Raw genomic sequence first — 56,623 nt, forward strand, 5'->3', positions numbered from 1 at the left:
ATCAGGGACGTGGCTACGGGCTGGAGCCGGAGCGTGGCCGAGAGGATCACCCCGGTCAGGCCCAGGCCGCCCGCGGTCGCGTCGAAGAGCGGCGTGCCGGGGCGGACCGTGTGGATTCCGCCGTCCGCGGTGAGGAGGTCGAACTCCGTGACATGGCGGGAGAAGGACCCCGAGGTGCGGTGGTCGTGACCGTGGACGTCGGAGCCGATCGCCCCGCCCACGGTGATGTGCCGGCTGGCGGGGGTCACGGGCAGGAACCAGCCGAGCGGCAGCAGCACCTCCGTCAGCCGATGCAGGCTCACCCCCGCGTCGCACACCACGACTCCGGCTCCGGCGTCGATGGTGCGGATCCGGTCGAGCCCCGTCATGTCGAGGACGGAGCCCCCGGCGTTCTGCGCCGCGTCGCCGTGCGCCCGGCCCAGACCCCGGGCGATCGAGCCGCGCGGCCCGCAGCCGCGCACCACGGCGACCGCCTCCTCGTAATTCCGGGGACGAAAGCGCAGCGCGGTGGTCGGGGCGGTGCGGCCCCAGCCGGTCAGGGACACGGTGTCGACAGACATGAGGGTGACCGTATCGCCCGGGAAAACACCTTTGAGGGATTTGTTACAACACTCACCGAAATGGGTGATTGCGGGGATGCCATCTTCCGCGCGGTGGACCGAACGGCGGATTTCCCGGCGAGGGAGGGTAGTCGTACGTCATGGACTGGCTGAAGAAACTCCCCGTCATCGGGCCGCTCGTCTCCCGGCTGATGGAGACCCACGCCTGGCGCAGTTACGAGACGCTGGACCGGGTCCACTGGACGAGGCTCGCCGCGGCGATCACGTTCATCAGCTTCCTGGCCCTCTTCCCGCTGATCGCGGTCGCCGCGGCGATCGGTGCGGCGCTGCTCTCGGACAAGCAGCTGGACCGGATCGAGGACAAGGCCGCAGACCAGGTGCCCGGCATCTCCGACCAGCTCGGCATCGACAACCTGGTGGCGCACGCGGGCACGGTCGGGCTGGTGGCCGGTGCCCTGCTGCTGTTCACCGGCATCGGCTGGATCGGCTCGATGCGGGACTGCCTGCGCGCCGTCTGGGAGGTCGACGACGTGGACGAGGGCAATCCCGTCCTGCGCAAACTCAAGGACGCCGGGGTGCTGCTCGGGCTGGGCGGAGCCGCCCTGGTGACGCTCGCGATCTCCTCGGTGGGCTCCGTGGCCGTCGGCCGGTTCGCCGACCTGCTCCACATCCCGGAGCACGGCGCGGGCGGCGTGCTGCTGCGCATCGCCGCCCTGCTGGTGGCGGTGGTCGCCGACTTCCTGCTGCTGCTCTACCTGCTGACCCTCCTGCCCGGCGTCGAGCCGCCGCGGCGCCGGCTGATGGTCGCCGCCCTGATCGGCGCGGTGGGCTTCGAACTGCTCAAGCTGCTGCTCGGCAGCTATATGCAGGGCGTCGCCTCGAAGAGCATGTACGGGGCCTTCGGCGTCCCGATCGCCCTGCTGCTGTGGATCAACTTCACGGCGAAGCTCCTGCTGTTCTGCGCCGCCTGGACGGCCACCCCGGGCAAGGACGGGGCCGGCCCGGCGGTGGCCGCGGAGCAGGACTCCGCACCCGCCGCCGGGAAGGAGTCCGGCGGCAGCACCCTCAGCGGCGGGGGAGGCGGCGCACCAGGTCCGGCAGCGGCCAGCGCCGGTTGACCAGGAACACCGCTCCGGACACCAGGACGAGCACCCCGCCGACGATCGCCAGGGCGATCCCGACGCCGCCGGACTCGTCGGACGCCGCGGCGGCCTCGGCGGCCTTGGCCCCTTGCGTCCCGTTGTCGGAGGCGGGGCGGCCGGCCTGGGCGCCCTTACCGGTGGCCGTCCCCGTGTCGGCGGACGTGGGCGGGACGAGTTCGCCGACCGGGGCGACCTTGCCGCTGGCCGCGAAGCCCCAGTCGAGCAGCTTCGCCGCTTCCTTGTAGACGGCGTGCGTCTCGTCGGACGACGGGTTCATGACGGTGACGAGCAGCACCTTGCCGTTGCGCTGGGCGACACCGGTGAAGGTGTTCCCGGCGTGCGTGGTGTAGCCGTTCTTGACGCCCGCGATGCCGCTGTACTGGCCGACGCCGTCGGCCCCGGTCAGTAGCCGGTTGGTGTTCTGGATGCCGAAGCTCTCGCGCTTCCCGCCCTTCTTCTGCTCGCCGGGGAACTGCGCCGTGGCGGTCGCGCAGTACTCGCGGAAGTCCGCCTTCTGCAGACCGCTGCGGGCGAACAGCGTGAGGTCGTACGCGCTGGAGACCTGGCGGGGGGCGTCGTACCCGTCGGGCGAGACCACCGTGGTGTCCAGGGCCTGGAGCTCCACCGCGTGCGCCTGCATGTCGGCGACGGTCTTGGGAACGCCCCCGTACATCGAGGCCAGGACGTGCACCGCGTCGTTGCCCGAACGCAGGAAGACCCCGAGCCACAGGTCGTGCACCGTGTAGCTGAGGTCCTCCTTGACGCCGACCAGGCTGCTGCCCTCGCCCATGTCGGCCAGATCCGCGTCCTTCACCGTGTACGAGAGCGTCTTCGGCTGCAGCGCCGGCGCCTCGATCAGGGTGTCGGCGAAGAGCATCTTCAGCGTGGACGCCGGAGGCAGCCGCCAGTGCGGGTTGTGCGCGGCGAGCACGTCACCGGTCTCCGCGTCCGAGACCATCCACGACCTGCCGGTCAGGCCCTTCGGCAGGACCGGGGCGCCGGCGCCGAGATTCACCTGGGTCCCGCTCCGCCCGAGCTGCTCGCCTCCCACCTGGGACATGCCGACGGGCGGCTTCGGCGCGTCATCCGTGGTGTCCTGACTGACCGCCGACGCGGGACCGGCGAGAAGAACGGACAGCAAAGCGGCAGAGGTGACCGACAGCGCGGCCTTCTTGAGAGCTGACACGGTCGAAAACGTACATGCAGTTGATCTGATTATTGATACCGGAGCTATGACCCGCCGTGCAGGCCGCTGGGACGGCCCACCCCGGGCGAGGCGGCCGGAGCGTGACGGAGATACTGATTCCATGAAGCTCAGCCGCCCCGTCTCCTGGTTCCTGCTCGCTTTCGGGGTGTGGAGCTGGTTCATCTGGATCACTTTCGTCAAAAATCTGTGGCAGGACGGCAGCGGCCTCGCCTTCGACGACGCGGGTGACCCGACCGCCTACTTCTGGGTTCATCTGCTGCTCGCCATCACGTCCTTTCTTCTGGGGACGGCAGTCGGAGTGATCGGGTTGCGTGGCGTCAGGTCCCTGCGCGGCCGGGACGCGTAACACGTCGAGTTCCGGCCGGGACCCGATACGGGACAGACGGGGATGAACGAGGCGGGGGAGTGCACATGGCGGTCATCGGTTTCGCTCTGCTGGCGGCCGCGGTGCTCGCGCTGCTGGCCCTCGTGCACGGCTACGTGTGGGGCCGCCTCGTCGGCGACACGACGACAGCGGGCAGCCGTGCGCGCAGGGCCGGCACGGTGGCGGCGTACGTCCTGCCGCTGCTGAGTGTCGGCGCCCTGGTCTCCGGGCGCACGGGCGCTCCCTTCCCGCTCCAGCAGGCGCTGGCCTGGCCCGGCTATCTGTGGCTGGCCGCCCTGCTCTACCTGACCCTCGCCCTGCTGGCAGGGGAGCCGGCACGGCCGCTGCTGCGCAGGCTGCTCGCACGCCGGGCCGGGCGGGCGCCCGGACCGGCCGGGGCGGAGGCCGTGCCCGCCGAACCCGTGCCCGCCGAACTCCTCCCCGCCGCTCCCGCTTCCGCCCTCGGGACCGCCGCCCCGCCGGCCGTCGCGCCCGCCTGTGCCGACCCCTCACGCCGCCTGTTCGTCGCGCGGGCCGTCGGGGGCGCCGCTGCCGTCGCGGGGCTCGCCACGACCGGTTACGGCGCGTACGGGGTGCTGCGCGGTCCGCGCGTCAAACGCGTCACCGTGCCGCTGGCCAGGCTGCCCCGGTCCGCCCACGGGTTCCGGATCGCCGTGGTCAGCGACATCCACCTGGGCCCGGTCCTGGGCCGGGCCCACACGCAGCGGATCGTCGACACGGTCAACCGCACCCAGCCCGACCTGATCGCGGTGGTCGGGGACCTGGTCGACGGGTCGGTGGGGGATCTCGGCCCGGCCGCCGAGCCGCTCGCCCGGCTCCGCTCCCGGCACGGGGCGTTCTTTGTGACCGGAAATCACGAGTACTACTCGGGCGCCGCCGAATGGGTCGACCACGTAAGGGAATTGGGCCTGCATCCGCTGGAGAACGCCCGGGTCGAGATCGACGGATTCGATCTCGCCGGGGTCAATGACATCGCGGGCGAGAGCGAAGGGCAGGGCCCCGATTTCGGCCGGGCGCTCGGCGACCGGGACCGTACCCGCGCGGCCGTCCTCATGGCCCACCAGCCCGTCGTCATCGACGAGGCCGTCGAGCACGGTGTGGACCTCCAGCTCTCCGGGCACACCCACGGCGGCCAGCTCTGGCCGGGCAACTACATCGCGGAACTGTCCAATCCCACGGTCGCGGGGCTGGAACGCTACGGCGACACCCAGCTGTACGTCACGCGCGGCGCGGGCGCCTGGGGCCCTCCCGTGCGGGTCGGCGCCCCCTCCGACATCACCGTCGTCGAACTCGCGTCCCGGCAGGCCTGACCGGCGTCGGACACCGCCGGAATGTCCGATCGGGTGACTGGGTGTGAACCCTCTGTATCCGACGTATCCCCCCAAGGTTTCAACTAGCGAACAAAAGCCTATGAGCCTCCGCTTTTCTCTTCCAGATGTGAAAATCGTGTGATTGGCTGAGCGCGAACTTGTGCGGTGATCTGCGTATCTGAGCGCGACGCCGAGGTGGGGCTGGTAAGGGAGAGCACGGCAATGCGGTCGATCCGGCTACGGATTCTCGCGATTCTCGCGGTTTTGGTCATCGCAGGCGTGGTCGCCTGGCAGTTGCTTCCCTCGAACGAGGGGAAGACTGATCCGGTCACGGTCGGCACGACCGACGAGGTGACCTCCCTCGACCCGGCGGGCGCGTACGACGCGGGTTCGTGGGCGATGTACAGCAACGTCTACCAGTCCCTCATGACGTTCAAGTCCGGGGCGATCGTCCCCGAGCCGGACGCCGCGGAGAGCTGCGGGTTCATCGGCGGGAAGCTGCAGACGTACCAGTGCAAGCTCCGTGACGACCTGACCTTCTCGGACGGCGAGGAGGTCACCGCCGAGGACGTCAAGTACTCCTTCGACCGGATGATGGCGATCAAGACGGACGTCGGTCCGTCGGTCCTCTTCCCGAGTCTGAAGAACGTGGTGGCCGAGGGCCGGACCGTCACCTTCAACCTCTCCGCGCGGGACGCGACCTTCCCGCAGAAGCTCGCCACCGGCGCCGGTTCGATCGTCGAGCGGAGCGCGTACGCCGAGCACAAGCTGCGGGCCGACGGCCATGTGACCGGCTCGGGGCCGTACGTACTGAAGTCGTACGAGCCCGGCGTCTCCGCCGAACTGGTGCCGAACACGAAGTACAAGGGCGCGCTGAAGACCACCGGCGGCCCGGTCAACGTGCGGTACTACAAGCAGTCCGAGGACCTGCTGGCGGCGTGGAACTCCGGTCAGATCGACGTCACGCACCGTCAGCTCCCGGCCTCCACGCTCGCGCAGCTCGACCCCGGCGCCGTCGACCAGCACGTGACGGAGGCCGACAGCGCCGAGATCCGCAACCTGGTCTTCAACGTCCGTGACGGCTCGCCGCTCGCCGACAAGAAGGTCCGCCAGGCCATCGCGTCGATCATCGACCGCGCCCCGCTGGTGTCCGACATCTACAAGGGCACCATCGAGCCGCTCTACTCGCTGATCCCCCAGGGCTACATCGGGCACAGCACCCCGTTCTTCGACGCGTACCCGGCGCCGGACGCCAAGCGTGCCAAGAAGCTGATGCAGGAAGCCGGCGTCAAGCTGCCGCTGGCCGTCACCTTCGCCTACCGCGACGACGACGAGTACACGAAGGAGTCGATGGAGATCCGCCGCCAGCTGGAGGCGGACGGGCTCTTCAAGGTCACGGTGAAGGCCGTCGAGTGGCAGGCCTTCCAGAAGGGGTACGCGGCCGGCAAGTACGACATGTACACCGTGGGCTGGCTCCCCGACTACCCGGACCCCGACACCTTCAGCCAGCCGCTCGTCGGCCGCGACAGCAGCCTTCACAACGGCTACACCAGCAAGAAGATGGACCAGCTGATCAGCTCCACGCTGCAGTACAGCGACCGGAGCCGCACGTCGGCCGACTTCAAGGACCTCCAGAAGCTGGTCGGCGAGGACGTCCCGCTCGTGCCGCTGTGGCAGAAGAAGGACTACGTCGTCGCCAAGCCCGACATCTCCGGATCGCAGTACCTCTCCGACGGCACCGGCATCTGGCGGCTGTGGGAACTGGGCCGGATCTGATCCCCGCCACCGCACACGGCCGAGCGGCCGCCCCGGGAGGAATCCGGGGCGGCCGCTCGGCCGTTTCACGCGACGTCCCGGCTACTTCGCCGCCGTCGGGCCCGCCACTCCCGGCAGGAACTCCTCCAGCACCTCGTGGACCTGCCGCACGAGCGGCCGCAGCACCCGGAACCGGGACAGGGCGACGGCGCGCGCGACGATCGGGGCGGTGCGCTCCACGAGGCGGCGGCTGCGTTCGGCGTTGTCCGTGCGGTCGTAGACCCAGTACAGGACCAGGCCCATATGGTTCAGCCACATCAACTGGGGCAGCAGATCAGCCAGTTCGGGGTCGACCTTGGTGCCGGCGCCCGCCAGGCAGCGCTCGTGGATGGAGATGGCCGCCTCGCGCGCGGCGGAGGAGTCGCGGGAGAACGGGCTGAGCGGGCTTTCGGGGTCGGCGGCGTTCTTGAAGAACTGGGCGGCGAAGCGGTGGTACGGCTCCGCCACGTCCAGCCAGCAGAGCAGGACCCCGCGGATGCGCACCGCGAGGTCCTCGTCACCGGCCAGGACCGGCTGGACCGCCGCCTCGTGCTCGGCGGCGATCCGGTCGTAGAAGCCCTGGACCAGGTGTTCCTTGGACGAGAAGTAGTAGTAGGCGTTCCCCACGGAGACGCCGGCCTCCTGGGCGATGGCCCGCATCGTCGTCTTGTCGTATCCGCGTTCCGCGAAGAGCCGGAGCGCGGTTTCGAGGATGAGGGTGCGGGTCTGCTCGCTCTTGGGAGCCTTGACTTCCTTCACGTCCTTCTCTTCCTTCACCACGGTCCCGAGGGTATCCGGACCGGCGGGGTGGCAGGGCCGGGGCCCCGCACCCGGCAGGCGCCGTCCGCGCCCCCGCCCCCGTCCGCGCGGCACGGCTCGGCCGTCAGGGAGCGGTACGCGGAGGCGGCGAGGACGGTCGCCCGGGCGAACGGGCGGCCGGCCGGGGTGGTCAGCCAGTGGGCCTTCGGCCGGTGCTCGGCCAGCGCCCAGAGGCAGACGATCCACGCGGAGGTCCCGCGGTAGACCTGCCCCCGGTCACCGATCACCGTGATCTCCTCCAGCGTCCCGGAATGGTCGAGTCCGGGGAAGCGGCGGTGCGCCTCGGCGGAGCCCGCCGGCACGAGGTCCAGCGGGACCAGCTGACGCTGCTTCATCAGCCACTGGCGCAGATGGACGCAGAGCGAGCACTGTGCGTCGTACAGCACGGTGAGCCGTTCGACGGGCCACCGCCCTCCACCGGTGCGGGGCGTCATGGCCGGCCCTCACGCCCGGGGGGCGGGAGCCGCCCACGGCCCCTGCCCCGGTCCCGCCCAGCCCTGCGGCGCGACGGGCGGGATCTGCTCCCGCTCCATCAGGCCCCGGCGACGGATCTTGTTGAGTACGTAGACGTTGCCCAGGTGCATGACCCCGAGGACGAGCAGGACGACGCCGACCTTGACCGACAGGGCCTCGAAGAGCTCCCGGGCGTCGGCGACGCCGTCGGAGTTCTTGAGGTAGAGGGTCACGAACCCCAGGTTGACCAGATAGAAGCCCACCACCAGAAGGTGGTTGACCGCATCGGCGAGCTTCTCGTTCCCGTGCAGCACATCGGCCAGGAAGACCTTGCCGTTGCGGCTCAGCGTGCGGGCGACCCAGACGGTGAGCGCCACGCTGATGAGCAGGTAGATGACGTACGCGACCACAGTGAGGTCCATGCCCCACCCTCCCTTGAACGCGTTCAAATGCTGTTGTCCGTGACTGTAGACCTCCTCTTGAACATGTTCAACCCGGGGTGCCGGTGACCGGCGTCACCGCCTGCTCCGCGGGCGCGGCCGCTGCCTTGAAGCGCCGTACGCCCGGCACGGCCGCCGTCGCCACGCAGGCCGTTCCGACCAGCAACCCCGCCACGGCGAGCGGGACTTCGGGGCCCCAGGCGGAGGCCGCGAGCGGGGCCAGGGCGTACCCGAGCGGCATCGCGCCGAGCGAGAGCAGCCAGTCGTACGACGTCACGCGGGCGAGCGCGTGCGCGGGGACGGCGGACTGGACCGCGGTCTCCCAGACCGGATTGAGGAAGCCGAGTCCGGCCAGGGCGATCCCGTACGCCACGACGGAAACGGCGACGGGCGCGTGAGCGGCGAGCAGGCAGAGCGGCAGCGCGTAGAGCGCGCCGCCCAGATTGGCGGTCAGGACGGGGCGGCGCGGCCGGGCGCGGCCGGCGACCAGGGAGCCGATCAGCAGGCCGACGGCACCGGTCTGGAGGAAGCCGACCCAGACCCCGTCGCCGCCCAGGTCGCGGAGGAAGAGGGCGGGCCCCAGCGTCATGAGGACGGCGGCCGCGCCGTTCCAGGCGGCGTGGGCGATCAGGCTGGTCCAGTACCAGTCGCGGCCCCGGACCTCGCCCCAGCCCTCCTTGAGGTCGCCGATCAGGGAGCTGCGGGTGATGGGGACGTGCCGCACCTCGATCACGGCCAGGAGTGCGGCGCTCACCGCGAAGCTCGCCCCGTCGAGGACGAAGGCCCAGCCGGGCCCCGCGGTGAACACCAGCGCGCCGGCGACGGCCGGGCCGCCGAGCCGGGCGGCACTGCTGACCACCGCCATCAGGGCGTTGGCGCGCAGCAGCCCGTCCTCGGCCACGGTGCCGCGGATCAGCGGTGAGACGGTCGGCATCGAGAAGGCGCCGGCGGCGCCGCCGATGGCCTCGGCCACGGCGATCTGCCAGAGGGCCGGCGTACCGGAGAGCAGTTCGGCGCCGACGAAGAGCTGGGTGACGCACCGGACGAGATCGGTGGTCAGGGCGACCGTGCGGGCGTTGAACCGGTCGCCCACCACGCCCCCGAGGGGCAGCAGGAGGAGCTTGGGGACCATCGCGCAGGCAAGTACCAGAGCGAGGGCCGACGTTGAGCCGGTGGCGAGGTAGACGGCGAGGGTGAGGGCGGCGGGGATCGCGGCGTCACCGAGGAGGGAGAGGCTGCGCCCGACGAAGAGGAGGCGGAAGGACCGGTGGCTTAAAGGGTGTGACATGGGCGGGAATCTATTTCGCTACCGAACTATTCGTCAACGAAATATAAGGTCCCGAAGCGTATGGGGTCCCGGCGTAGGCTGGGTCCCATGCAGCAACGCGACTGGACCGACGGCCACGTGGAGCGGTGGAAGCCGGTCCTTCCGGAACTCGACCCCGATGTCGAGGGCGCGGTGACCCGGATGAAGAAGCTCTCCGTCCATCTGCGCCGGGTACGCGAACAGTCACTGGTCGACTTCGACCTGGACCGCCAGGAGTTCGACACGCTGCACAAGCTCGCCGGCCGCGGTGGCAAGGCCGCCCCCTCCGAACTCGCCGCCGACCTCGACCTCGCGCCCGCCTCCGTCACCGGCCGGCTGGACGCCCTGGAGCGCCGCGGCTTCGTCCGCCGTACGCCGTCCGTCACCGACCGCCGTCGCGTCGACGTGGAACTGACCGACGAGGGCCGCTCCACCTGGATCGGCGCGATGGAGTTCCTCGGCAACGAGGAGGACCGGCTGCTGGGCGTCCTCGCCAAGGACGAACGCGCCCTGCTCAACGACATGCTCCGGCGCATCATGGTCGTCGCCGAGGACAAGGGCGGCGCGGGCTGGGACTGACATCCGCCCCGGCGCACGGCAAGAGGCCCCGTCCTTCGCAGTGTCACTGCGAAGGACGGGGCCTCTGGTGCGCTCGGGGGATCAGAAGCGACGCGTGATCAGCGCGCGCTTGACCTCCTGGATCGCCTTCGTGACCTCGATGCCACGCGGGCAGGCGTCCGTGCAGTTGAACGTGGTGCGGCAACGCCACACACCGTCACGGTCGTTGAGGATCTCGAGCCGCTGCTCGCCGCCCTCGTCACGCGAGTCGAAGATGAAGCGGTGCGCGTTGACGATCGCCGCCGGGCCGAAGTACTGGCCGTCGTTCCAGAACACCGGGCACGAGGACGTGCACGCGGCGCACAGGATGCACTTGGTGGTGTCGTCGAAGCGCTCGCGGTCCTCGGCGGACTGCAGGCGCTCGCGGGTCGGCTCGTTCCCCTTGGTGATGAGGAAGGGCATGACGTCGCGGTAGGCCTGGAAGAACGGGTCCATGTCGACCACGAGGTCCTTGAGGACCGTGAGGCCCTTTATGGCCTCGACCGTGATCGGCTTCTCCGGGCTCAGGTCCTTGATCAGCGTCTTGCAGGCGAGCCGGTTCTTGCCGTTGATCCGCATCGCGTCGGAACCGCAGATGCCGTGCGCGCACGAGCGGCGGAACGTCAGCGAGCCGTCGGTCTCCCACTTGATCTTGTGAAGGGCGTCGAGCACGCGCTCCTTCGGGTCGATCTCGATCTGGAAGTCCTGCCACTGGGCCTCTTCGGAGACCTCGGGGTTGAAGCGGCGGATCCGGAACGTGGCCGTGATGTACGGCGAGTCGGCGAAGCCGGCCTCGGGCTCGGGAGCCTTGTCGGCCTTTTCCAGGGTGGGGGTAGACATCAGTACTTACGCTCCATCGGCTGGTAGCGGGTCTGGACGACCGGCTTGTAGTCCAGCCGGATCGACTCGGTGCCGTCGGCGGCGACCTCGCGGTACGCCATGGTGTGGCGCATGAAGTTGACGTCGTCGCGGTTGGGGTAGTCCTCGCGGTAGTGACCGCCGCGGGACTCCTTGCGCGCCAGCGCCGAAGTCGCCATGACCTCGGCGAGGTCGAGCAGGTTGCCCAGCTCGATGGCCTCCAGCAGGTCCGTGTTGAACCGCTTGCCCTTGTCCTGGATGGACACGTTGAGGTAGCGCTTGCGCAGCTCCGCGATCTTGTCGACCGCGGTCTTGATCGTCTGCTCGGTACGGAACACCATCACGTTGGCGTCCATGCACTCCTGCAGCTCCAGGCGGATCGCCGAGACGCGCTCGGAGCCCGTGGAGTTGCGCAGCCGCTCGACCTGGTCGACGACCATCTGCGCCGGGTTCTCGGGAAGCTCGACGAAGTCGTTCTTCGCGGAGTACTCGGCGGCGGCGATGCCCGACCGGCGGCCGAAGACGTTGATGTCGAGCAGCGAGTTGGTGCCGAGGCGGTTGGCGCCGTGCACCGAGACACAGGCGACCTCGCCGGCGGCGTACAGGCCCGGGACGACGGTGGTGTTGTCGGCCAGCACCTCGCCCTCGACGTTGGTCGGGATGCCGCCCATGGCGTAGTGCGCGGTCGGCTGGATCGGGATCGGGTCCGTGTACGGCTCGATGCCGAGGTACGTACGCGCGAACTCCGTGATGTCCGGGAGCTTCGCGTCCAGCTGCTCCGGCGGCAGGTGCGTGAGGTCGAGGTAGACGTGGTCGCCCTCGGGACCGCAGCCGCGGCCCTCACGGATCTCCGTGTAGATGGAGCGGGACACGACGTCACGGGACGCGAGGTCCTTCATGACGGGCGCGTACTTCTCCATGAAGCGCTCGCCGTCCTTGTTGCGGAGGATGCCGCCCTCACCGCGGGCGCCCTCCGTCAGCAGGATGCCCATGCGCCAGATGCCCGTCGGGTGGAACTGGAAGAACTCCATGTCCTCCAGCGGCAGACCACGGCGGTACGCGGCGGCCTGGCCGTCACCGGTCAGGGTGTGGGCGTTCGACGTCACCTTGAAGAACTTGCCGGTGCCGCCGGAGGCGAAGATGATCGACTTCGCCTGGAAGACGTGGATCTCACCGGTCGCCAGCTCGTACGCGACGACGCCGGCGGACTTCTTGACCCCGTCGACCTCCTGGAGCAGCAGGTCCAGGACGTAGAACTCGTTGAAGAACTCCACACCCTCCTTGACGCAGTTCTGGTACAGCGTCTGGAGGATCATGTGGCCGGTGCGGTCCGAGGCGTAGCAGGACCGGCGGACCGGGGCCTCGCCGTGGTTACGGCTGTGGCCGCCGAAACGGCGCTGGTCGATCTTGCCCTCGGGCGTGCGGTTGAACGGCAGGCCCATCTTCTCCAGGTCGAGAACGGAGTCGATGGCCTCCTTCGCCAGGATCTCGGCGGCGTCCTGGTCGACCAGGTAGTCGCCGCCCTTGATCGTGTCGAAGGTGTGCCACTCCCAGTTGTCCTCCTCCACGTTGGCGAGCGCGGCGGCCATGCCGCCCTGCGCCGCGCCCGTGTGGGAGCGGGTGGGGTAGAGCTTGGTCAGCACGGCGGTGCGGCTGCGCTTCGTCGACTCGATGGCCGCGCGCATGCCGGCGCCGCCGGCGCCGACGATGACGGTGTCGTACTTGTGGATCTGCATGGTTTACCTCTGGTCCTTCGGGCCCGGCGCCTAGCGGATGTTCGGGTCGAAGGTGAAGATCACCAGCGTGCCCAGCAGGACGGTGAACACCGTGGCGGTGTACAGCAGCATCTTCAGCCAGAAACGGGTGTTGTCCCGTTCGGCGTAGTCGTTGATGACCGTACGGAGACCGTTGGCGCCGTGCAGCATGGCGAGCCACAGCATCGCCAGGTCCCAGACCTGCCAGAACGGCGAGGCCCAGCGGCCCGCCACGAAGGCGAAGCCGATCTTGGAGACGCCGCCGTCCAGCACGAGCTGGATCAGCAGGTGACCCAGGACCAGGACGACCAGCACGATGCCCGACAGGCGCATGAAGAGCCAGGCGTACATCTCGAAGTTGGTGCGGGAGCCCTTGGGGGTCTTGCCGGTCCGCTTGCGCGGGGGCTCGATCACGGGCGCCGGGTTGTCGGCGTCGTACAGGGCGGCGCCCTCGACGGCGCCGATCGCGGAGGTCTCGGTGGACATGGGCCTCAGCTCCCGAAGAGTTCGCGTACGGCGTGGCCGAGGACGGGGTACAGCGCCCCGAGCATCAGCACGATCCAGATGCCGAGCACGGCCCAGAGCATCTGCTTCTGAACGCGCGGGCCCTTGGCCCAGAAGTCGACTGCGACGATGCGCAGACCGTTCAGCGCGTGGAAGAGAATCGCGGCCACCAGGCCGTATTCGAGGAGGGCGACGATCGGCGTCTTGTACGTGGAAACGACGTCGTCGTACGCCTCGGGGGAGACGCGGACGAGAGCGGTGTCCAGGACATGTACGAACAGGAAGAAGAAAATGAGGACACCGGTGACTCGATGAGCCACCCAGGACCACATGCCTTCCCGGCCGCGGTACAGCGTTCCAGCCGGCACGGAAGAACCCTCCGGGAGCGGGGATTGGGGTCGGCCGGCTTGACTGTCGGTCTGACCCGGCCGGGTACGGTCCACCGGCCCCGGCCATCGTAGCGACGGTTTGTCGGTTCGATCGCGCGGGGGCCTCTGGTGTGATCAAAGTGGCAACGAATCAGGCACGGACGGGCTATGGACAGGTGCTGGGAGGCCTGTTTGCCCGCCTGTGGCACGGAATCCGCCCCTCGGTGCCCACCGCCAACCCGTTACTGACTCGATACCAGCTCGATGATGCGGCCCCGGGCGAGTCGCCGCATCTCGTCGGCCGTCACCACCCGCTCGTGCTCGGGCTCGTGTCCCAGCCGGGCCCGGATGCCGGCCAGCACCTGATCGGGGTGTTCCGCGGGCCGGAAGCCGTCCAGGCAGATCACGAAGACATGGCCGAACCGGGACTCGTACGCGGCGTGCGCGGCGGCCAGCGCGAGGTGGGCGGCGTGCGGCGCGTCCGGGTGCAGGCCGGGGGCGGCCTCGGCGGCCAGCGCCTCGGCGCGGTCGGCGGGGGAGAGGTCGTAGCAGGCCTCGTCCACGGCGGCCAGCAGCGCGTCCAGGTCCGGGTAGGGGCGGTGGGCGGCCAGCCGTTCGGCCCAGCGCGGGCTGCCGTAGCACTCCAGCAGCACGGCCTCGGCCTCGTCGGCGGGGGCGGCGTTGAACCGCGGCAGGCCCGACGGGCCCCGCGCGGCGCGGCCGGGCGCGGATCCGCAGCTCTGTACGGGCACGGCGGTGCGGCGGGCGGACCGGGGCGGCTGCGCGGGGAGGCCGGCGTGGGACTCGCTGGACCTGGACAGCGTGGGCTCCTGGAATCAACGGCATCTGTGAACCTGGAGTGGGGAGGGACCGGAGAGACCAGGTGGATGCAGGGTGAAGGGAGAGACGAATGTGCCTCAAAGCTAGCGACGCTGGGCAACGGCCGTCCGACGGATGCGCGAATTTCACCCGGACGAGAGAGTTTCACGACGGCTGAGGGCTGGATGGTCGAGGAGAATGCCCGGCTATCTCCCCCCATCCACTGTCTTCGCCCTGTTTCCCCCGCTTCTCCTGCTTCTCTGTTTCCCCCTGCTTCTTCCGCTTCCCCTGTTCCCCTTTGCACCGGAGGTTTCTGACTGATGGCACCTTCACGCGGCGCCCTCATGGCCGTTGCGGCGGTCGCCGCAGCGACCGTCGCCGTCGCCGCCTGCGACGACTCCGGCACCGAACACGGCAACGGATCCGAGACGACGTCCCGCCCGGCGTCGTCCCCGTCGTCGCCGTCCGCGTCCCCCAAGCCCTCCCCGACCCGGAGCTACCCGCTCTCCAAGGCGCCACGCACCATCCCTTCCGTACGCGAACACACCCCCGCCCGCGGCCCCGGCTGGCAGCCCGGGAAGGACAGCGCCGTGGTGATCGGCAAGGGCGACAAGGTCCTCGCCGACGAGGGGCGGCTGCTCGCCGGTGAGCTGAAGATCCACTATCGGGGTGAGGCACAGGCCCGTGCGGGTGACGTGGAGCTGGCGCTGAACCCGAAGGACCGCGGCGGGCCGGAGTCGTACGCCCTGCGGACCCGCGACGGACGCGTCACGATCACCGGTCCCACCGACGCGGGTGTCTTCTACGGAACCCGCACCCTCAAGCAGTCCGTGCGGGCCGACGGCACCATGCCCGAGGGGGAGGTCAGTGACCGGCCCGCCCGCCCGCAGCGCGGTCTCAACCTCGACATCGCGCGCAAGCACTACACCGCCGGCTGGATCGAGGACCGGCTGCGCAGCATGGCCGATCTCAAGCTCAACCAGCTCGGCCTGCACTTCTCCGACGACCAGGCCTTCCGCATCGCCTCGGACACGCACCCCGAAGTGGTGTCGCCCGAGCACCTGACCAAGGCCGAGGTGCGGCACATCGTGGCCCTGGCCGGCCGGCTGCACATCGAGGTCGTCCCCGAGATCGACTCGCCCGGCCACCTCGGGGCGGTCCTGCGCGCCCACCCCGAGCTCCAGCTGTACAACGTCTCGGGCGTGCCCTCCAAGGGGTCGCTCGACATCTCGAAGCCGGGCGCGGCGAAACTCGTCGACGAGCTCCTCGGCGAGTACACCGAGCTGTTCGGGGGCGCCTTCTGGCATCTGGGCGCCGACGAGTACCAGGCACTCACGGTGAGCAGCCCCGCCGCCTCGTACCCACAGCTCCAGCGCGCGGCCGTGGCGAAGTACGGAGCGCAGGCCGGCATCGAGGACCTCGCCACCGGCTGGCTCAACGACCGTGCGGCGGTGGTCCGGCCGCACGGCATGAAGCCCAAGGCATGGAACGACGGCCTCTTCCGCGACAGCACCGTCCGGGCCGACAAGGACATCGAGATCGAGTACTGGACGGGCAAGGAGTACGGCGCGCGGCCGCCGGAGCAGTACCTGCGCGAGGGGTACAAGATGCTGAACCTCAACGACGAGTTCCTCTACTACGTGCTCGGCCAGCCCAACGCCTTCGTCTACCCCACCGGCAAGCGCATCTACGAGCAGTGGACCCCCCTCGTGCTGCGGGGCACGACCCCCGTCCCCTCGAAGTACTCGGACCAGATCCTCGGCGGCCGGTTCGCGGTCTGGGGCGACTTCCCGAACGCCCAGACCGCGGCCCAGGTGGCCGAGGGCATCCGGATGCCGCTGCGGGCGACGTCCCAGAAGCTGTGGGACCCGGACAAGCCGGCGCTGAGCTGGGAGGGGTTCAAGGCACTGGCGAAGGAGATCGACCAGGGCTGAGAGCCATGGGCCCATGGACAGCGCGGCGAGCGGGGGCTACGTTCCGCTTGCCGCGCGATCCGGGGAGGGACGCGCGCTCCATGCGCTGACATCCAAACCCTGGGGGGTTCCACTTCCATGCACTGCTCACTCTGCGGTACGAGACCGGCCACGACCGCCGACGGGCGGTGCGCGCTGTGCGCAGCCACCCGCCGGTCACGGCCGGGCGGCCTGATGCCGACGCCGGCGGGGCCGGCGCCGCTGAGCTCGCTGCGCTCCCCGGTCGGGATCGGCAAGGCGGTGTGCGTGCTGCTCGGCGCGGTGGCCGTGGCCGACGTGGCGTCGATCGCCGCCGGCGGCTACGCCCGCCAGGTGTACGACACGGCCATGGCCGGCGACTTCCTCATGTTCGACGATGCGCGCGCGGACCGCGCCGACGCGCTGTACCAGGCGTCGGGCTCGCTGCGCATGCTGCTGTTCCTGGCCACCGTCGTCGTCTTCCTCGTCTGGTTCCGCCGGGTGCGGCTCAACGCGGAGGTGTTCGACGCGTACGCCCACACGCTGCGGCCCGGCTGGGCGATCGGCGGCTGGTTCGTCCCCCTCGGGAACCTCTGGCTGCCCCACCGCGTCGCGAGCGGCGTCTGGACCGCGAGCTCGCCGGGCGGCAGCCACCGGCCCCCGGCCCCTAGCGGGCTGCTGCACGCCTGGTGGGCGGCGCTGCTGTGCTCGGAGTTCCTCTCCCGGCTCCAGGGGCGGCTGTACCCGGACGCCGTGGAGCGGGACGCGGTCCTGCGCTCCTTCGACGTGGGCATGGTCGCCGACATGATCGACATCGCCGCCGCCGTACTCGCCGTTCTGTTCGTGCGGCGGCTGACCGCGATGCAGAGCGAACGGGCGGCGGAGCGGGCCTCCACCGTCCCGCCGCTCCCCGTGGAGCGGGCGGACTGGGGCCGGTCGCACTGACGCACCGGTACGTGAGGGTCGGTATTCAGACTCCTTGAGTGACGCTTTTCGGCCATTCGGCGCTGAACGCGATAAGAGGAAGCGCTGCCTCCCCGTGCATGACCGAGCACGGAGAGGGCCGACGGGAGACGCCGATGAGCCTGCTGGAACTGATCGCCGCCGCTGACGCACGCGGGCTCGCCGCGAGCGGGGCCGCCTGCCTCGACCGCTGCCTGCCACAGCCGGCGGAGGGGGCCGACCCGGATCCCCTCCGCCCCCTCTGGGCCGGCTGCGCCGACCCCCGGGACTGGCAGGACCGGCTGACCGAGGCACGGGCCGCGCTGGACGGCCTGCCCGGTGCGCCGGAGAACCTGCTGCGGATCGCCGAGCTCCTCGGCGAGGCGCCGGCGGACCGGTCGGGCGAGGAACTGCGCACCTGGGCGGACGCCTGCTCGGTGCTCGCCCTCGACATCCACCGCGCGCACGACGCCGCACGCGCCGACGCCGCGGAGCTGGTGGAGCGCTGCCGGGCCGGCGATCCGGCGGGGGCGGGGCCGCTGCTGTCCGGCGAGGCCGCCCGGCAGGTCAGGATCCTGGAGATGCTGGCCGAGATCGGGGACGGCGCCCCCACGGGTGCGGGACTGCGTCAGGTCATGGACGTGTCGACCGAGGGTCAGCGGGTCCTGCGCGCCGCCGCCTCGCGACGGGCCCGGGTGCGGGGCTGAGCGGGCGCCCCTGTCAGGGGCGCCCGCCATGCGATGCCGTTGCTCGTGTCATCCGTGCGCGCGACGACCGGGCGATGACGCGCCCGGGAGACGGCCGGTCATCAGGTCCCGGAGCCGGTCCGCGTCCTGGGGGTCGTCGAGGCCGCGTTTGGGCAGGACCAGGACTCCGGTTCCCCAGATGTCCGGCGTGAGCAGCACGAAGACCCGCCGGCTCTCGACGCAGCGTCCGTAGAACTGCCAGCCGGTCTCGTTCGTGTGCCGTTCGGTGACGGTCCTGATGCCGGACGGATCGATGGTCACGCGGTGTTCGCCCAGGTGGCGGGCGTAGCCGAGCAGGGCCAGGGCCATCAGCCATCGGAAGACGACCAGCAGGAGGCAGGCGATCAGGAGGAACCTCCACACGCCCGCGCTCACGGAATCCACGCCCCTGGTCAGCAGGTTGGCGACGATCACGAAACCGAGGAAGGCGGCCAGCGTCCACAGAACGCGGTGACACCACCGGCCGGCCGGGCTGTGCCGCATCTGGAGCTTCAGCCCGTCGGAGATCTCCCGCCACGTCACCACGTACGTCAGTCGCACCGGAGTGTCAGCGGCCATGCGCCCTCCCTGGATCTCGTCGGGCGGGGGCCTGCCCCGCTGGACGACCCGTGGTGTCGTACGCCCGCTCCGCAAGCCCGTCGCCCGGACGGCCGCCAAGAACGACGACCGGGGCCGCCACCCCCCACAGGAGAGGCCCCGGTCGTCTTCCGCGGGGCCGCAGGACGACCCCGTACTCATCTCAGCGCCGTGCGTGCGTTTTCTGTCACACCGGGGGTAGGCGGCGGAATGTTGCGGGTTGTACAAGTCATGGACGTGACGCCCGCGAAGGACGTAGCGTGCTGAGTCGCGCAGGGTGGCGCGGCAGTGGTGACCAGCTGCGATTCAGGACAGCAGGGCAGGGTTGAGGGAGTGCTGGGGGACGACGCGGGGCTTACCGCCGCGGTGCTCGCGGCGCAGGACGGGGACGAGGACGCCTTCCGTACTGTGTACCGCGCTGTGCAGCCGCGGCTGCTGGGCTACATACGGACGCTCGTGGGGGAGCCGGACGCCGAGGACGTGGCGTCCGAGTCGTGGCTGCAGATAGCCAGGGACCTCGACCGGTTCAGCGGTGACGCCGACCGGTTCCGGGGCTGGGCGGCGCGGATAGCGCGCAACCGTGCCCTGGACCATCTGCGCATGCGCGGCAGGCGGCCCGCCGGGGGCGGGGACGAGACGGAGCTGCAGGAGAAACCGGCCGGGTCCGACACGGCCGAGGAGGCGATCGAGGCGCTGGCCACCGGCCGCACCATGTCGCTCATCGCCCAGCTGCCGCAGGACCAGGCCGAGGCGGTGGTGCTGCGCGTGGTGGTCGGTCTCGACGCCAAGAGCGCCGCGCAGACGCTGGGCAAGCGGCCCGGCGCCGTCCGCACCGCCGCGCACCGCGGGCTCAAGCGGCTCGCCGAACTGCTGCGCGCGGACGTCGTGGAGGGTGTGGACGACGAGGGAGCGGACGGCGCGGACGGGGACGGGCGCGCGACCGGTGGAGGCGGCCCGGCGGCGGCCGTTCCCGCGGAAGGGAGCGGTCCGGGCGCCGACGGACCGGTCGGCGGAGTCGGTGCTCCCCGGGGGCCGGCCGACGGTTCGGCCCCGGCGCGGTTGCCCCAGGACAGCGGGACGGGCCGGACGGCGGAACTCGGCGCCGTCCCCGCGCAACGCCCCTCCCGCACCGGCCTGGTGGCGCCCGCCGGTGTGACGCATTCGCGTCTGTGGACGCAGAAGGACATGTGATGGCCGACGAGCAGCACGAATGGCTTGACGAGGAAGCGGCGGAGAAAATGCTCCGACGCCAATCGGTCGACCCTGTCGGCGGCCGGCCCCGGCAAGGAGCCGAGGGACACGAAGCCGGCGGGCGCGAGGCCGAGGTGCTCGCGGCCGCCCTGGACGCATTGGCCCGCACCGCCCGCCCCGCCGTCGGTGAACTGCCCGGAGAGGCCGCGGCACTGGCCGCCTTCCGCGCCGCCCGCCCGGCCGCCGTCCGCACCACCGCCGTGTCCGCAGCGGCGGATCCGGTGCGGGCCGTCCGGTCCGCGGAGGCGGACGACCCGCCCGGATCCGGGGTGCTCGCCCCCGTGCACATCCGTGCGGCCGGCGCCGGTACGGCGTGCAGGTCCGCGGATTCCCGGGGCCCGCGCCCCATGCGCTGGAGCCGGCCCATCCGCTTCGGCCTGGTCGCCTCCCTCGCGTGCTGCGCGATCGGCGGGGTGGCGGTGGCCGCCGGGACCGGGGTGCTTCCCGTTCCCTTCGGCCGGCACGTGCCCGCGCCCGCCACCTCGGTGTCGGCGGCCGCGTCCCCCGAGGAACTGGGCTCCGGCCTTCCCACCGACGACGAGACGTCCGCACCGCCGCCCGGATCCCGGGCCGACGGCGCCGCTTCACCGGACGCGCCCGGCACGGCCCCGACCGGCGGCCCGAAGATCGGCCGCACCGACGAGGGCGGACACACGACCGACGCGGGCGGCCGAGTCGGCGACGGCACGGGCGGCACACCGTCCGGCGGCGCCGAGGACGACCCGTCGGGTGGCGTCGACGCGACAAAGGGCCAGGACGGCGGCCGGGACAGCGGCCACGACAGCGGCCAGGACACCGGTCAGGACGGCGCCACCGAGGACAAGTCGTCCGCCTGGTACGCCAAGACCCTCAAGGCCTGCCGCGACTACCGCGACGGCAAGCTCGACGACAAGCGCAGAAGCCGCCTCGAAGCGCTGGCCAAGGGAGCCCGCAACCTCGACCGCTTCTGCGACCGGATGATCGCCCAGGCCGACGGCAAGAGCGGTGACGCCCAGAACGGCGACGGCGAGACCGGCGGCGGCGACCCGTCCGGGAACGGCGGTGCGTCCGGCGGCTCGGGCGCCCTGCCGTCGATCGGCTTCTCCACCGCTTCCCCGGATCCCACGACGGCCGCCGGTTCTCCGGCTTCCGGGGACGCGCACTCCCCGGTGCCGGCGCCCTCCCTCGCGGCGCGCTGACGGCCCGGACCCGCGGCCCGTACCGCCCCACCGCCACCGGGTGTGACGTTTTTCGGCCCGCCGACGCAGTAGTGAGTGAGCCGACTGGTCATCGGCAGCGCCCGGAGCCGGGGTTCCCCCCGTACCTACGGCTCGGCGCAACGGCGCGGGCGGGACACGTTCCCCCGGTCCCGCCCGCGCCCCTCATCCACGACCTCAGTAGACGACGACCTTGTCGCCGTTGCGGACCTGGTCGAACAGCGAGGCGATCTTCGCCTCGTCCCGGACGTTGACGCAGCCGTGCGAGGCGCCGCTGTAGCCGCGGGCCGCGAAGTCCGACGAGTAGTGCACCGCCTGACCGCCGCTGAAGAACATCGCGTACGGCATGGCCGTGTGGTAGATCGACGACACGTGGTGGCGGGACTTCCAGTAGACGGAGAAGGTGCCTTCGCGGGTCGGCGTGTACTGCGAGCCGAACCGCACGTCCATCGACGAGAGAACCGTGCCGTCCTTCATCCAGGACAGCGTCCGGCTGTTCTTGCTGATGCAGATCACCCGGCTCGTCATGCAGCGCTTGTCCGGCTTCGCGGCCGGGCGGGTGGTCGGCGGGTTCAGCTCCGCGGCCGTCGGCGGGCGCGTCATCCCGAGCAGCTTCTGCCAGGTGACGGAGTCCGTCCTCCCCGTGCGGGACAGTCCGCGCTTGCCCTGGAAGGACTGCACGGCGGCGACCGTGACGGAGCCGTAATAGCCCGTGGGGCTGCGGTCGAAGTGGCCGATCTGACGCAGCCGGGCCTGGAGCTCGCGTACCCGCTCGCCCTGCGAGCCGGTCGCCATCAGCACCTCGGCCCGCGGAGCGGCCGACGGCGTGGACTCGGTCGTCCTCGGTGGGGCCTTCGGCTTCGTGCTCGGCTCGGAGCTCGCGGAGGGCGTCGCCGATCGCGTCCCGTCCGCGCCGGGCTTGCCGTCGTCGGCCGGTGAACTCGCCGGCGGTGCGGACGGTCCGGCCGACGCGCTGCCGGCGGGCTCCGCCCTGCATCCCGCGGTGACCGCGACCAGCGCCAGTACGGCGACGGCGGCGGACGCCGTTCCCGCGCCCCGGCCGCCTCCGTCCGCGTGGCCGCGCCCGGTCCTGCTGCTGCGTATCATCTCGGCCCCCTGAACCTGCGTTGTCTCATGGGACGGATTCCCGCTCTGCCCGGTTGCCGAATCCTGCGCATGATGGGAAAGCGGCACCGAGGACGGGAGGATGTCAGGCATCAGGGGCTGTGAGCAAGGTCCCGGCCGGGCTCCCTCCCACGCTTCGGGCCCTGCGGCTACAGTCCGTCGCGAGGCGTCGGGTGACCCATGAGCAGCTCCAGCGGGAGGCAGGCAAATGACGCGCGAGTCGGAATCGGGACTGCCGATCGAGCCGGTCTACGGACCGGACGCGCTCGACGGATGGGACCCCGTCGAGAAGCTGGGCGAGCCGGGCGCCTACCCCTTCACGCGCGGTGTGTACCCGACGATGTACACCGGACGCCCGTGGACGATGCGCCAGTACGCCGGCTTCGGTACGGCCACCGAGTCCAACGCCCGGTACAAGCAGCTCATCGCCAACGGCACGACGGGCCTGTCCGTCGCCTTCGACCTGCCCACCCAGATGGGCCACGACTCCGACGCCAAGATCGCGTCCGGTGAGGTCGGCAAGGTCGGGGTGGCGATCGACTCGCTCGACGACATGCGCGTCCTGTTCGACGGGATCCCGCTGGACCAGGTCTCCACGTCCATGACGATCAACGCCCCCGCCGCCCTCCTGCTCCTGCTCTACCAGCTCGTCGCGGAGGAGCAGGGCGTCGAGGCGCGGCAGCTCACGGGCACCATCCAGAACGACGTGCTCAAGGAGTACATCGCCCGGGGCACGTACATCTTCCCGCCGGCCCCCTCGCTGCGGCTGACCGCAGACATCTTCCAGTACTGCCGGGCCGAGATCCCGAAGTGGAACACCATCTCCATCTCCGGTTACCACATGGCCGAGGCCGGGGCCTCGCCCGCGCAGGAGATCGCCTTCACGCTCGCGGACGGCATCGAGTACGTCCGTACCGCCGTCGCGGCCGGCATGGACGTCGACGACTTCGCCCCGCGGCTGTCCTTCTTCTTCGTCGCGCGTACGACGCTCCTGGAGGAGGTCGCCAAGTTCCGCGCCGCCCGGCGGATCTGGGCGCGGGTCATGAAGGAGGAGTTCGGGGCCGAGAACCCGAAGTCGCTGATGCTGCGGTTCCACACCCAGACCGCGGGCGTCCAGCTCACCGCCCAGCAGCCCGAGGTCAACCTGGTGCGCGTCGCGGTGCAGGGACTGGCCGCGGTCCTGGGCGGCACGCAGTCCCTGCACACCAACTCCTTCGACGAGGCGATCGCGCTTCCCACTGACAAGTCCGCCCGTCTCGCCCTGCGCACCCAGCAGGTCCTGGCGTACGAGACGGACGTGACGGCCACCGTCGACCCGTTCGCGGGCAGTTACGTCGTGGAGAAGATGACGGACGACGTCGAGGCCGCGGCCCTGGAGCTGATGCGCAAGGTCGAGGACATGGGCGGGGCGGTCCACGCCATCGAGCGCGGCTTCCAGAAGAACGAGATCGAACGCAGCGCCTACCGGGTCGCCCTGGAGACGGACAGCGCCGAGCGGGTCGTCGTCGGCGTCAACCGCTTCCGGCTCGACGAGGAGGAGCCGTACGAGCCGCTCCGTGTCGACCCGGCGATCGAGGCCCAGCAGGCAGCCCGGCTGGCGAAGCTCCGCGCCGAACGCGACCAGGGAGCGGTGGACGCGGCGCTGACGGCGCTGCGCAAGGCGGCCGGGGGCACGGACAACGTGCTCTACCCGATGAAGGACGCGCTGCGGGCCCGGGCCACGGTGGGCGAGGTGTGCAATGCGCTCCGGGAGGTCTGGGGGGCGTACGTGCCGACGGACGCCTTCTGAGGCGCCCGCGCGGGCCGGCGCCCGATCTTCCGCCGTGTGTCAGGGGCGCTGGACGGGCCCCCGGAGCGGCGCGTACGCACCACCAGCGCGGGACCCCGCTCCTCGCCCCCGACGAGGCCGGCGCGGAGACGAAGCCCCCGCCGGCCGGCTGCCCGACGGCGACGGGGTCCGAGGAAGGCGCGTACCGGAGCCCCCTCCTCGGAGTGTCGTACCCGCGTGCGAGACTCCGTCTCATGCTGGGTGTCACCGACCTTCCGACCTACCTCGCCGGCCTCGTGCTGATCGTGCTGCTGCCGGGGCCGAATTCGCTGTACGTGCTGTCCGTCGCCGCCCGGCGCGGGGTGCGGACCGGCTATGTGGCCGCGGCCGGGGTGTGGACCGGGGACACCGTGCTGATGACGCTGTCCGCGCTCGGGGCCTCGTCCCTGCTGCAGACGACGCCCGTGCTCTTCGCCGTGGTCAAGTTCGCCGGTGCGGGCTATCTGACCTGGCTGGCCATCGGGATGCTGCGCGCCGCGGTGTCGATGTGGCGTGAGCGGCACCGCCGGGTGGCGGAGCTCACGGGCGAGGCCGCGGAGGGGGCCGGAGCGGCGGCCGCGATGGAACGGCCGTACCGGCGGGCGCTGGTGGTCAGCCTGTTCAACCCGAAGGCGATCCTGTTCCTGATCTCGTTCTTCGTCCAGTTCGTCGACCCGGCCTACGCCTACCCGGCGCTCTCCTTCCTGGTGCTGGGCACTCTGCTCCAGATCGCCAGCTTCCTGTACCTGTCGATGCTGATATTCGGCGGCACCCGGCTGTCCGCCGCGTTCCGCCGCCGCAAGCGGCTGTCGGCGGGGGCCACCTCGGCGGCGGGCGTGCTGTTCCTCGGGTTCGCGGCGAAGCTCTCCCTCAGCAGCGTCTGAGGTCCGGGACGAGGCCCAGCCGTGCGGCGTACTCGGCGAGCCCGGCGGTGTCCTCTGCGGCCCAGCCGACATAGCCGTCCGGCCGGATGAGGAACAGCCCCTTGCCGTACGCCTCGCAGGCATCCGTGCGGTGCACCCGCGCGGCCTGTCCCGCGAACTCGGGCAGCGGCGCGTCGGTGCCGACCGCCAGGAGCGTGAAGTGCGGACCCCGGAAGACGTCGAACAGCCTCCGGTCTCCCGCGGGTCCGTCGGGGGCCCGGTCGCCGGCCTCCAGGACGCCCGCGCGCCCCGTCGACAGCGGCCCCTCGCGGTAGCCGATGCCGAGCTGCTGGGCGGCCGCGCCGCGCTCCTGCTCGCCGCGGTGGATACGGGTGGACAGGCCGAGCACCTCCGCGGCGACCGGGCGGCGCTCCTCCTCGTAGCTGTCGAGCAGCGCGGCGGGCGCCCCGTGGCGCAGCACCTGGCCGAGCTTCCAGCCCAGGTTGTACGCGTCCTGCACGCTGGTGTTGAGCCCCTGGCCGCCCGCGGGGGAGTGGACGTGGGCGGCGTCCCCGGCCAGGAAGACCCGCCCGTCGCGGAACCGGTCGGCGAGCGCGGCGCGCGGCCGGAAGTCGGAGGACCAGAGCACGTCGGTGACGTCCTGGGCGCCGAGGTGGGTCCGCTCGGCGATGACGGCGCGGACACCGTCCGGGGTGGTGTCCGGCTCACCCTCCTTGTACTGGGCGACCAGCTGGAAGTCCGCGGTGCCGGGCAGCGGGCACAGCGCGAGGTATCCGGCCTCACTGTTCATCATGTGCCAGTTGTGCCGGTCGAGGGCGGCCCCGGCGATCCGCACGTCGGCCACCAGCATCGGCACCGGGTCCACCGTCTCCCCGGTCATCGTGATGCCCAGGGCCCGCCGCACGGTCGAGCGGCCCCCGTCCGCCGCCACGAGGTAGGAGGCGCGCACCGGGCCTGTGCCGAGCTGCGCGGTCACTCCGTCGGCGTCCTGGGCGAGGCCGGTCAGCGCGGTCGAGAACGCCACGTCGCCACCCAGTTCGCGCAGCCGGGCCAGCAGGATCTCCTGGGTACGCCACTGCGGCATCAGCCACGGCTCCCCGTACGGCTCCGCGTCCGTCGGGGCCGCGACCCGGAACATGTGGTGCTCGCCCCTCCGCTCACCGCCCTGCCACACCATCCCGACCGGCGCGGGCCCGCCGTGCTCGCGGACGGCGTCGCCGACGCCGAGGTCGTCGAGGACCTCGCGGGTGCGGGGCTGGATGCCCTTGCCGCGCGAGCCGGGGAAGAGCGCGGGCGCCTGCTCGACGAGGACCGCGGGGACGCCGCGCCGGGCCAGGTCGCAGGCGAGGGCGAGGCCGCACGGGCCCGCTCCGACGATGAGGACGGAGGTCTCCGTCACACGTTCCTTAACGCTGTTAAGTTCCATGCCGAGGAGTGTGTGCTTAACGGTGTTAAGTTGTCAAGGGCGGGGCTGTTAACTTGGCGGGGTGGGTACGACGAAGATCGACCGGTCCCAGGTGGCCGACACGGCGCTGCGGCTGCTGAACGAGGTGGGCCTGGACGGGCTCAGCCTGCGCGCCATCGCCCGGGAGCTGGACGTCAAGGCGCCCGCCCTGTACTGGCACTTCAAGGACAAGCAGGCGCTGCTCGACGAGATGGCCACGGTGATGTACCGCCGGATGCTCGACGAGGGCCTGCCGGGCCCGACGCCGGAGCGCTGGCAGGACCAGCTCGTCGCGTACAACAGGGGGCTGCGCCGTGCCCTGCTGCGCTACCGCGACGGGGCGAAGGTCTACGGCGGGGCGCAGTTCACCGGAACCGACCACGCGGAGGGGCTCGAAGGCCATCTGCGGACCATGGTCGACGCGGGCTTCGAGCTGTGGCAGGCCGTCCGCGCGGGCACCACCGCGTACTCCTACACGATGGGCTTCGTCAGCGAGGAACAGGGCGTGCGCCCTACGCCGGGCCGGCCGCGCGAGGGCTTCGACATCGGTGAACGGGCGGAGCGCATGGCCCGCTACCCGCTGGCCGCCGCGGCCGGAGAGGAGATCTTCGCCCACTACGAGGAGCGTTTCGAGGACGGCCTTCAGCTGATCGTCGCGGGCATCGAGGCCCGGTACGGGGTGGGAGGGTGAGGCGGCGTCACTCCGCCCGCAGGTACGCCGACGTCGAAACGCGCCCCAGCAGCCGCAACCGGGACGAGCCGTCGGCCAGGTGCTTGTCCAGGGCCTCCTGGACGCCCGGCCAGGACGCGTCGCCGTAGTCGTCGATCACCACGATGCCGCCCGGGGCGACGATCTCCTCGACCCACTCCAGGTCGGCGGCCACCCCCTCCATGGAGTGGTCGCCGTCCACGACGATCACTCCGTACTCCCGGTCCGTGACCTCGGCGCGCACCTCGGGATCCGCGGAGAACCCCTGCCTGATACGGGGGTGGTGCGTCGAACCCGCCCCGGTCAGCGCGAGGTTGGCCCGCACGACGTCCTCGCGCACGGGTGTGCCCGTGGGGTCGGCGGGCTGGGACGTGCCCGGCTGGAGCTGCCGGCCGGCCAGCGGATCGACGATCGTCAGGTCCGGCTCGATGCCCGCCCGGTGCACCATCCGGGTCAGCGCCGCCGCGAACAGCCCGTACAGCGTGCCGATCTCCAGGATGCTCCCGTTGGGCGGGGCGAGCAGCGGCACCGTCGCCAGCTTGCCGCACACATTCGACGTGGACCCGGCCAGCCGGCCCACGCCGAGCGCCTCCAGCGCCACCACGGTCCGGTAGGCGGCGACGACACTGCGCCGGGCCGTCGCCCCGTCACCGTTCAACGCGCTGATCTGGACGACCAGTTCGTCGATCTCCCAGGCGGGCGGAATCCGGTGCGCGCCCCGCCCCGTGCCGTCCAGCAGCAGCCCCAGCGCGTACTGGCTCCCCCGCAGACCGTCGGTGCCCCGGCGCATCTCGTCGGCCTCCCGCCGCAGTACGGCGAGCTCGCTCCGCAACGGCTCGGCGGCGCGTTCGACCCGCAGCCGGATACGGCGGTCGATGAGGGTGAGGGCGGGGCGCAGGGCGCGCTTCGTCAGGCGGTTGTTCAGAAGGGAGGGCATGGCTGGGAACGTACGCGCGCGGAACGGGCCCTTCCCACCACGCGCAGATGAAGTCTCGGTGTCGTCACGGCTGTGCGGGCGGCCGGGCCGCCCGCCGCTCCCTGGCCCGCGTCAGTGCCCGGGGGGCCAGGACGGTCGCCAGCAGCGCCGCCAGCGCTCCCGCCCCGGCGAGGGTCCCGGCCCGCAGCCCCGGGGGCCGGAACGTGCAGTCCACCTGTGTCCGGTCGCCGCTCACCGGCACGGCGACCAGGCCGAGGTAGGAGCCGGCGGGACGGCCGTCGCAGCTCCAGCCCGCGATCCGGGGCGCCGCGAGGACGGCCAAGCCCTTCGTGTGCGGCGGCAGTTCGGCGCGGACGCCGCTGCCGGTGACGGAGACGCGCGTCGCGCCGGTGTGCGTCAGCCCGGCCACCGCAGCCGCCAGGCGTCTCCGGTCCAGGCAGCCGACGGCCTCGTGCGGAACGGTGCCCGCCCGGGCCACCGACAGCGACACGGCGAGCCGGCCGCCGCCCGTGCCGAGCATGCGCATCCCGGCCCGCCTGCCCGGCAACTCGCCACGGAAGTCGGCCGGTTCCCCCGCAGCCCCCCACCGCGCCCGGCCGAACAGATCGGGGGCCCACAGATACACCTCACTGCCCACGGGGCAGCTCGCGCTCAGGGTGTACGTGCCCGGCCGCACCCGGTAGTCGTACGCGCCCTCGTCCGTGGCGTCGCCGCCGTGCGCGGCGCGCAGCGCCGTCGCGGGCACCGTGTACACGGACGCGCCCAGCAGCTTCTCCTGGTTGCGGAACGGCGAACGGCCCATCGGGGCGACGGAGTCGGCGGACGGCCGCACCGTCACCAGCGGCGGCACGTCCTGCCGGGAGACCGTGACCGGGCGGTCGTCCGGACGGTTCCAGCCCTGGTGCGGATCGCGCGGCACACGGACCCGGGCGCCGACGGAGAACACCGCGTCGGTCACCGGGTTGTCCAGGCTGTGGAGCGCGCGGCCGTTCGACGTCCAGCCCGCGCCCAGCGCGAGGAACGTGCGGGTCAGCACAGCGGGCGTGTGGCTGCTGTAGTACGCGCCGCCCTGCCCGCCGACCAGCAGCGGGTCGTTGGCGGTGGACTGCTCCAGACCGGGGTCCGTGCGGTAGCGCGGCCAGCCTTCGGCACCGGCGACCGCGGCGGCCTGAAGAGTCTGGCGCTCGCCCCAGGGGGCGTAGTCGTCGAGCCGGTTCAGCCGCTGCCGGTCGGCGTACGCGGTCGTCGCGGCGGCCTGACCGGCCTGCGCCCCGACCAGCAGCAGCGCCGCGAGCACGGCGAACCTGCCGTGGCGGGCCAGGAGCAGCGCACCGGTCACGGCCACCAGTCCCCCCGCGAACAGCGGATACGTCCATCCGGTGATCAGGGCGCTGGACGCGGCGCCGGCGGCGATGAGTGCCAGCACCGCGCCCCCGCCCAGCAGGGCCCGCCGCTCGGGCCAGGCGGTCGCGACCGAGGTCCAGGCGGCGATCACCACGAGCCCGGAGAGCACGAAGGTCTGCCGGTACGGGCTGCCGTTCGGCGTCGCGAAGGCGTGCCACAGCAGATGCGTCGGCCCCCACTGCAGGGAAAGGGCGACCGCGGCCACCAGCCCCGCCCACGCGAACCGTTCGGCGCGCGGCACGGCCCGGTGGAAGGCCAGCGCACACGCCAGCAGCAGGGCGCCGGTCCCGAGGAACAGAGCCGGACTGAAGAAGCTGTACGTGGCCGGCAGCAACCGTGCGGCGACGTCCGGCCAGGCCGCCGGAGCGAACGCCCGGTTCCAGCCCGGGTAGGCGTGCCGGGTGCCGAGGAACACCGGTATCAGGACGGGCGAGGCGAGACCGATGCCGATGAGCACGGTCCGTACCCCGCGTGCCAGGCCCCGGACCCGCTCCCGGGAGGTGCCGTCCTCCAGCAGCAGCCGCACCACCAGCACGAGGGCCGCCCCGAGCGTGGCCATGTACGCGGTGTAGAAGTTCGACACCCAGGCGAGCGTCACCAGGAGCGTGCCCAGCACCGGCCGCCGTCCCGTGCGCGCCCACTCCCCGGCCAGGCACAGCAGCGGGAAGGCGATCAGCCCGTCCAGCCACATCGGGTTGTACGCGGCCTCGACGACCGACCAGCCGCACAGGGCGTACGAGGCGCCGAGCACGGCCGCCAGCCACTCCCGGCCGCGGCCCCGGCGCAACGCGGTGAGCAGCCAGGTCATGGCCGCCGCCGCGGTCCCCGTCTTCACCAGGGTGACCGCGTACACGGCCAGGTCGATCCGGTCCCTCGGGAAGACCCCGACGATCAGGGCGAACGGGCTGCTGAGATACGTACCGAAGTCCGGCAGGAAGCTGCTGCCGAAGCCCGACTGCCAGTTCAGCAGCAGCCCGCCGTCCGCCCGCCCGTGCAGCAGGTCCCAGAGCCGGGCGTGGAACGGGACGAACTGGTTGCCCAGGTCGTTCACGCTGCGGGTGTGCGGGCCGAAGGGGTAACTGCGGGCCACCGCGTCCCCGGCGCAGACGGTGAGGGCGGTGAGCACGGCGGCCAGGGCGGCACCCCGGGCGCGCGGGGATCGCGAAATCGACGGAGTCCTCATGATGGGTCGAATATGTCATCGAACATCGTGAAATCCCGGGCGCGGAAGGCCGGTTCACGCAATGGACGGCCGGGCTTCACGCCCCCGTCCCCGCCCGGTCACGCACCGCGCGGGTGCGGGGACGGACCGGGGCCCCCGGTCCGTCCCCGCGAGCGGATCAGCGCCCCGACGGCTGGGGCAGGGCCCGGCCATCGAAGGCCGGTGCGGCAGGGGCCGCGGCGTGGAGACCGCCCGCTGGGCCCCGTGCACCGCCCTCGCGCCTCAGCCCGCCGCCGCCCGCTTCAGGGTCCGGGCCTTGCGGGCGAGGCGGCGGACCGTCGCGTTGCGCGGGATGAAGGCGAGCTGTGCGGGGAGGGCTCCGGGCAGTCCCAGTGCGGTCAGCCGGCGCCGTTTGAAGTAGCGCCGGGTGGTGTCGCGGGGGAGGCTCAGGTAGCGCTCGGCGTCGGGGCGCAGGGCGGCCTGGAGCTGCGGCTGCATGGCGTAGCCGACCGCGGCGAGGAGCCCGGTCGGCTCGCCCCGTACCTCTTCGGCGCTCGGCAGCGACCAGCCGGTGACGGCGGACGGGTCCTCCAGATCGGGCAGCAGGGCGTCGACGATCGTCAGGGGGACGCGATTGCTGTTCTGGTACGGGGCGAGCCGTTCCAGCAGCGGGCCGGTGCCGACGCGGGCGACCGGGAGTCCGTAGAACGAGGCGGCGGTCAGCAGCGCGGTGGAGAAGCAGCCGACGACCAGGGCGGGACGCATGGTCTCGAACAGCGTCTCGGCGAGGACCGGGCTGTCGAGCACGGTGAGCTCCGCGCCCGCCCGTTCCGCCTCCAGCTCCAGCGCGCGGGTCCAGTGGGCCGGGGCGCTGGGGTGCGGCTTGAAGACGATCCGGGTGTGGCCGAGCGCGACGGCCCCGCGCAGCATCCGCGCGTGCAGCTCCTCCTCCTGCTGGGCCGTCAGAATGCCCAGCGTGGACAGGTACTGGCCGAGCAGCAGAGCCGGTCCGGGCCCGCCGTGCGCCTCGGGGATCCCCGCCGCCGCGCCTGCCAGCTCGCCGAGCACCTTCAGGAAGGCGTCGGTCGGCACGATCTCCGAAGCGACGCCGAACTCGGTGAGCAGCAGCGGCCGCAGGCCCGGCACCAGGTCGAGGTGGAGCAGCCGGCGGATGCGGGTGCCGACCAGCTGGTCGAGCCTGCTGCGGGTCGGACCGTAGCTCATCAGCCCGTCGGCGTAGATGTGCACCGGACTGTCGCCGAAGATCACGGTGAGGGCCTGGGCGGGGTTGGCCTGGATCGACTCGCAGGCGATCTCGACCGGTCCGTCGCCGAGGTCCCAGGCCCCTCGCACCGCCCGCTCCCACAGGGACGCGTCCTGCTCCCTGGGCGACCAGCCCGCGGGGTGGAAGGGCCGGATGAAGTCGTTCCAGGAGTGCACCGCGTCGAACTCGGCTGCCAGCGCCTCGAATCCGGGCCGGCGGTGGAGCGGTGTGCCGAGCTCGGGGGAGGGAGAGGTGTCGCTCACGACGAGGACCCGCCGGTGTTCGTCGCGCGGACCGAACTGGCCCGCGCGCAGGGCGGCGACGAGCGTGGCGGCGGCGTACTGCGTGCACGCGGAGAAGATCTGGGTGGTGGACCGGCCGACCGGCGCGGTGTACGTGCCGGGCATCAGGCCGCGACCTCCCGGGAGACGGAGCGGCGGCGGACCCGTCGCAGCTGGTCCGCGCGGCGGTCGCCCAGCGAATTCAGCGTATCGGCGAGGACTTCCTGAGGCATGCGCCGCAGGGAAGCCGCGCTCATGGCGCGCAATTTCCGTGCCACTGCGGGTTCGAACCTTTCGATGGATTCCAAATGGTGCGCCATGACCGCGCAATAGGTGCGTACGGCCTTCGGCAGCAGCCGGTCCGCCTCGGGATCCCGGGACGTCTCTTCCAGGACCTGGTCGAAGGCCCGGATGAAGTCGAGTTGGCGCACATCACCGATCTGGGTGAGCGAGGACGCGATCCCCCGCCGGTAGAAGACCCCGGGCAGGCCGACGGCCGCGAACGATGCGGCCTCCCGGTGCAGGCGCCAGATCCAGGGCCTGTCCTCGGCGGTGCGCAGCCCGTCCCGGAACCGGAGGAGCCCGGAGTCCGCGAGCCGCCGGTGATAGGCGCCGGCCCAGGCGTACGCGTAGTCCACCGGCGTCGACCGGTCGGAGGGCAGGATCACGTCGCGCGGGCGCAGCACGGTGTTCCGCAGGCCGTGCGGGACCCGGTGCACGGTGCGCGCCCGGTCCGTGAACTGCACATGGTCCGTACGGACGAAGTCGCACCCCAGCCCCGTGATGGAGGCCAGCAGCCGCTCGTAGTGACCGGGAACGACCCAGTCGTCCCCGTCGAGGAAGGTGAGGTACTCGCCACGCGCCGCGTCGATACCCGTATTGCGCGCGGTGGCCAGGCCCCCGTTCTTCTCGTGCGCGACCAGGACGGCGCCCGGGATCTCGCGCTCGGCGCGCTGGAGGATCTCCAGGGTCCCGTCGGTCGAACAGTCGTCGACGAAGATGAATTCGAAATCATCACGGGCATTGGCCCGCAGACTTCGCAAGGTATCGGGGGCATAGGCCCGTACGTTGTAGAACGGCACGATGACGGAGAGCTTAACCACGCGCCACACGCTAGGCGGAGGTCCGTCATTTGCCCTGGCCCTGACAGGAACGCCAGGTGAACGACGAAAGTCGACCTGATGAACCAGCCCGAATCCCCTCCGGAAACAGAGCATTTGTCGGGCCGATTAGCCAAGCGTCGTCGGGCTGTTAACCCGCTGTTGCTGTCACGTTGGGCCGCGAATCGGAATGCCTTCCTAAGTTCTGGGACGTGCCCCCACGTACCGAAAAGACGACCGCCCTCCGGGTAGCCGTGCTCGCCGACTCCGACACCCGCTGGAAGTGGGGCGCGCTCACCGCGCGCCGGCTGACCACGGGCGACGGAAGCGCGCCCACGCCCCGCGCGGAGATCAGCGGACTGCTGCTGCGCGGCCGGGCGACCCCGACACCCCGCCAGCTCGCCGAGGTCGGCGACGTCGGCGTCGACACCGACCGGGTGCGCGAGGTGACGGCCCTCGAATTCCTCGACACCGTGCGCGACGAGGGATACGACCTCGTGGTCCTCGCCCTCGTCGGCGGCGCCGTCCAGGCGATGCTCCACGGCCTCGCCGCACTGCGGATGAGCGCCAGGCCCGTCGTCGTCACCGGCTACGTCGGCGTCGTCTACGAGAAGCTCGCCGACGGACTGCTGCTGCGGCACGGCGCCGACGTCGTCCTCGCCAACTCCCGCCACGACGCGGAGCGTTTCCGCGCGGTGTACGAGGGAGTGGGCGCCGACGCCTCGGCCGTCACGGAGGCCGCCCTGCCGTTCCTCGGAGGCGCCCCGCACCGCCCCGAACCGGGCCGCGACACCGTCGTGTTCGCCGCCCAGCCCTCCGTGCCCGTCTCCCGCGCCGACCGTACGTACCTGCTGCGCAGGCTCGTCGAGCACGCCAGGCTCCACCCGCGGCGCGAGGTCCTCCTCAAGCTGCGCTCCAAGCCCGGCGAGCACACCACCCACATCGAGGAACTCCCCTACCAGCGCCTGGCCGAGCGGCTGCCCGGCGGCCTCCCGCCCAACTTCCGCCTGGTGTACGGGCACATGGGCGAGGTCCTGGACCGCACCGACCTGCTGGTCACCGTCTCCTCGACCGCCGCCCTGGAGTCCCTGCACCGGCGGATCCCCACCGCCGTCCTCACCGACCTCGGGGTGCGCGAGACCCTCGGCAACCACCACTTCATCGGTTCCGGCCTGCTCACCTCCTGGGACCACCTCGACGGCGGCGCCCACCCGCACCCCGACCCCGAGTGGCTGGCCGGCCAGGGCGTCGCCGCCGACGGCACGTACGCCACCGCCTACGACGCCGCCCGCGCCCGGGTCACCGCCCTGCTCACGCGGGACCGGCTGCCGGACCTCGCCCCGTACTACACATCGGCCACCGCCCCCGGCTACCTCCCCGGCATCCTCGCCCGCCACCACCTGGCCCTCGACGGCCGCCCGCTCCCCGGAGCCGCCGCGCCCCGGGAGGCCGGCCGGGTCAGGGGAGCGGTGCGCGAGGCGGTCCGGGACGCGGCCCGGGGCGCGTACCGCCACGGCGTCCAGCGGGTCGCCCCGGTCATCCGACGGATGGGCGAGCTGTGAGGAACCAGACGGACGGGCGAGCTGTGCCCACCACCCCTACGACACCCACTGGAGCAGCGATGACGCCGCAGCCCACCGTGCTCGCCGTGATCCCCGCCCGCGGCGGATCCAAGGGCGTGCCCGCCAAGAACCTCGCCCAGGTCGGCGGCGTACCGCTGGTCGTCCGCGCGGTCCGCGCCTGCCTGGCGTCGAGCGAGGTGACCGACGTCGTCGTGACGACCGACGCACCCGCCGTCGCCGAAGCGGCCCGGGCCGCCGGCGAAGCGCTCGGCGAGACCGGCCGGCTGCACTGCGTGCAGCGCCCCGAAGCCATCGCGGGCGACACCGCGACCAGCGAGGCCGCGGTCCTGCACGCGATGGACCGCTACGAGGAGGAGCACGGCCGCCCCGTCGACGTCGTCCTGCTCGTCCAGTGCACCAGCCCCTTCCTCAGCCGTGAGGACGTCGACGGCGTCGCCGCCGCGGTCGCCAGGGAAGGCGCCGACACGGCCGTCACCGTCGCCCCCTTCCACGGCTTCCTGTGGCGCGACGGCAGCGCGGTCGAGGACCACAACTACGGCGTCAACCACGACAAGGCCGTCCGCCCCCGCCGCCAGGACCGCCCCGAGGACCTTCTGGAGACCGGCGCCGCCTACGCGATGGACGCGACGGGATTCCGCACCCACCGCCACCGCTTCTTCGGCCACACCGCGCTGGTGCGCACCGACCCCGCCCGCGTCCTGGAGATCGACGACCCGCACGACCTGGCCCGCGCCCGCGCCCTGGCCCCGCTCCTGGACCCGGCCCGGCTGCCCACCCGCGAGGACGTCGACGCGGTCGTCCTCGACTTCGACGGCACCCAGACCGACGACCGGGTCCTCATCGACGCCGACGGCCGCGAGACCGTCGCCGTCCACCGCGGCGACGGACTCGGCATCGCCGCGCTGCGCAAGGCGGGCGTCCCGCTCCTGATCCTCTCCACGGAACAGAACCCGGTCGTCGCCGCCCGCGCCCACAAGCTCCGCGTCCCCGTCCTGCACGGCATCGACCGCAAGGACCTCGCGCTCAAGCAGTGGTGCGACGAGCAGTCCGTCGCGCCCGAGCGCGTCCTGTACGTCGGCAACGACGTCAACGACCTCCCCTGCTTCGCACTCGCCGGCTGGCCCGTGGCCGTCGCGAGCGCGCACGACTCGGTACGCGCCGCGGCGCGCGCCGTGACCACCACCCCCGGCGGCTTCGGCGCCATCCGCGAGATCGCGGCCTGGCTCCTGGGCCCCACCCTCACCGACTCCACCACCAAGTAAGTAAGGAACACCCCCATGAGCACCTCCCGCCTGCGCACCCTCGGCACCCGCACCGCCGGTCCCGGCAACCCCGTCTACATCACCGGCGAGATCGGCATCAACCACAACGGCGACCTCGACAACGCGATCGCGCTGATCGACGCCGCCGCCGAAGCGGGCTGCGACGCCGTCAAGTTCCAGAAGCGCACCCCGGAGATCTGCACCCCGCGCGACCAGTGGGACATCGAGCGCGACACCCCCTGGGGCCGGATGACGTACATCGACTACCGCCACCGCGTCGAGTTCGGCGAGACCGAGTACCGGGCCATCTCCGAGCACTGCGCCGAGCGCGGCATCGACTGGTTCGCCTCCCCGTGGGACACCGAGGCCGTCGCCTTCCTGGAGAAGTTCGACGTCCCCGCCCACAAGGTCGCCTCCGCGTCCCTCACCGACGACGAGCTCCTGCGCTCCCTGCGCGCCACCGGCCGCACGGTGATCCTCTCCACCGGCATGTCGACCCCCCGCCAGATCCGGCACGCCGTCGAGGTCCTCGGCTCGGACAACATCCTGCTCTGCCACGCCACGTCGACGTACCCGGCCAAGGCCGAGGAGCTGAACCTCCGCGTCATCAACACGCTCCAGCAGGAGTATCCCAACGTCCCGATCGGCTACAGCGGCCACGAGACGGGACTCCAGACCACCCTGGCCGCCGTCGCGCTCGGCGCCGCGTTCGTCGAGCGCCACATCACCCTCGACCGCGCCATGTGGGGCTCCGACCAGGCCGCGTCCGTCGAGCCCCAGGGCCTGACCCGCCTGGTCCGCGACATCCGCACCATCGAGGCGTCCCTCGGCGACGGCGTCAAGAAGGTGTACGAGTCGGAGCTCGGCCCGATGAAGAAGCTCCGCCGGGTCCCGGGCGTCGTGGCAGAGAGCGGCGAGACGGCCCAGGCCGCCGAGCCGGTCGCGGTCTGACGGGCAGACCGGTGAACCTCGCCTTCGTCGAGAGCCCGGTCCAGCTCCTGAACGTCCTGGAGTGGGCCTACACCGAGGGAGGCGGCGGCCGTGTCGTCGCGGACGTCACCGTCGTCGTCCTCCCTCCGGTCGACCCGATGTCGCGCGGTCAGCTGCGCCGGATGGCGGAGCTGGCCCGCGACGAGGGCATCACCGTGCGCTGGCAGGAGGCGCGCGGCGACTCGGGCACCCCCCTGAAGTCGCTGCGCGCCCTGACCCGGCTCGTCCGCAACGCGGACCACATCGTCATCGGGGACCCGTTCTCCCGCTACGTACAGCTCCTGCTCTCCCTGGTCCGCCCCCGCCGGCTCACCGTGGTCGACGACGGCACCGCCACCATGGAGTTCGTCACCCTGATCACCCGGGGCGAGCGCCTGGTGCGCTGGCACCGCCGCGGCGGCTCCGGCCCCCGGGACCTGGCCCTGGCCCCGGTCTCCGCCACCGCCCGCCGCCGCTTCACCCCGTCGGCGGCGCGCGAGGTCGAACTCTTCACCGCGATGCCGGTGATCCCGCCGCCCGGCATCACCCTCATTCCCAACACCTTCTCCTGGACCCGCTCCCGCTTCGGCCCCCCGCGGCTCACCAAGGGCGCCGACCTGGTCGGCACCTCGCTGGTCGAGACGGGGGTGGTCGACCGCGGTCAGTACCTGGAAGCGGTCGCGGCCCTGGCCCGTACGCACGGCGCCACCCGCTACTTCGCCCACCGCCGCGAGTCCACCGAGAAGCTCCACGCCCTGGAGGCCGCCACCGGCCTGGAGATCGTCCGCCCCGACCTCCCCCTGGAACTCATCGCCCGCCGGGGCCCCATCGGCCGCACGGTCCTGAGCTTCCCCTCCACGGTGGTCCACACCCTCCCCCTGGCCCTGGCCGGTACCGAGGTGAAGGTCGCGGTCTGCGACATCGCCCCGGAATGGCTCCGCGAAACGGCGTCCCCGAGGGCCCAGGGCTTCCTCACGGGCGTCACGGAAACCGCCCGGGACGTCCAGCGGCTGGCGCCGTGGCGGGTGACGGCGGTGACCACGGAGGCGTGAGACGCGGGGGGAGGCGGCCGGTGTGCCCGGGCACGTCGTCAGCGCGTTCCGTACGCCTCGGCGGTGTCGCCCGGCAAGGCGTCGAAGGCGGCGTGGACGCGGATCTGTCCACGCAGTGAGCCACGTCCTGTCCGCATCCCCCGTGCCCGCAGCGCAATGATCTTCGCCACCGGTTCTCCGGACTCGCAGATCACCACCTCCGCACCGGCGGCCACCTGCTCCAGGATGACCGAGAAGTGGGCCTCGGCCTCGTGCACGTCGTATCGACGGGCGGTTTCCACGGCTGCCTCGCAGGGGTGGGTCGGAGGTGGACCGATCCATTGGACCAGGGCAGCGCCAGGAAGCCGGAACCCACCGAGACGGTCAACCGGCCATGGCACGAAGGCCCGTCCCAGAGGGCGGGGGAGCGGAAGTCAACGGCCGTTCAAGACGCGGCGCGCCGTCTTCGCCCGCACCCCCGAGAGTTCCGCCCGCAGGGCGGCACGGCGTGTGGCGTCGATGGTGACCGCCGCCGGCAGAGCGGCCGCGGCCAGCAGTCGGGCGCGGCGCAGGTGGGTCGGGGGGTGCGTGGAATCGACGCTGTGACCACGCAGCGCACCGCAGCGGCGCTGCCGTTCGTACTCGCTAGCCGGGATCGCGTCCATGTGGGCGGCCAGGCGTTCCCACAGCCCTTCGGCGGCCTCTCTGTCCTTCGTGGCACGGGTGTGCCGGGACCGGAGCGCATTGGACTCGCGCAGCATCGTGGTTTCCGCGGAACCGGAGACCAGTAGCCGGTCCATCAGGCCCGCGGCGGCTTCCGTGGAGCCGCATCGGGCGGCGAAGGAGTCGGCCAGGTACTCGCCGCGCTGGGTGGCGCGCAGGGTCAGGTGGTCGAGGACCATCAGGACACCCACGACGGCGGAGCGCGGAAGCAGATAGAGGGCGTTGAGCACGGATTCCATGAGGGTGGGCTGCCGGACCGGGCTCATCAGGTACCGCCAGGTGTCCAGGGACTGAAGCGCGTTCCCGATGACCAGGCCGTGGCGGGTGTCGCCGTTGGCGTAATGCCCGAGCTCATGCCCGAGCAGCGCGATCCGCTGCTCGGTGCTGAGGGCCTCCCAGAGTCCGAGCCCGATCGTCAGCAGCCGGCGGTGCCGGAAACCGTACGTGGACACGCTCGCGTTGAACTCGGCGGTGACCGAGACCGCGTGCACTCCGGTCGTCCCCACTGTCCCGCCGACCTCGTCGATCAGGGCGAACAGTTCGGGCGCGTCGGCCCGGCGCAACACCGGCTCGTCCTCCGGCAGGCGCGCGAACCGGGGGCGCAGGGTCCAGGTGATGAGGAGGAACAGGGCGCCGAGGAGGGGGAGGCCGCTGCCCCAGCCGAGCACCACCAGCAGCAAACCGCCGACGAACAGTGCGCCGGTGACGGCGTGGACGGCCAGTGCCAGGGCGAGGGCGAGGACGCCCGCCGTGTCGCGCCGGGGCCGCAGAGCATCGTCCGTCGTGACCTCGGCCAGCAGCCTCTCGCCGTGCTGCCGGGCGAGCCTGTGCCGCAGGACCTCCAGGCGGCCGGTCGGTTCCTCGGGCTGCCCCGGGTCCACATTCCAGTCACAGGCGGCACACCACGGCACGAACCCGTGGTTCGTCCGGATCTCCGCCCCGCACTCCGGGCATGACTGAATGCGCTGTTCCACCGTGCCGAGCACTGCCGAGGCCCCCTCGTCCCGCGGCTCCGGCCGGAGACCGCTCAGGTGTATGCGGACGCGTGTGCGCATCCGCGGACAATGACGCACAGTAGGCCGCGGCTCGGGCGGCCGTACAGGGGGTTCAACCGGGTTCCACCGTGTGAAACCGGCAGAGCTTACCCACCTCCATCTCACGTCACACGCCCCGGCACCGCCTTTTATTCCTCTATGCGGCTGAACTTTTGTTGATCTGTGGCCAGTTGACGGGGCAAGGGGCCTACCCTTCAACAGGTGAACCAGTTGATGTCCCGTGAGTCCGATGCCAACCTGCCGGAGGGCCCGGCCCTGCCCGGCACGCTGCCCGAAGTGCTGCGCGCCGAGCTCATCGCCTTCCGCCGTGATCTGCACATGCACCCCGAGCTCGGCCATCAGGAGACCCGCACCACCGCGGCCATCAAGGCCCGGCTGGAGCAGGCCGGTCTCGAGCCGCGGGTGCTCGCCTCCGGGACGGGGCTCATGTGTGACGTCGGGACGCGGGGCGAGGGGACGCGGCCCATGCTGGCGCTGCGGGCCGACATCGACGCGCTGCCGATCCCGGACACCAAGGCGGGCGTCCCGTACCGCTCCACCGTGCCCGACCGGGCGCACGCCTGCGGGCACGACGTGCACACCGCCGCCGTCCTCGGCGCCGGCCTCGTGCTCGCCGAGCTCGACCGGCAGGGGCTGCTGCCCAACCCGGTGCGGCTGATCTTCCAGCCGGCCGAGGAGGTGCTGCCCGGCGGCGCGTCCGACGCGATCGAGTCCGGGGTGCTGGAGGGTGTCGGCCGGATCATCGGCGTGCACTGCGACCCGAAGGTCGACGTGGGCCGGATCGGGCTGCGCGTCGGGGCGATCACCTCCGCCTGCGACCGCCTGGAACTGTCCCTGGACGGCCCCGGCGGCCACACCGCCCGCCCGCACCTGACGACCGACCTGGTCACCGCCGCCGCGAAGGTCGCCACCGAGGTGCCCGCGCTGCTGGCCCGCCGGGTCGACGCGCGGGCCGGGCTCGCGCTGACCTGGGGGCGCCTGGAGACCGGGCACGCCTGCAACGTCATCCCGCAACACGCCGAACTGTCGGGCACGGTTCGCTGCCTGGATCTGGCCGCCTGGCACGCGGCGCCGGACCTGGTGCACGCCGCGGTCGACGAGGTGGCCGGAATGTACGGTGCCAAGACCGTGATCGACTACGTCCGCGGCGTTCCCCCCGTGGTGAACGACGCGGCGGCGATCGATCTGCTGGCCGGCGCGATGACCGCCCGTCGCGGTTCGTATGCGATCGAGGACACCGAACAGAGCCTGGGAGGCGAGGATTTCTCCTGGTATCTGGAGCACGTGCCGGGTGCGATGGCGCGCCTCGGAGTGCGTACGCCCGGCGACACGCGCGGGCTCGACCTGCACCGGGGCAATTTCGACGCGGACGAGGAGGCGATCACCGTGGGGGTGGAGCTGTTCACCGCTTCCGCGCTGCTGCACGGCAACCATCCGTAACCGGACAGGTCACCCCAGGTTCGCGACGATCCGATAACGGCTTCCGTACAGGGCTTTATCTGACATCTACGCGCGTTACGATCGCCGCGAAACCAGCGCCGGAAGAGGCGCTTCGGTCAGGTTTGAAGGAGCCTTCCCTTGCGCCGGATCACTAGGATTGCCGCTGTGGGCGTTATGTCCGCGGCACTCGCGCTCAGCGTTACAGCGTGTGGCGACTCGTCCTCCTCGTCGAGCAGCAGCTCCGACTCCAAGGACAAGAAGACCGCCCTCGCGTACGACATCGGCGGCCGTGGCGACCAGTCGTTCAACGACGCCGCCTACGCGGGCCTGGCCAAGGCCGAGAAGGAGCTCGGGGTCAAGGGCACCGAGGCCGAGCCCTCGGACGGCGAGTCGGACGCGGACAAGGTCCAGCGCCTCACCTCGCTGGCCCGCGCCGGGAACAACCCGGTCATCGGCGTCGGCTTCGCGTACGCGCCCGCCATCAAGAAGGTCGCGCCGAAGTTCCCGAAGATCACCTTCGGCATCATCGACGACGCCTCGGTGACCGGCCCCAACATCGCCAACATCGTCTTCAACGAGGAGCAGGGCTCCTACCTCGCGGGTGTCGCCGCCGCCAAGGTCACCAAGACCAAGACGGTCGGCTTCATCGGCGGTGTCGAGACCCCGCTGATCAAGAAGTTCGAGGCGGGCTTCACGCAGGGCGTCAAGGACACCAACTCCGCGGTGAAGGTGATCCCCCAGTACCTGACCCAGCCGCCGAACTTCGACGGCTTCTCGAAGCCCGACCTCGGTAAGGCCGCCGCCCAGGGCCAGCTCGACAAGGGCGCCGACGTGATCTACTCGGCGGCCGGTCTGGCCGGTTCCGGTGCGATCGAGGCCGTCTCCAAGGCCGGCAAGTGGAACATCGGCGTCGACTCCGACCAGTACAACCAGAAGGGCCTCGCGGCCTACAAGGAGTCCATCCTGACCTCGGTCACCAAGGACGTCGAGGACTCCGTCTTCAACCTGATCAAGTCCGTGGTCGACGGCAAGCCGCAGACCGGTGAGATCCGCTACGGCCTCGACAAGGACGGCGTCGGCCTGGCCATGTCGAACCCGGCGTTCACCAAGATGACCGACGTCATCGCCGCGGTGGACAAGGCGAAGAAGGCGATCATCGACGGCACGATCACCGTCAAGACCGCCCCGTAAGGACCCCGGTCCTGCCGACTGGACCCCCGTGGGCCCCGGAGCGCGCGCTACGCCGCCGCTCCGGCCCGCGGGGGTACTTCGCGAAGTGGTTCGGCCTGTCGCGGGGCCCATCCGGCCCGGCCTCGAACACGGCGTTCCGGCCGCCCCGTGCGCATGCGTTTGACGATTCGGCAACGCTACGCGTGTAGACAACCCTGACAGCCTTCAGGCGCGATAACTTCACCCCACCCCTCTGCCCCTCCGCTCCCGCTCCTGTCCGGCCAAGGAGAGTGCGTCATCAACGCGTCCAGCAGCCCCCCTGCCGTAGAACTGCACGGCATCACCAAGCGTTTCCCCGGCGTCGTCGCGAACCACGACATCGGCATCACCGTGCGCAAGGGCACGGTCCACGCCCTCGTCGGCGAGAACGGTGCCGGCAAGTCCACCCTGATGAAGATTCTCTACGGCATGCAGAAGCCGGACGAGGGCACCATCGCCGTGGACGGCGAGCAGGTCACGTTCAGCAACCCGGGCGACGCCATCGCGCGCGGCATCGGCATGGTGCACCAGCACTTCATGCTCGCCGACAACTTCACCGTCCTGGAGAACGTCGTTCTCGGCGGCGAGAAGCTGCACGGCATCGGCTCCGCCGCGCGGAAGAAGATCAAGGAGATCTCCGACGCGTACGGCCTGGGCGTCCGGCCCGACGCGCTCGTCGAGGACCTCGGGGTCGCCGACCGTCAGCGCGTGGAGATCCTCAAGGTCCTCTACCGCGGCGCGCGCATCCTCATCCTCGACGAGCCGACCGCGGTCCTCGTCCCGCAGGAGGTGGACGCGCTCTTCGCGAACCTCCGCGAGCTCAAGGCCGAGGGCCTCACCGTCATCTTCATCTCGCACAAGCTCGGCGAGGTCCTCTCGGTCGCCGACGACATCACGGTGATCCGGCGCGGCACGACGGTGGGCACCGCCGATCCCGCGCAGACCACGACCAAGCAGCTCGCCGAGCTGATGGTCGGCAGCGAACTCCCGTCGCCCGAGACCCGTGAGTCCACGGTGACGGACGTGCCGATGCTCCGCGTCGAGGGCCTCTCGCTCACCATGACGGACCCGGACGGCGTCGTCCGCGACGTCCTGTCCGACGTCGCCTTCACCATCCACAAGGGCGAGGTCCTCGGCATCGCGGGCGTCGAGGGCAACGGCCAGACCGAGCTGATCGACGCACTCATCGGGATGAAGGCGGCGGACAGCGGAGTGATCACCCTGGGCGACGCGGACATCTCCCGCGTCCCCACCCGCAAGCGGCGCGAGAGCGGCATCGGCTACATCCCCGAGGACCGGCACCGGCACGGCGTCCTGCTGGACGCACCGCTCTGGGAGAACCGCATCCTCGGCCACGTCACCGAGAAGCCCAACAGCCGCGGCTTCCTGCTGGACCCCAAGGCGGCCCGCCACGACACCGTGCGGATCGTGCGCGAGTACGACGTGCGCACCCCCGGCATCGAGGTCACCGCGGCCTCCCTCTCCGGCGGCAACCAGCAGAAGCTGATCGTCGGCCGCGAGATGAGCCACGCGCCCAAGCTGCTGATCGCCGCGCACCCCACCCGGGGCGTCGACGTCGGCGCACAGGCCCAGATCTGGGACCAGATCCGCGACGCCCGCCGCGACGGACTGGCGGTCCTGCTGATCTCCGCCGACCTGGACGAGCTGATCGGGCTCTCCGACACCCTGCGCGTCATGTACCGCGGCCGGCTGGTCGCGGACGCCGACCCCGCCACCATCACCCCCGAGGAACTGGGCTCGGCCATGACCGGTGCCGCCGCAGGTCACCTCGACGCAGCACCGGAGGACGAGGCCTGATGAAGAAACTCGACAAGGACCGGCTGATCCTGGGCTTCGCCGGGCCGGCACTCGCCCTGGTCGTCGCCTTCGTGCTCAGCACCCTGGTGCTGCTCGTGTCGAACCGCGACCCGTTCGAGCTGTACCGGCTGCTGTTCGAGCAGGCGTCGTACTCCGACGTACAGGTACTGATCATCAACCAGGCCGGTACGTACTACCTCGCCGCCCTCGCGGTCGCGGTCGGCTTCCGGATGAACCTCTTCAACATCGGCGTCGACGGCCAGTACCGCCTCGCGGCGATGATGGCCGCTCTCGTCGGCGCGAGCGTCAACCTCCCCGGACCGTTGCAGATCGCCCTGATCGTCATCGTGGCGATGCTCGTGGGCGCCTTCTGGGCGGGCATCGCCGGCATCCTCAAGACGACCCGGGGAGTGAGCGAGGTCGTCTCGACGATCATGCTCAACTCCATCGCCACGTCGCTGATCGCCTGGCTGATCCTCCCGAAGAACTTCGGTGACCAGGCGGCCGGTTCCAACAACCTCACGACGGGCGAGATCCACCACTCCGGCTGGTTCCCCGGAGTCTCCCTGGGCGCCGAGTCCGGAGAGATCTACGGCTTCACCTTCGTCGCCGCCGGCTGCGGCCTCGTGTACTGGTTCGTCCTGAACCGCACCCGCTTCGGCTTCGACCTGCGGGCCACCGGCGCCAGCGAGAGCGCCGCCCAGGCGTCCGGCGTCGACGCCAAGAAGATGATCCTCACCTCGATGCTCATCTCCGGCGCGGTCGCGGGTCTGGCCGGCATGCCGACGCTGCTCGGCGACACCCACACGTACAGCCTCGACTTCCCGGTCGGCATCGGCTTCACCGGCATCACCATCGCGCTGCTGGGCCGGAACCACCCGGTGGGCATCGCCCTCAGCGCCCTGCTGATCGCGTTCCTGGACAAGGCTTCCTCCCCGCTCGACCAGTTCGGGTTCGAGAAGGAGATCGCCACGATCATGCAGGGCCTGATCGTGATCTCCGTCGTCATCAGCTACGAACTGGTCCGCCGTTACGGGACCCGCCGTCAGCAGCAGAAGGTCGGCGAAGAGCTCGCCGCCGGCCACGCCCTCACGACCGAGAAGGAGGCGGCCCTGTGAGCACCAGCAAAGTCTCCGCCGCACGCGTCGCCCCCACGAAGGGCGGCCGCCGCAAGCTCTCCCTGCCTGTCGTCCTGCTCATCGTCGCCGGCGCGCTCGCCCTCGTCTCGCTGGTCCGGCTGATCAGCGGCGCGAACGACATCACCTCCGTCGGCCAGGTCGCCGGCGCCCTGGAACTGGCCGTGCCCATCGGCCTCGCCGGACTCGGCGGCCTGTGGGCCGAGCGGGCCGGCGTCGTCAACATCGGGCTCGAGGGCATGATGATCCTCGGCACCTGGTTCGGCGCCTGGGCCGGATTCCAGTGGGGCCCGTGGGTGGGCGTCCTGTTCGGCATCATCGGCGGCGTGCTCGGCGGTCTGCTGCACGCGGTCATGACCGTCACCTTCGGCGTGAACCACATCGTCTCCGGTGTGGCGATCAACATCCTCGCCGTCGGCGTCACCCGCTACCTCTCGAACTTCACCTTCGCCGACGACCCGGGCGGCTCCTCCAAGCAGTCCCCCCGCCTGGAGGAGATCGACAAGATCACCATCCCGGGACTCTCCGACTGGCTGCAGGACCTCCAGCAGCACCACTGGTTCTTCGTCTCCGACCTCGCCGGCATCATCGGCGGGCTCGTCACCGGACTGTCCCTGCTGACCGTCGTCGCCCTGCTGCTGGTCCCCGCCACCTGGTGGGTGCTGTGGCGCACGGCGTTCGGGCTGCGGCTCCGCTCCTGCGGCGAGAGCCCGGTGGCCGCCGAGACCCTCGGCGTGAACGTCTACAAGTACAAGTACATCGCCGTCGCCGTCTCCGGCGGACTGGCCGGCCTCGGCGGCGCCTTCCTCTCCATCGTCGCCACCAGCATCTACCAGGAGGGCCAGACCGGCGGGCGCGGCTACATCGGTCTCGCCGCGATGATCTTCGGTAACTGGATGCCCGGCGGCATGGCCCTGGGCGCCGGACTCTTCGGCTTCACCGACAGCCTCAAGCTGCGCGGCGGCGCCGAGAACGTCCACGCCATGCTGCTGCTCCTGGCGATCCTGCTGGTGCTCGTCGCCTTCTGGCAGCTGTACCGGAAGAAGTACGTGGCCGGGGTGATCTCGGCCGCGTGCTCCGCCCTGCTGTTCACCTGGTACGCGCTGACCGACCAGGTCCCCAGCCAGTTCGTCGACGCCGCTCCCTACGTCACCACGCTGCTCGTGCTCGCCCTGTCGTCGCAGCGGCTGCGGATGCCGAAGGCGGACGGCGTGCCCTACCGCAAGGGCGAGGGCAAGTGACCGCGGGCGCCATGGCCCCGGCCGACTGGGACGCCCTGCGGGCCGCCGCCCGGGACGCGATGTCCCGGGCGTACGCCCCGTACTCGGGCTACCCGGTGGGCGTCGCCGCCCGCGTCGACGACGGCCGCACGATCGTCGGCTGCAACGTCGAGAACGCCTCGTACGGCATCGGACTGTGCGCCGAATGCGGACTGGTCTCCCAGCTGCACGCCACCGGCGGCGGCCGGCTGACCCACTTCACCTGCGTGGACGGGGCGGGCGAGATCCTGGTGCCGTGCGGCAGGTGCCGGCAGCTGCTGTACGAGTTCGGCGGACCCGAACTCGTCCTGGAGACCCCGGACGGGTTCCGCACGCTCGACGAGATGCTCCCGCAGGCATTCGGCCCCGGGCACCTCGGCTAGGGTCTTCCGTTCGGATCAGGCCGGATCAGCCCCGCGAGCCCGGCACGATCCAGACGGCAGGCCCCGGCCACCCGCCGGGCGGCCCCGCACGTGCGGGGCCGTCCGGCGGCTCTTTTCTCCTCTATGCGCGTAGAGTCAACGGGACTCATGCGTGCCCATGCGTACGTACGTACCGGCCGGAAGGACTCCAGACCATGGACGCCATCTCCGTCATCCGCACCAAGCGGGACCGAGGCGAGCTGACCCCCGAGCAGGTCGACTGGGTCATCGACGCGTACACCCGCGGCGAGGTCGCCGACGAGCAGATGTCCGCACTGGCCATGGCGATCCTGCTGAACGGCATGAACCGTACGGAGATCGCCCGCTGGACCGCCGCCATGATCGCCTCCGGCGAGCGGATGAACTTCGACGCGCTCTCCCGCCCCACCACCGACAAGCACTCCACCGGCGGCGTCGGCGACAAGATCACCCTGCCGCTCGCGCCGCTGGTCGCCGCATGCGGCGCCGCCGTACCGCAGCTCAGCGGCCGCGGCCTCGGCCACACCGGCGGCACGCTCGACAAGCTGGAGTCCATTCCCGGCTGGCGCGCCCATCTCTCGAACGCCGAGATGCTGAACGTCCTCGACACCACCGGCGCCGTCATCTGCGCGGCCGGCGACGGGCTCGCCCCCGCCGACAAGAAGCTGTACGCGCTCCGCGACGTCACCGGCACCGTCGAGGCCATCCCGCTCATCGCCAGCTCGATCATGTCCAAGAAGATCGCCGAGGGCACCGGCGCGCTCGTCCTGGACGTCAAGGTCGGTTCCGGCGCCTTCATGAAGACCATGGAGGACGCCCGCGAACTCGCCTCCACCATGGTCGCGCTGGGCACCGACAGCGGTGTGCGCACGGTCGCCCTGCTCACCGACATGGCCACCCCGCTCGGACTGACCGCCGGCAACGCCCTGGAGGTCCGCGAATCGGTGGACGTCCTGGCCGGCGGCGGCCCGAAGGACGTCATCGACCTCACCCTGGCCCTCGCCCGCGAAATGCTGGACGCGGCCGGGCTCAGGGACGCCGACCCGGAGAAGGCCCTCGCGGACGGCTCCGCGATGGACGTCTGGCGCCGGATGATCTCCGCCCAGGGCGGCGACCCGGACGCCGCCCTCCCGGTCGCCCGCGAACAGCACGTCGTCACGGCCCCGTCCTCGGGCGTGCTGACCCGCCTGGACGCGTACGACATCGGCGTCGCCGCCTGGCGCCTCGGCGCGGGCCGCGCCCGCAAGGAGGACCCGGTCCAGGCCGGCGCGGGTATCGAACTGCACGCCAAGCCGGGCGACCGGGTGACCGCCGGGATGCCGCTGCTGACGCTGCACACGGACACCCCGGAGAAGTTCGAGTACGCGCTGAAGGCCCTGCCGGAGGCTTACGACATCGCCCCGGCGGACACGCCGTTCGCCGCCACGCCGGTGGTGCGGGAACGCATCGCGTAACCCCCTCGCACGCGAACGGCCCGCCGGGACGGTGAGAACCGTCCCGGCGGGCCGCCGTCATGCGGGGCCGGCGCGGGCTTGGCGCCGGCTGCGTGGCCGCTTGGCTACTTGCCGAAGTAGGCGTCGTAGATCGCCACCGCGGACGTGTTGCCCTTCTTGTCCGTGACCTTGGCCTTGAAGGAGAGCGACTTCTTCGCCGCCGGGTTCTTCACCGAGATCCTGCCCTTCTTGACCGTGGTCTTCTTCCAGGTCTTCCCGGCGTCGTAACTGACGTACACCGTGAGCGACTTGAGGTTCTTCCCGGCGGCCGCCCCCTGCACGGTCACCGGCACGGACACGAGCTTCCCGGCCTTGGCGGTGCTGTCCAGCGCCACCGCCGGAGCGAAGCGGACCATGGAGACCGGCAGTGCGACGAGACCCTTGGTCCGGCCCGAGCGGAAGGTCCAGCTCGCGTCGATCCGGGTGGAGACCGAGGCGACGTCGGCGGCGCGCCGGACCGACGTGGTCAGCCGGTAGTCGGCGGCCGCGGCCGGCACGGTGAAGGGGGTTCCGCCCGACAGCGGGTCGTCGTTCCTGGCGAACGCCTTGCCGTTGCGGTAGAGCACCGTCTTCACCGAGCTGTACAGGGAGGTTCCGGCGTTCCGGTTGCCGTCGGCGACCAGCGGCAGCGACCCGAGGAGATCGTCGCCCTTGCGGAAGACCCCGAAGTCGGCGTTGACGTAAGGCCCGAACACCGCGGTGTTCACGGTCTTCGGGTACGCCTTGCCGGCCTTGAGGGTCTGCGGGGCGCCGAGGGAGTACGAGGCCTCGAACCGCGGGTAGCCGTCCTCGTCGAGCGGCCCGTTCTGGGAGAAGTCGAAGCCCCAGCGCACCTTGTCGGCGGTGGAGACGTACGCGGTGGTGGTCGCCGGGAGCTTCTGGGTCGTTCCGGCCGACCAGCCGCCGGACGAGCCGGGCAGCTGGCCCGAGGCGTAGACGTCACCGGTCTTGCCCTTGAGGGACGAACCGGCGCGGATGGCGGCCTTGGCCAGCTGCCCGGTGGCGAACGCGCGGTGGTAGCCGGTCGCCACGCGGGTCACGGGGCCGCCGAGCGCGATGTCGTACCGGGTCGCCGCACCCTTGGTCCAGGTGCCGTACCAGTGCTGGGAGAGCTGGACGCCGGTCGTCTTCGGACCGATGTGCGCGGTGCGCAGCTGCTTGTACGAGTCGAGCACCCAGCCGTATCCGTAGCCGTTGCCCTCGTAGTCGACCTGGAGGTCGGGCGAGGCCATCACGGGCTTCGTGCCGGCGGCCGGAAGGGTGAAGTCCACCGGCTTGGCCAGGCGCGCGTCGAACGTCACCGTGGTGTTCCTGGTGAGGTTCAGAGAGGGCTGGGCGAGCCAGTCGACGCCCTTGCCCAGGTCCTCCGGGTCCATGTACACGGCCGAGTTCAGTACGTACCCGCCCTTGGGGACGCGGAGCTTCGCCGTTCCGTCGACGGCCTCGGGGGACTCCCACACACCGTTCGCGGCGCCGCTCAGGCCGTAGACGTCGCTCGTGGTGTACCGGGCCGGCTTGCCGTCGCGCCCGATGGTCCTGAGCGTGAGGTCGTACGACTCGCGCTCGCGGTCGACGGCGGCCGCGGTGCGGACGGTCTGCCCGGCGCCGGTCGCGACGACGTAGGCGGAGTAGCCGCCGTCGGCCGTGCCGCCGAGCTTGGTGTTCACGGTCAGCGGCACCTCGGCGGTGCCGCCCGCCGGGACGGTCACCCGGGTGGCGCCGAGGGCGAAGAAGCCGGCCGGAGCGGGCTTGCCCGTCGGGCCGGTGCCCTGGACGGTGAGCGCGAGCGTGACCTCGCTCGTGCCGAGGTTGCGGTACGACACCTTCTTGGTGACCGGCGCGTCATCGGTGTGCGGCCACTGCTGGACGCCGAAACTCACCGAGACCGGGTCGGCGACCACGGACTGGGAGATCGCCCGGTCGACGGCGATCCGGCCCGAACCCTGCTGGAACGGGGTGTACTTCCCCGGCTTCGTGGAGGCCGCGAGGGCCCCCTTGAGCTCGGTGTACTTCCATGTGGGGTGCTGCTGCTTGAGGAGCGCCGCGGCGCCCGCGACGTGCGGGGTCGCCATCGACGTACCGGAGATCGTCAGATAGCCCGCCGGGCTCTGACCGACCTCCTTGTCGATGACGGAGCCGGGCGAGGCGGCCGCCGTGATGTCCACGCCGGGGGCGGTGACGTCGGGCTTGATCGCGCCGTCGCCGACCCGGGGGCCCCGGCTGGAGAAGTCCGCCAGCAGGTCCTTGTCATCGACCGCGCCGACGGTCAGCGCGGCGTCCGCGCTGCCGGGGGAGCCGACCGTGCCCGCCGCGTCGCCCTCGTTGCCCGCCGCGATGGCGAAGAGCACGCCGCTGTCGGCGGAGAGCTTGTCGACCGCCGCCTCCAGCGGGTCGATCCCCGGGGTGTCGGTGCCGCCCAGGCTCAGATTGATGACGTCGGCGCCCTGCGCGACCGCCCACTCCATGCCGGCCAGGATGCCGGAGTCGTCGCCGAAGCCGTCGTCGTCGAGCACCTTGCCCTCAAGGAGCTTGGCGTCCGGCGCCACACCCTTGAACGTGCCGCCCGACTTCGCGCCCGTGCCGGCCGCGATGGAGGAGACGTGCGTGCCGTGGCCGAAACGGTCCTTCGTGTCGGGCGAGGCGGAAAAGTTCTTCGACGCGAGGATCTGGCCCTTGAGGTCCGGATGCGTGGCGTCCGCGCCGGTGTCCAGGACGGCGATCTTGACGCCCTTGCCGGTGTAGCCCGCCTTCCAGGCGGTCGGGGCGCCGATCTGCGGGACGCTCTTGTCGAGGCTCGCCCGGCGCACGCCGTCCAGCCACACCCGGTCGATCCCGGCGGCCGTGGTCCGCTGGGCGCTGCCCGACGGCTTGCTGGTGAGCGCCTGCCAGACGGAGCGGGCGTCCTCCTGCGGAGTGGCCACCGCCTGGGCGTTCAGCGACTTCAGCACGGGTCCGACACGGGTGGCGCCCGCCTCGCGCACCTCGGCCTTCGCGGCCGTGGCCGCGGCGCCCCGGTAGGAGACGATCAGCTTCAGGCCCGACTTCTGGGCCCTGCGGTTCTCCGCCCGGCTCAGCTCCGTGACGTCGAACAGCCGGCGGTCCAGCTTTCCGGAACTGATCAGCCGGTGCGCGTCGGCCGGGACGAGCAGGGTGTGCCCGTCCCGCATCTGCCGCTGCACGGGTATGTGTTCGCGTCCCGCGGCGGGACGGAAGCCCAGAACCCGGCCCTTGGCGTCCACCGTGACACGGTCGCCGGTGATGAGCGTCAGCTGGTGCCGTACGCCGGACGAGCCGCCGGCCTGCTGCGACGGGCTGGTGTCGTGGGCCATGGCCGGGGTGGTCAACCCGGCCGCGAGCGCCACGGCCGCCGCTGTGGCGACGGTGGAGACGCACGCTCTTCTCACGTGTTTGCGCAACTCTCCCCCTGGAGAATCAGGCGGCCCCCGAAAGGGCCGGTGGGCAGTCGGCACCGATGCGTGCACCGGAGTCGGCTGTTTCACCCGTAGAGAGGGGGAAGAGTTCGGATGGGTTCACATGAAGCGCACAGATGGCCGGAGTTGGCGGATCTTCACCCGCTTTCGGACGGTTGCCGGTCGCCTGCGGGCCGGTCCGGCGGGACGGGGGAGCGGCCGTTACGCGAGTGGCTGGAGGGGCCCTGGGCAGCTCGCGGGCCCCGGGGCACCCGCGGAGGGCCGGCGGGAGAGGACGCTCCGGTCCGGCGGGAAGCGGAGAACGGCCGGGCGATGAGTTTCGGCCGCCGGACCGGTCTTCCTGGTATGGATCCCCTGCCGCCGGCGGTACTCGTCCTCTCCGGACGCGTCACCCGAGCCGGTACGCCGCGCCTGTGCGCGGACCTGGAGGCGATATTGGCCGCGTCGGACGCCACCGTGGTGGACTGCGACGTGGGCGGCATCGCGGAGCCGGACCTCGCCTCGGTGGAGGCGATCGCCCGGCTCTCCCTGGTCGCGCGCCGGGCGGGAGGCCGACGCCTGCGGCTGCGCGGGACGCCGCCCGGGCTCCAACTGCTGCTCGATCTGGTGGGGCTGGCCGACGTGGTGGGCCTGGACGACGGGGCCGGGGTCGAGGCGGGCCGGCCGCCCGGGCCCTGACCGGGCACCCGGACGACGGGCGCGGGGCGGGGAGGCCGACCGGCTACGAGCGCCCGTGACCGGCCTCGCGCCGCCCGCCGCCTCACGCCGGGGCCGGACCTCGCGCCGCCCGCCGCCTCACGCGGCGTCCGCGTCCAGGTGGTCCGGCAGTCCGAACAGCGGGAACCAGCGCGGGGTGTCCAGGAAGCAGTGCATCCCCGTGATCGCGCCGTCCGAGATGTCGATGACCTGCACCGCCCACGGCACGAAACCCGGCCCGTCCGGATGGGGCTTGTAGTGCGCGAACGCCGGGGTGCCGTTCGCCGACGTGGCGACCAGCCGGGAGCCCGCGCAGGACGCGCCGAAGGACGTCATGAAGCCCGCGATGTCGTCGTGCCCCTGCAACCAGAGGTCGAACGGCGGCATGGTCATCACTGCGTCCTCGTGGAGGAGCGCGGTCAGCGCCTTCATGTCGTAGCCCTCGAACGCCGCCACGTACCGCTCCAGCAGCTTGCGCTGCTCCTCGTCGAGCGGGTCCGCCGCGTCGGCGGTGGCGGCGTCGCCCTGGTGGTCGGTCAGGGTGGCCCGGGCGCGCTGGAGCGCGCTGTTGACCGAGGCGACCGACGTGTCGAGCAGCTCCGCGACCTCGCTGGCCTTCCACGCGAGGACCTCGCGCAGGATCAGCACCGCCCGCTGCTTCGGTGGCAGATGCTGGAGCGCGGCGACGAACGCGAGCCGGACCGACTCGCGCGCGACCGCCGCTTCCGCCGGGTCCGCGACCGTCGGCAGGATCCGCCCGTCCGGCATCGGCTCCAGCCAGGTGTTCTCCGGGAGCGGATTGAGGGCGGCCTGCGCCAGCGGAGTCGGGCCGGACAGGTCGACCGGCCTGGCCCGCTTGTTGCCCGCGTTCAGCATGTCGAGGCAGACGTTCGTCGCGATGCGGTACAACCAGGACCGCAGCGAGGAACGTCCCTCGAACTTCTCGATGTTGCGCCACGCGCGCACCAGGGTGTCCTGGACCGCGTCCTCCGCCTCGAACGCCGAGCCGAGCATCCGGTAGCAGTACCCGGTCAGCTCGACCCGGTGTCCCTCCAGACGACTGTCGATATCGGTCGTCGCCGCCGTCAGATCACTCATGCTTCCGCTCACCCCTGTTGCGCTGTGACACCGCTCACTCCAGCACTTCGGAAGCTACCGCAAGCCACTGACAACAGGGGCGGGAAGAGGAGAAGCGGTCACGTCCCGAGCTTGCGCCCGTACACGTAGACGTCGTCGCCGTTCTTCAGCAGGTTCCAGTACGACTTCGCGTCGGCGGTGCGCATGTTGACGCAGCCGTGCGAGCCCGGCGGGTTCCACATCTTCACGCCGACCGCGTGGAACGCCTGGCCGCCGTCGAAGAACTGGGAGTACGGCATCGACACGTGGTACAGCGACGAGACGTGGTTCTTGTGCTTCCAGTAGATCTTCTTGGCGCCCGTACGGGTCTCGTAGCCGTCCCGCCCGGTCCGCACCGGCACCGGCCCGAACTTCAGCTTGCTGCCGTCCTGGATCCAGGTGATCTGCCGGGTCAGGTCCACGCATGCGATGCGCCCCTTGTTCGTGGGGCACTTCTTGGCCTTGTTCGGGGTCTTCCCCGCCGCCTTCTGCGCGGTGAGCGTCTGCATGGTGCGCCAGGTGACGGGCCCGGCGTAGCCGATCGTGGGCGTGACCCCGTACTTGCTCTGGAACGAGCGGATCGCCTGGCAGTCGGCGGTCGACTGCTTGCCGTCCACCTTCAGGTGCAGGTACTTCTCGGCCTGCTTCTGGTACGGCCCCTTGGACGCCGTGCACGACGCCGCCTGGGCGGTGCCGCCGGTGCCGAGCACGAACGCCGGTACCGCGGTCAGACCGGCGACGGCCAGTGCGAGCCCGCGCCGCACCCGTACGCTTCGTATGTTCCCCGTGACTCTCATGTGAACTCCAACTCCCCTTCGCGCGCCGTGCGGTGCTTCCGCCTGCTAGACGCGCGTCGGGGAGTCGATGGTTGTGCGCCGAATGTCTCAGTTCTGTACGGACGCCATCGCGGCCACCGGCCGACGCCGCTCGATGCGCGCCGCCCGCGACCCGTACAGCGTGATCGAGACGACTCCGAGCACCGCCGCAAGGCCCAGCGCGACCGTGCCCGCCCAGCCCGCGGCGTGGAAGGCGACCGCGCCGAGCGTGCCGCCCGCGCTCGAGCCCAGGTAGTACGCCGACTGGTAGAGCGCCGACGCCTGGGCGCGGCCCGTGGTCGCCGTACGGCTCACGGAGGACGAGGCGACCGCGTGCCCGGCGAAGAAGCCGGCCGTGATCAGGACCAGGCCGAGGAGCACGGCGGCGAGCTGGCCGGCGAGCGAGAGCAGCAGCCCGGCGGCCGTGGTGGAGACGGCGAGGTACAGCGCGCCCCGGCGGCCCAGCCGGCCGACGAGCCGTCCCGCGGCGGCGGAGGAGACCGTACCGACGAGATACACGAGGAAGATCGAGCCGACGACCCCCTGCGGGAGGCTGAACGGCGCCTCGACGAGCCGGTAGCCGATCACCGTGTAGACCGCGCCGAACACCGTCATGAACAGGGCCCCGATCGCGTACAGCCGACGCAGCAGCGGGTCGGCGAGGTGCCCCCCGACGGTCTTCGCCAGTGCCTTCGGGTTCAGCGAACCGGGGGTGAAGTTCCGGGCCCGGGGGATCATGAAGTGGAAGACGACCGCGCACGCCAGGGCCAGCAGCCCGACCGCGCCGAGCGCCGCGCGCCAGCCCCACGCCTGGGCGACCCAGCCGGTGAGGATGCGGCCGCTCATCCCGCCGATGCTGTTACCGGCGACGAACAGCCCGATAGCGGCGACGAGCGCCTTCGGCCGGACCTCCTCCGCGAGATACGCCATCGCGGAGGCGGGCAGACCGGCGAGCGCGGCGCCCTGGAGGGCACGCAGCGCGATCAGCCAGCCGAGCGAGGGCGCGAACGGCACGAACAGTCCCACGGTCACCGCGACCACCAGCGAGGCCGTCATCATCTGCCGCCGCCCGAACCGCTCGGACAGCGCGCTCATCGGCAGCACACACAGCGCCAGCGCACCCGTCGCGGCGGACACCGTCCAGCTCGCCTGCCCCGCCGTGGCACCGAAGGACGCGGAGACGGCGGGCAACAGGGCCTGGGTGGAGTAGAGGAGCGCGAAGGTCGCGACACCGGCGGCGAAGAGCGCGAAGCTCATCCGGCGATAGCCGGGGCGACCGGGTTCGAGCCGGTCCGCCACGACGGCGGGAAGGGGTGCGGGGGACGACTGGGTCGAGGCGGCCACGATGAGGGTGGACGCCCCGGTACTGGCGGGAGGCATGCCACGAACGTAGGCTCCACCCCTTTCATGCGTCCAATGCACAAACCCCCGATAATCAATCCCATGGCGCATCAGTACAGCTCACAGCCCCGGCTGTCACCGAGCAGTTACGAAGAAGACATCCGCACGGTCCTCGCGCCGCGCCTCGCGTACTTCGAGGCGGTCGCCCGCCACGAACACGTCACCCGCGCGGCGCACGAGCTGGGCGTGCCGCAGTCGACGCTCTCGCGGGCGATGGTCCGACTGGAACAGGACCTGGGCGTCGCCCTGTTCGCCCGCACGGGCCGCACGGTCTCCCTCACCCCGGCGGGCCGCACCTTCCTCGGTTCGGCGGAACGGGCCCTGGCGGAGGTGGAGAAGGCCGCCGACTCGGTACGGGCCGACGCGGACCCCACCGCCGGCAAGGTCGCCTTCGGCTTCCTCCACACGATGGGCTCCGAAACCGTCCCCGCCCTCATCCGCGCCTTCCGCGTCGACCACCCCCGGGTGCGCTTCCAGCTCGTCCAGAACTACGGCGAGGCCATGATCGAACGCCTCCGCGCCGGAGACCTCGACCTCTGCCTCACGTCACCGGTCCCCGACGCCCCGGACCTCGTCGCCCGCCGCCTGGACGAACAGCGCCTGCGCCTGGTCGTCCCCGAGGACCACCGCCTGGCCACCCGCCGCCGCATCCGCCTGGCGGAGGCCGCCGAAGAAACCTTCGTCACCCTTGAGCCCGGCTACGGCCTGCG

At 71.5% G+C, this 56,623-nt stretch carries 50 protein-coding genes (2 of these 50 cut by a window edge); 26 read left to right on the forward strand and 24 right to left on the reverse strand.

Annotation, left to right across the window (positions count from 1 at the left end; genetic code table 11):
• On the reverse strand, positions 1 to 560 hold the 5' portion of the coding sequence (locus E6R60_RS18260) for an FAD-binding oxidoreductase (protein WP_136327640.1). Its footprint begins 802 nt before the window's first position; only the first 560 of its 1,362 coding nucleotides appear in the window; it begins with the start codon at positions 558 to 560; its stop codon lies beyond the left edge, outside the window.
• Between the two features lie 140 nt (positions 561 to 700).
• Between E6R60_RS18260 and E6R60_RS18265 the strand changes: the two genes are divergently transcribed.
• A complete protein-coding gene (locus E6R60_RS18265; RefSeq protein ID WP_136327641.1) occupies positions 701 to 1,678 on the forward strand; it encodes a YihY/virulence factor BrkB family protein in 978 nt (325 codons plus the stop codon).
• On the opposite strand, the gene E6R60_RS18270 is transcribed toward E6R60_RS18265, so the two are convergent.
• Complete coding sequence (locus tag E6R60_RS18270) at positions 1,626 to 2,888, reverse strand: D-alanyl-D-alanine carboxypeptidase (protein WP_346766074.1); 1,263 nt, start codon at positions 2,886 to 2,888, stop codon at positions 1,626 to 1,628. The two genes, E6R60_RS18265 and E6R60_RS18270, sit on opposite strands and share 53 nt — an antisense overlap.
• A gap of 121 nt (positions 2,889 to 3,009) precedes the next feature.
• On the opposite strand from E6R60_RS18270, the gene E6R60_RS18275 reads away from it, so the two are divergent.
• The 3 genes from E6R60_RS18275 (at position 3,010) to E6R60_RS18285 (ending at position 6,380) form a co-directional block, all read left to right on the forward strand.
• On the forward strand, positions 3,010 to 3,255 hold the full coding sequence (locus E6R60_RS18275; protein WP_136327643.1) for a hypothetical protein: 246 nt from the start codon (positions 3,010 to 3,012) through the stop codon (positions 3,253 to 3,255).
• 65 nt (positions 3,256 to 3,320) lie between these two features.
• Positions 3,321 to 4,604, forward strand: a complete 1,284-nt coding sequence (locus E6R60_RS18280) for a metallophosphoesterase (RefSeq protein ID WP_136327644.1) — start codon at positions 3,321 to 3,323, stop codon at positions 4,602 to 4,604.
• 222 nt (positions 4,605 to 4,826) lie between these two features.
• Complete coding sequence (locus E6R60_RS18285) at positions 4,827 to 6,380, forward strand: ABC transporter substrate-binding protein (RefSeq protein ID WP_136327645.1); 1,554 nt, start codon at positions 4,827 to 4,829, stop codon at positions 6,378 to 6,380.
• An 81-nt stretch (positions 6,381 to 6,461) separates the two neighbouring features.
• On the opposite strand, the gene E6R60_RS18290 is transcribed toward E6R60_RS18285, so the two are convergent.
• The 4 genes from E6R60_RS18290 to E6R60_RS18305 form a co-directional block, all read right to left on the reverse strand.
• Positions 6,462 to 7,178: a TetR family transcriptional regulator gene (locus E6R60_RS18290; RefSeq protein ID WP_136327646.1), complete on the reverse strand. Its 717-nt coding sequence runs from the start codon at positions 7,176 to 7,178 to the stop codon at positions 6,462 to 6,464.
• Positions 7,172 to 7,651 carry a DCC1-like thiol-disulfide oxidoreductase family protein gene (locus E6R60_RS18295; RefSeq protein WP_136327647.1) on the reverse strand — a complete coding sequence of 160 codons (480 nt, stop codon included), beginning with the start codon at positions 7,649 to 7,651 and terminating at the stop codon, positions 7,172 to 7,174. Before E6R60_RS18295 ends, E6R60_RS18290 begins: the two co-directional genes overlap by 7 nt.
• Positions 7,652 to 7,660: 9 nt before the next feature.
• Entirely contained in the window at positions 7,661 to 8,092 is a 432-nt protein-coding gene (locus E6R60_RS18300) for a hypothetical protein (RefSeq protein ID WP_136327648.1), read from the reverse strand.
• 67 nt (positions 8,093 to 8,159) lie between these two features.
• Entirely contained in the window at positions 8,160 to 9,398 is a 1,239-nt protein-coding gene (locus E6R60_RS18305; protein ID WP_136327649.1) for an MFS transporter, read from the reverse strand.
• Between the two features lie 87 nt (positions 9,399 to 9,485).
• Here E6R60_RS18305 and E6R60_RS18310 point away from each other — a divergent pair, with 87 nt between their 5' ends.
• A complete protein-coding gene (locus E6R60_RS18310; RefSeq protein ID WP_136327650.1) occupies positions 9,486 to 9,995 on the forward strand; it encodes a MarR family transcriptional regulator in 510 nt (169 codons plus the stop codon).
• Between the two features lie 81 nt (positions 9,996 to 10,076).
• On the opposite strand, the gene E6R60_RS18315 is transcribed toward E6R60_RS18310, so the two are convergent.
• The 5 genes from E6R60_RS18315 to E6R60_RS18335 form a co-directional block, all read right to left on the reverse strand.
• Positions 10,077 to 10,853 (reverse strand): succinate dehydrogenase iron-sulfur subunit, encoded by a 777-nt coding sequence (locus tag E6R60_RS18315; protein WP_136327651.1) that lies wholly within the window; start codon positions 10,851 to 10,853, stop codon positions 10,077 to 10,079.
• Positions 10,853 to 12,607 carry a succinate dehydrogenase flavoprotein subunit gene (gene sdhA / locus E6R60_RS18320; RefSeq protein ID WP_136327652.1) on the reverse strand — a complete coding sequence of 585 codons (1,755 nt, stop codon included), beginning with the start codon at positions 12,605 to 12,607 and terminating at the stop codon, positions 10,853 to 10,855. The genes E6R60_RS18315 and sdhA overlap by 1 nt, the downstream gene beginning before the upstream one ends.
• A 30-nt stretch (positions 12,608 to 12,637) precedes the next feature.
• Positions 12,638 to 13,111, reverse strand: a complete 474-nt coding sequence (locus E6R60_RS18325; protein ID WP_136327653.1) for a succinate dehydrogenase hydrophobic membrane anchor subunit — start codon at positions 13,109 to 13,111, stop codon at positions 12,638 to 12,640.
• A 5-nt stretch (positions 13,112 to 13,116) separates the two neighbouring features.
• Positions 13,117 to 13,497, reverse strand: a complete 381-nt coding sequence (sdhC, locus tag E6R60_RS18330) for a succinate dehydrogenase, cytochrome b556 subunit (RefSeq protein WP_026242571.1) — start codon at positions 13,495 to 13,497, stop codon at positions 13,117 to 13,119.
• A gap of 242 nt (positions 13,498 to 13,739) precedes the next feature.
• A complete protein-coding gene (locus tag E6R60_RS18335) occupies positions 13,740 to 14,249 on the reverse strand; it encodes a 2-oxo-4-hydroxy-4-carboxy-5-ureidoimidazoline decarboxylase (protein ID WP_136327654.1) in 510 nt (169 codons plus the stop codon).
• 387 nt (positions 14,250 to 14,636) lie between these two features.
• Here E6R60_RS18335 and E6R60_RS18340 point away from each other — a divergent pair, with 387 nt between their 5' ends.
• The 3 genes from E6R60_RS18340 to E6R60_RS18350 all read left to right on the forward strand — a co-directional run bounded on the left by E6R60_RS18340 (position 14,637) and on the right by E6R60_RS18350 (position 17,896).
• Positions 14,637 to 16,250 carry a glycoside hydrolase family 20 protein gene (locus E6R60_RS18340; protein WP_136327655.1) on the forward strand — a complete coding sequence of 538 codons (1,614 nt, stop codon included), beginning with the start codon at positions 14,637 to 14,639 and terminating at the stop codon, positions 16,248 to 16,250.
• 213 nt (positions 16,251 to 16,463) lie between these two features.
• Positions 16,464 to 17,192, forward strand: a complete 729-nt coding sequence (locus E6R60_RS18345; RefSeq protein ID WP_136327656.1) for a DUF4328 domain-containing protein — start codon at positions 16,464 to 16,466, stop codon at positions 17,190 to 17,192.
• A gap of 134 nt (positions 17,193 to 17,326) precedes the next feature.
• Entirely contained in the window at positions 17,327 to 17,896 is a 570-nt protein-coding gene (locus E6R60_RS18350) for a hypothetical protein (RefSeq protein ID WP_136327755.1), read from the forward strand.
• Between the two features lie 48 nt (positions 17,897 to 17,944).
• On the opposite strand, the gene E6R60_RS18355 is transcribed toward E6R60_RS18350, so the two are convergent.
• Positions 17,945 to 18,493 carry a YcxB family protein gene (locus E6R60_RS18355; protein ID WP_168713637.1) on the reverse strand — a complete coding sequence of 183 codons (549 nt, stop codon included), beginning with the start codon at positions 18,491 to 18,493 and terminating at the stop codon, positions 17,945 to 17,947.
• A gap of 351 nt (positions 18,494 to 18,844) precedes the next feature.
• Here E6R60_RS18355 and E6R60_RS18360 point away from each other — a divergent pair, with 351 nt between their 5' ends.
• Together E6R60_RS18360 and E6R60_RS18365 are read left to right on the forward strand one after the other, a co-directional pair.
• Complete coding sequence (locus E6R60_RS18360; protein ID WP_136327658.1) at positions 18,845 to 19,702, forward strand: RNA polymerase sigma factor; 858 nt, start codon at positions 18,845 to 18,847, stop codon at positions 19,700 to 19,702.
• Positions 19,702 to 20,940 (forward strand): hypothetical protein, encoded by a 1,239-nt coding sequence (locus tag E6R60_RS18365; RefSeq protein WP_136327659.1) that lies wholly within the window; start codon positions 19,702 to 19,704, stop codon positions 20,938 to 20,940. Before E6R60_RS18360 ends, E6R60_RS18365 begins: the two co-directional genes overlap by 1 nt.
• A 195-nt stretch (positions 20,941 to 21,135) precedes the next feature.
• On the opposite strand, the gene E6R60_RS18370 is transcribed toward E6R60_RS18365, so the two are convergent.
• A complete protein-coding gene (locus tag E6R60_RS18370) occupies positions 21,136 to 22,065 on the reverse strand; it encodes a L,D-transpeptidase family protein (protein WP_136327660.1) in 930 nt (309 codons plus the stop codon).
• A gap of 226 nt (positions 22,066 to 22,291) precedes the next feature.
• Between E6R60_RS18370 and E6R60_RS18375 the strand changes: the two genes are divergently transcribed.
• Both E6R60_RS18375 and leuE read left to right on the forward strand, forming a co-directional pair.
• A complete protein-coding gene (locus E6R60_RS18375; RefSeq protein ID WP_136327661.1) occupies positions 22,292 to 23,872 on the forward strand; it encodes a methylmalonyl-CoA mutase family protein in 1,581 nt (526 codons plus the stop codon).
• A 233-nt stretch (positions 23,873 to 24,105) separates the two neighbouring features.
• Positions 24,106 to 24,774, forward strand: coding sequence for a leucine efflux protein LeuE (gene leuE, locus E6R60_RS18380; RefSeq protein WP_136327662.1), 669 nt, complete (start codon positions 24,106 to 24,108; stop codon positions 24,772 to 24,774).
• Here leuE and E6R60_RS18385 read toward each other — a convergent pair.
• On the reverse strand, positions 24,761 to 26,200 hold the full coding sequence (locus E6R60_RS18385; RefSeq protein ID WP_136327663.1) for an FAD-dependent monooxygenase: 1,440 nt from the start codon (positions 26,198 to 26,200) through the stop codon (positions 24,761 to 24,763). The two genes, leuE and E6R60_RS18385, sit on opposite strands and share 14 nt — an antisense overlap.
• 61 nt (positions 26,201 to 26,261) lie before the next feature.
• Here E6R60_RS18385 and E6R60_RS18390 point away from each other — a divergent pair, with 61 nt between their 5' ends.
• Entirely contained in the window at positions 26,262 to 26,909 is a 648-nt protein-coding gene (locus E6R60_RS18390; RefSeq protein WP_136327664.1) for a TetR/AcrR family transcriptional regulator C-terminal domain-containing protein, read from the forward strand.
• A 7-nt stretch (positions 26,910 to 26,916) separates the two neighbouring features.
• Here the strand turns inward: E6R60_RS18390 and E6R60_RS18395 are convergent, their stop codons facing one another.
• The 4 genes from E6R60_RS18395 to E6R60_RS18410 all read right to left on the reverse strand — a co-directional run bounded on the left by E6R60_RS18395 (position 26,917) and on the right by E6R60_RS18410 (position 33,078).
• The gene (locus tag E6R60_RS18395; RefSeq protein WP_136327665.1) at positions 26,917 to 27,864 is read right to left on the reverse strand and encodes a class I SAM-dependent methyltransferase; all 948 of its coding nucleotides are present in this window, start codon (positions 27,862 to 27,864) and stop codon (positions 26,917 to 26,919) included.
• 64 nt (positions 27,865 to 27,928) lie between these two features.
• Positions 27,929 to 30,451 (reverse strand): YfhO family protein, encoded by a 2,523-nt coding sequence (locus E6R60_RS18400; protein ID WP_136327666.1) that lies wholly within the window; start codon positions 30,449 to 30,451, stop codon positions 27,929 to 27,931.
• Positions 30,452 to 30,712: 261 nt separating this feature from the next.
• Complete coding sequence (locus E6R60_RS18405; RefSeq protein WP_136327667.1) at positions 30,713 to 32,101, reverse strand: polysialyltransferase family glycosyltransferase; 1,389 nt, start codon at positions 32,099 to 32,101, stop codon at positions 30,713 to 30,715.
• The gene (locus E6R60_RS18410; RefSeq protein WP_136327668.1) at positions 32,101 to 33,078 is read right to left on the reverse strand and encodes a glycosyltransferase family 2 protein; all 978 of its coding nucleotides are present in this window, start codon (positions 33,076 to 33,078) and stop codon (positions 32,101 to 32,103) included. The genes E6R60_RS18405 and E6R60_RS18410 overlap by 1 nt, the downstream gene beginning before the upstream one ends.
• Positions 33,079 to 33,287: 209 nt before the next feature.
• Between E6R60_RS18410 and E6R60_RS18415 the strand changes: the two genes are divergently transcribed.
• The 4 genes from E6R60_RS18415 to E6R60_RS18430 are packed head-to-tail and all read left to right on the forward strand — an operon-like array spanning position 33,288 to position 37,941.
• Complete coding sequence (locus tag E6R60_RS18415; RefSeq protein WP_136327669.1) at positions 33,288 to 34,637, forward strand: DUF6716 putative glycosyltransferase; 1,350 nt, start codon at positions 33,288 to 33,290, stop codon at positions 34,635 to 34,637.
• 59 nt (positions 34,638 to 34,696) lie between these two features.
• Positions 34,697 to 35,920 carry an acylneuraminate cytidylyltransferase gene (locus E6R60_RS18420; RefSeq protein WP_136327670.1) on the forward strand — a complete coding sequence of 408 codons (1,224 nt, stop codon included), beginning with the start codon at positions 34,697 to 34,699 and terminating at the stop codon, positions 35,918 to 35,920.
• A gap of 15 nt (positions 35,921 to 35,935) precedes the next feature.
• Positions 35,936 to 36,871, forward strand: a complete 936-nt coding sequence (locus tag E6R60_RS18425; RefSeq protein ID WP_136327671.1) for an N-acetylneuraminate synthase family protein — start codon at positions 35,936 to 35,938, stop codon at positions 36,869 to 36,871.
• An 11-nt stretch (positions 36,872 to 36,882) separates the two neighbouring features.
• Positions 36,883 to 37,941 carry a hypothetical protein gene (locus E6R60_RS18430; RefSeq protein ID WP_136327672.1) on the forward strand — a complete coding sequence of 353 codons (1,059 nt, stop codon included), beginning with the start codon at positions 36,883 to 36,885 and terminating at the stop codon, positions 37,939 to 37,941.
• Between the two features lie 38 nt (positions 37,942 to 37,979).
• Here E6R60_RS18430 and E6R60_RS18435 read toward each other — a convergent pair whose 3' ends face one another.
• Both E6R60_RS18435 and E6R60_RS18440 read right to left on the reverse strand, forming a co-directional pair.
• Entirely contained in the window at positions 37,980 to 38,222 is a 243-nt protein-coding gene (locus tag E6R60_RS18435; protein WP_136327673.1) for a type II toxin-antitoxin system prevent-host-death family antitoxin, read from the reverse strand.
• Positions 38,223 to 38,354: 132 nt separating this feature from the next.
• Positions 38,355 to 39,698, reverse strand: coding sequence for a M48 family metallopeptidase (locus E6R60_RS18440; RefSeq protein ID WP_168713638.1), 1,344 nt, complete (start codon positions 39,696 to 39,698; stop codon positions 38,355 to 38,357).
• A 213-nt stretch (positions 39,699 to 39,911) separates the two neighbouring features.
• On the opposite strand from E6R60_RS18440, the gene E6R60_RS18445 reads away from it, so the two are divergent.
• The 7 genes from E6R60_RS18445 (at position 39,912) to E6R60_RS18475 (ending at position 48,415) form a co-directional block, all read left to right on the forward strand.
• Positions 39,912 to 41,138, forward strand: a complete 1,227-nt coding sequence (locus E6R60_RS18445; protein WP_206309451.1) for an amidohydrolase — start codon at positions 39,912 to 39,914, stop codon at positions 41,136 to 41,138.
• A 138-nt stretch (positions 41,139 to 41,276) separates the two neighbouring features.
• Complete coding sequence (locus tag E6R60_RS18450) at positions 41,277 to 42,329, forward strand: BMP family ABC transporter substrate-binding protein (protein WP_136327674.1); 1,053 nt, start codon at positions 41,277 to 41,279, stop codon at positions 42,327 to 42,329.
• A gap of 252 nt (positions 42,330 to 42,581) precedes the next feature.
• Positions 42,582 to 44,165, forward strand: a complete 1,584-nt coding sequence (locus tag E6R60_RS18455) for an ABC transporter ATP-binding protein (protein ID WP_136327675.1) — start codon at positions 42,582 to 42,584, stop codon at positions 44,163 to 44,165.
• Positions 44,165 to 45,283 (forward strand): ABC transporter permease, encoded by a 1,119-nt coding sequence (locus tag E6R60_RS18460; RefSeq protein WP_136327676.1) that lies wholly within the window; start codon positions 44,165 to 44,167, stop codon positions 45,281 to 45,283. The genes E6R60_RS18455 and E6R60_RS18460 overlap by 1 nt, the downstream gene beginning before the upstream one ends.
• Complete coding sequence (locus E6R60_RS18465; protein ID WP_136327677.1) at positions 45,280 to 46,542, forward strand: ABC transporter permease; 1,263 nt, start codon at positions 45,280 to 45,282, stop codon at positions 46,540 to 46,542. The genes E6R60_RS18460 and E6R60_RS18465 overlap by 4 nt, the downstream gene beginning before the upstream one ends.
• Before the next feature lie 11 nt (positions 46,543 to 46,553).
• Positions 46,554 to 46,943, forward strand: coding sequence for a cytidine deaminase (locus E6R60_RS18470; RefSeq protein WP_136327758.1), 390 nt, complete (start codon positions 46,554 to 46,556; stop codon positions 46,941 to 46,943).
• Between the two features lie 194 nt (positions 46,944 to 47,137).
• Entirely contained in the window at positions 47,138 to 48,415 is a 1,278-nt protein-coding gene (locus tag E6R60_RS18475) for a thymidine phosphorylase (protein ID WP_136327678.1), read from the forward strand.
• A 104-nt stretch (positions 48,416 to 48,519) separates the two neighbouring features.
• Here E6R60_RS18475 and E6R60_RS18480 read toward each other — a convergent pair whose 3' ends face one another.
• The gene (locus E6R60_RS18480; protein WP_136327759.1) at positions 48,520 to 51,783 is read right to left on the reverse strand and encodes a S8 family serine peptidase; all 3,264 of its coding nucleotides are present in this window, start codon (positions 51,781 to 51,783) and stop codon (positions 48,520 to 48,522) included.
• A 447-nt stretch (positions 51,784 to 52,230) separates the two neighbouring features.
• Here E6R60_RS18480 and E6R60_RS18485 point away from each other — a divergent pair, with 447 nt between their 5' ends.
• On the forward strand, positions 52,231 to 52,563 hold the full coding sequence (locus tag E6R60_RS18485) for an STAS domain-containing protein (protein WP_136327679.1): 333 nt from the start codon (positions 52,231 to 52,233) through the stop codon (positions 52,561 to 52,563).
• Between the two features lie 117 nt (positions 52,564 to 52,680).
• Here E6R60_RS18485 and E6R60_RS18490 read toward each other — a convergent pair whose 3' ends face one another.
• The 3 genes from E6R60_RS18490 to E6R60_RS18500 form a co-directional block, all read right to left on the reverse strand.
• Positions 52,681 to 53,679, reverse strand: coding sequence for a sigma-70 family RNA polymerase sigma factor (locus tag E6R60_RS18490; protein ID WP_136327680.1), 999 nt, complete (start codon positions 53,677 to 53,679; stop codon positions 52,681 to 52,683).
• A gap of 98 nt (positions 53,680 to 53,777) precedes the next feature.
• Positions 53,778 to 54,494, reverse strand: coding sequence for a L,D-transpeptidase family protein (locus tag E6R60_RS18495; protein ID WP_136327681.1), 717 nt, complete (start codon positions 54,492 to 54,494; stop codon positions 53,778 to 53,780).
• Between the two features lie 87 nt (positions 54,495 to 54,581).
• The gene (locus E6R60_RS18500; RefSeq protein WP_136327682.1) at positions 54,582 to 55,892 is read right to left on the reverse strand and encodes an MFS transporter; all 1,311 of its coding nucleotides are present in this window, start codon (positions 55,890 to 55,892) and stop codon (positions 54,582 to 54,584) included.
• Between the two features lie 63 nt (positions 55,893 to 55,955).
• Here E6R60_RS18500 and E6R60_RS18505 point away from each other — a divergent pair, with 63 nt between their 5' ends.
• Positions 55,956 to 56,623: the 5' portion of a LysR family transcriptional regulator gene (locus E6R60_RS18505; protein ID WP_136327683.1), read on the forward strand. It continues 286 nt past the right edge of the window; only the first 668 of its 954 coding nucleotides appear in the window; it begins with the start codon at positions 55,956 to 55,958; the stop codon falls past the right edge of the window.

Origin of the sequence: Streptomyces sp. A0642, assembly GCF_004795105.1 — a bacterium.
GTDB lineage: Bacteria > Actinomycetota > Actinomycetes > Streptomycetales > Streptomycetaceae > Streptomyces.

Bases quoted from the DNA above. Each gene is read 5' to 3' on its own strand.
- E6R60_RS18265 (WP_136327641.1), top strand. From the start codon at position 701: ATGGACTGGCTGAAGAAACTCCCCGTCATCGGGCCGCTCGTCTCCCGG.
- E6R60_RS18275 (WP_136327643.1), top strand. From the start codon at position 3,010: ATGAAGCTCAGCCGCCCCGTCTCCTGGTTCCTGCTCGCTTTCGGGGTG.
- E6R60_RS18280 (WP_136327644.1), top strand. From the start codon at position 3,321: ATGGCGGTCATCGGTTTCGCTCTGCTGGCGGCCGCGGTGCTCGCGCTG.
- E6R60_RS18285 (WP_136327645.1), top strand. From the start codon at position 4,827: ATGCGGTCGATCCGGCTACGGATTCTCGCGATTCTCGCGGTTTTGGTC.
- E6R60_RS18295 (WP_136327647.1), bottom strand. From the start codon at position 7,651: ATGACGCCCCGCACCGGTGGAGGGCGGTGGCCCGTCGAACGGCTCACC.
- E6R60_RS18300 (WP_136327648.1), bottom strand. From the start codon at position 8,092: ATGGACCTCACTGTGGTCGCGTACGTCATCTACCTGCTCATCAGCGTG.
- E6R60_RS18305 (WP_136327649.1), bottom strand. From the start codon at position 9,398: ATGTCACACCCTTTAAGCCACCGGTCCTTCCGCCTCCTCTTCGTCGGG.
- E6R60_RS18310 (WP_136327650.1), top strand. From the start codon at position 9,486: ATGCAGCAACGCGACTGGACCGACGGCCACGTGGAGCGGTGGAAGCCG.
- E6R60_RS18315 (WP_136327651.1), bottom strand. From the start codon at position 10,853: ATGTCTACCCCCACCCTGGAAAAGGCCGACAAGGCTCCCGAGCCCGAG.
- sdhA (WP_136327652.1), bottom strand. From the start codon at position 12,607: ATGCAGATCCACAAGTACGACACCGTCATCGTCGGCGCCGGCGGCGCC.
- E6R60_RS18325 (WP_136327653.1), bottom strand. From the start codon at position 13,111: ATGTCCACCGAGACCTCCGCGATCGGCGCCGTCGAGGGCGCCGCCCTG.
- E6R60_RS18340 (WP_136327655.1), top strand. From the start codon at position 14,637: ATGGCACCTTCACGCGGCGCCCTCATGGCCGTTGCGGCGGTCGCCGCA.
- E6R60_RS18345 (WP_136327656.1), top strand. From the start codon at position 16,464: ATGCCGACGCCGGCGGGGCCGGCGCCGCTGAGCTCGCTGCGCTCCCCG.
- E6R60_RS18350 (WP_136327755.1), top strand. From the start codon at position 17,327: ATGAGCCTGCTGGAACTGATCGCCGCCGCTGACGCACGCGGGCTCGCC.
- E6R60_RS18355 (WP_168713637.1), bottom strand. From the start codon at position 18,493: ATGGCCGCTGACACTCCGGTGCGACTGACGTACGTGGTGACGTGGCGG.
- E6R60_RS18365 (WP_136327659.1), top strand. From the start codon at position 19,702: ATGGCCGACGAGCAGCACGAATGGCTTGACGAGGAAGCGGCGGAGAAA.
- E6R60_RS18370 (WP_136327660.1), bottom strand. From the start codon at position 22,065: ATGATACGCAGCAGCAGGACCGGGCGCGGCCACGCGGACGGAGGCGGC.
- E6R60_RS18375 (WP_136327661.1), top strand. From the start codon at position 22,292: ATGACGCGCGAGTCGGAATCGGGACTGCCGATCGAGCCGGTCTACGGA.
- leuE (WP_136327662.1), top strand. From the start codon at position 24,106: ATGCTGGGTGTCACCGACCTTCCGACCTACCTCGCCGGCCTCGTGCTG.
- E6R60_RS18385 (WP_136327663.1), bottom strand. From the start codon at position 26,200: ATGGAACTTAACAGCGTTAAGGAACGTGTGACGGAGACCTCCGTCCTC.
- E6R60_RS18395 (WP_136327665.1), bottom strand. From the start codon at position 27,864: ATGCCCTCCCTTCTGAACAACCGCCTGACGAAGCGCGCCCTGCGCCCC.
- E6R60_RS18400 (WP_136327666.1), bottom strand. From the start codon at position 30,451: ATGAGGACTCCGTCGATTTCGCGATCCCCGCGCGCCCGGGGTGCCGCC.
- E6R60_RS18405 (WP_136327667.1), bottom strand. From the start codon at position 32,101: ATGCCCGGCACGTACACCGCGCCGGTCGGCCGGTCCACCACCCAGATC.
- E6R60_RS18420 (WP_136327670.1), top strand. From the start codon at position 34,697: ATGACGCCGCAGCCCACCGTGCTCGCCGTGATCCCCGCCCGCGGCGGA.
- E6R60_RS18425 (WP_136327671.1), top strand. From the start codon at position 35,936: ATGAGCACCTCCCGCCTGCGCACCCTCGGCACCCGCACCGCCGGTCCC.
- E6R60_RS18440 (WP_168713638.1), bottom strand. From the start codon at position 39,698: ATGCGCACACGCGTCCGCATACACCTGAGCGGTCTCCGGCCGGAGCCG.
- E6R60_RS18445 (WP_206309451.1), top strand. From the start codon at position 39,912: ATGTCCCGTGAGTCCGATGCCAACCTGCCGGAGGGCCCGGCCCTGCCC.
- E6R60_RS18460 (WP_136327676.1), top strand. From the start codon at position 44,165: ATGAAGAAACTCGACAAGGACCGGCTGATCCTGGGCTTCGCCGGGCCG.
- E6R60_RS18470 (WP_136327758.1), top strand. From the start codon at position 46,554: ATGGCCCCGGCCGACTGGGACGCCCTGCGGGCCGCCGCCCGGGACGCG.
- E6R60_RS18475 (WP_136327678.1), top strand. From the start codon at position 47,138: ATGGACGCCATCTCCGTCATCCGCACCAAGCGGGACCGAGGCGAGCTG.
- E6R60_RS18480 (WP_136327759.1), bottom strand. From the start codon at position 51,783: ATGGCCCACGACACCAGCCCGTCGCAGCAGGCCGGCGGCTCGTCCGGC.
- E6R60_RS18485 (WP_136327679.1), top strand. From the start codon at position 52,231: ATGGATCCCCTGCCGCCGGCGGTACTCGTCCTCTCCGGACGCGTCACC.
- E6R60_RS18490 (WP_136327680.1), bottom strand. From the start codon at position 53,679: ATGAGTGATCTGACGGCGGCGACGACCGATATCGACAGTCGTCTGGAG.
- E6R60_RS18495 (WP_136327681.1), bottom strand. From the start codon at position 54,494: ATGAGAGTCACGGGGAACATACGAAGCGTACGGGTGCGGCGCGGGCTC.
- E6R60_RS18500 (WP_136327682.1), bottom strand. From the start codon at position 55,892: ATGCCTCCCGCCAGTACCGGGGCGTCCACCCTCATCGTGGCCGCCTCG.